The sequence below is a fragment of the Asanoa ferruginea genome (assembly GCF_003387075.1).
Lineage (GTDB): Bacteria > Actinomycetota > Actinomycetes > Mycobacteriales > Micromonosporaceae > Asanoa > Asanoa ferruginea.
In genome coordinates this window covers 5,388,467-5,445,140 of sequence record NZ_QUMQ01000001.1, presented here as the reverse complement: position 1 = coordinate 5,445,140, position 56,674 = coordinate 5,388,467, and the positions used below count along the sequence as shown (strand labels likewise).

The following is a 56,674-nucleotide window of genomic DNA, read 5'->3' as shown; positions in this document are numbered from 1 at the left end:
CGGCGACGAGCTGCTCACCGAGACCGCGGGCCGGATCACCGCGCAGCTACGCGCGGGCGACACGGCGTCCCGCTTCGGCGGCGACGAGTTCGCGGTGCTGCTGAGCCGGGTCGACGGGCCGCAGGACGCCGCCGCCGTGGCCCGCCGGATCGTGACCGCGCTGGCCGCGCCCATGCGGGTCGCTGATCAGTCGCTGCGGGTGGGCGTCAGCGTCGGTGTCGCGCTGAGCAGCACCGACGGACACGAACCCGCCGAACTGGTCGCCCGCGCCGACCTCGCCATGTATGAGGCCAAACACCGCGGCACCGGCGGATACGCCATCTACTGCGACACCGTCCCGGGCGGCTGAACGGAACGCTCCACCGATCGGTGGAGCCGGCCCATCGCATGACGGATCCGCTGCGACGCCTGGGCTGCGAGGCTGGAGCCCGTCGGACAATGAACGACGCGGGGGGCGAATCGGCATGCGTGAGGCGACCAGGGTGACCGAGCCCGACGACCGCCTGCCGGCGCTGGTCTGGGTCATCGCTGGCGCGTTCGTCATCGTCGAGCTGGCCTTCAGCGCCGGCTACGGCTTCCAGCAGGACGAGCTCTACTTCATCCAGGCCGGCCGCCACCTCGCGTTCGGCTACGTCGACCAGCCTCCGCTCGCTCCGCTGCTGACCCGGCTGGCCACGATGGTTGGCGGCACCGACCCGACGGCCGTGCGCGCGCTCCCCGCGTTGGCGGGCGGCGCGATCGTCGTGTTGGCCGCCCGGCAGGCCGCGATCCTCGGCGCCGGCCGCCTCGGCCGTGTGCTCGCGGCGCTGTGCCTGGCCTGCGCACCGGTGCTGCTCGGCGCCACACACATCGGCAACACGACGTCGCCGGCGTTGCTGGCCTGGACCCTGGTCGTGCTGTGCGTGAGCACCGCGATCGCGCGGGACCGGCCGCGGTGGTGGCTCGGCGCGGGCTTCGCCGCCGGCCTCGGGCTCCAGACCAACAACCTGATCGCGCTGCTGTTGCTGGCCATCGCAATCGGTCTGCTGGTCACCCGCCGCTTCGACATCCTGCGCACGCGCTGGCCGTGGCTGGGCGCCGCCATCGCCGCCGTTATCTGGGCGCCCAACGTGGTGTGGCAGGCGACGCACGGCTGGCCCCAGTTCGCGATGGCCGCGTCGCTGCACCGGGAGAACACGTCCGCGGCCGCCTACCTGGGCGGTCTGCCGGCGCAGATCCTCTACGGCGGCCTGCTCACCGCACCCGTGCTGATCGCCGGCGTCGGGTGGCTGTGGCGCAGGCCGCAGACGCGCTACCTCGCCGTCGCCGTCACCGTGGTAGCTGCCTACGTGCTGGCCTGGGTGCCGGGCAAGCCCTACTACACTTCGGGTCTGCTGCCGGTCGTGCTGGCCGCGGGGTCGGTGGCGACCGAGCGCTGGTTCGCCCGCGGCCGGCGACCGCTGCGACGGCGTACCCTCGTCGTCGGTGCGATTCTGGTCGCGACCGTGGTGGAGCTGCCCATGCTGCTGCCCGTCTGGCCGGTGCGTGACCTGCATGCGCACTCGACCAGCGGCGACCTGGCCGACACGGTCGGCTGGCCGCAACTGGCCGGGTTCGTGGCGACCGAGAACAGCACGCTCGCCGCTTCGGGCACGTCACCGACATCGATCTTCACCGGCAACTACGCCGAAGCGGCCGCGCTCGACGTGCTCGGCCCGGCCGGTCTACCTCCGGTGCTGTCGGGGCACAACGCCTACGGCATGTGGGGGCCCGGTTCGGCCTCCGACGCCACTGTCCTCGCGGTCGACTCCGCCGACGAGCTCCGGCCCTACTTCGGGCACTGCTCAACCGTTGGCACCTTTGTCGCACCGTACGATGTGGACACCGACTTCAATCACCTCGACCTGAGCGTCTGCTCCGGGCCGACCGCCGACTGGGCCGGGATGTGGCCCCACCTGACCCACGACGACTAGAAGAACGCGTCGATCGGCGCGCGTGCCTCGTCGAACAGGGCGGGACCGTCGCGTGGGACCCGCTTCGGGGCGACGGCCCGCGACAGGGCCTGGAACTGCTCCGCGCTCAGGGCGAAGACGACCCGACCCAACCCGGAGCGATCGATGGCGTACGCGCACATCTCGCACGGCTCACAGCTCGTATACATCGTGGTGCCGGCGGCCGTCGACGGGTCGAGTTCGCTGGCCGCCCAGCGGGCGAGCTTGAGCTCGGGATGAGCGGTGATGTCGCCGTCACCGGGCACGGTGTTGTGCCCCTCGGCGAGGATCGACCCGTCGGGCCCCACCAGCAGCGACCCGAATGGCCGCCCGCCGGCCGCCGGTGCCGCGGCTGCCAGCGCGATCGCGCGCCGCAGAAAGTGCTCGTCTCGTTGGTCCATGCACGAATTGTGGAGCGGGTGCCCGGGCCGTGGCGACCCGGGCACCCAATGGGGAATGCTCAGAAGCCGAGCACGGCCCGTCCGCCGACGACCGGCAGACGCACCTCACTGTCCTTCGGTGCCACCCGCAGCTCGGTGCCACCGAGCGGGAGCAGGGTGTAGTCCTGGTCGCTGGAGAACACGACCACGCCGATTCGGTGCCCGTCCTGGAAGATGTAGTCCTTCGGCTCCATCGTCCACGTGAAGTCGTACAACTTGCCTTGCTTGAGCTTCTCGGTCTTCGACGCGTTCTTGCGGTTCTGCGGGTCCATCCAGCCGCGGGTCACGACGGTCGCGCTGGTCGGGCCGTAGTCGACCAGGTAGGCCGTCAGGTTGGCGTCCGGCCGGTTCTCGATGGCCATCCGCAGCCGCATCTCCGGCCGGCCGGAGATCCGCACGTCCTGGCCGAGCGCCGGGGAGACGTAGGCGAGGCGGTTGGGGCTGGCCGTGTCCGGTGCCGACACCAGCGTGCTGGGTGCGATCGTGCGGCCCTCGTCGACGAAGCTCTGCTCGACGCTGTGCTTCGGCGCCTTGCCGCTGGTCAGCGCGCCGGTCGCGGTCGGGCTGGTCGCGGCGAACCGCAGCGCGACGTCCTTGGCGGCCTTGTCCGGCCAGTTGGCGTACGTCGTGTAGACGCGGTCCTCGCGCTGCACCACGGCCGTCGGCTCGTCCATGATGCCGTTGTGGACGTTCCACAGCCAGAAGTCGAACCAGCGGTTCTCGGTCTGCTTGTAGGTCCACGTCTGGCCGCTCGGCAGGGTCACCGCGGCGCTGTTGCCCGGGCCGCCGTGGCCACCCTGGTGCAGCCAGATCTTGCGCGGCACGTCGTTGCGGGCGAGCTCGTCCCACCAGCCGGCGAAGTTCTCGGTCTTGACGTTCCAGTCGTTGAGGCCGTGCACGACGAAGACGCTGGCCTTCACGTCGCTCGCGTCGCGGTAGTCGCGGTCGCCCCAGAACTTCGAGTAGTCACCGGTGACCCGGTCCTGCTTGTCGGTGATCTGGGCGAGCTCGTCGACGCAAGTGCCCTGGGCCCGGACCTGCCCGGCGGTGTATTGCGCCAGGATGTCGAGGTCTTCGCCCTGGAACGTGCCCGGCGCGACGACCAGGCCGTTGGCCCGGTAGTAGTCGTACCAGCTGCTGATCGCGGAGACCGGGACGATCGTCTTGAGGCCCTTGACCCCGGTGGTGGCGACCTGGTTGGGCAGCGTCCCGTTGTAGGAGACGCCGGTCATGCCGACCGAGCCGTTGGTCCAGGTGGCGCTGACCGGCGCGCCGGCGACGTCGAACGCCTTGGCCCGGCCGTTGAGCCAGTCGATGACCGCCTTGGTGCCCAGCGTCTCGGCCTGGTCGCCGCTGGTCGGGCAACCGTCGGAGTCGCCGGTGCCGACGCTCTGGCCGAGCACCACGGCGTAGCCGCGGGGCACGTAGTAGTCGTCGAGCGAGCCGGGCAGGTTGGCCTTGGCGGCCGCGTTGGGGTTCGGCTCGGCGGTCGCGCGCTGGAGCCCGAGGTGTGCGGACGAGCCGTTCTGCGGCAGGTCGTCGACCAGGACGCTCGGGTAGGGCACGTCGTCCCAGGTGTCCTTGCGGTAGGGGCTCTGCTCGAAGATCACCGGCACCTTGAAGCCCTCGGTAGCGGTCTCCTTGGGGCGGGAGATGTCGATCGCGACCCGGTCGAGCTTGCCGTCGTGATCGGTGTCCACCGGGGTCTGCACGTAGACCCGCTCCTCGATCGCGTCGGCGAACGAGAAGACCGGCTGGGTCATCCCGTCGGTGACCACGATGTGCGGCGGCGGGGTTGCGGCCTCCTGGGCCGATGCCGGAGAGGCGGTCGCGGCCGCGATCAGCGTGCCAGATATCGCGACGCCGAGCAGTGCCAGACTTTTGGGTCTGCGCATGAACGTCTCCGTTCGAGAGGGACTCACCGAGGGGTATCGGCAGGAGTGGATCACGATGATCCACTTCCCCATGTTAAGCCCGACTCGCGTTCGGCCTTGTCCCGCGCCAGGTGAAGATGATCACGGGACCGGTTCGTAGACCGCACAACGGTTTTGGGGTCGCGGAAACCGGGGTACACGATCATCAGTCGTGTGTAGCCGAACCGAGGAGATCAGATGAGCGTCGCCAACCCGGCCACGGTCGAGCAGTGCCTGCGGATGGGTACCGGTTTCACGCAGGGTGACCGGACCTGGATCGCCGAGCAGTTCGGCCCGCTCGACGCCCGCCTCGCATCGTTCGACGCCGACGCGACCGAGTTGGAGATCTCGGTGAAGGACCGGCAGTCGCCCGGCCAGAAGGTCACCCTGGAATGCTGGACCCGCGACCTGGACAAGATCGTCACAACGTCGACCGAAGACGACCTGCACGCCGCGATCATGGACGTGCGCGACGACCTGCGCCGCCGCCTGACCGACGCGAAGGGCCGCCGCAGCGTGCGATGAGACCCGTCAGTTCGCGAGGGTACGGATCTCGATGTTCGCGAACGACACGGAGAACGGTGGGGGGGCGCTCGTCTGGCCGTCCTGGAAGATGCCGAGGACCACGCGTCCCCTTTGGAACCTGGCCTGCGTCCAGTCACCGATCTGCCGGCCGTCGCGGGAGAACGCCAGGTTCGTACCCTCGGCTGTGATTCCGATCTTGGTTGCGGTGCCTGTCGCGATGGGTTCGGCGAGCTGGAAGGTGCGCAGCGGGGTAACGGTGGCCGGGCCGCCGACGCCATGCGTCACCAGGTAGTAGGCCTCCGCGCAGATCCGCAGGACGAACCCGGCGGTGTCGAAGCGGAACCACACCGCCGCACAACTGCCCGGGGTGCGGAGCTTCACGTCGACGGTGACGCTGAAGTCGGTCAGCACATCCTGCACACCGGGGCAGCGGTAGGAGCCGACCGTCTGCCGGGTGACCACGAGCGCGCCGTCGAACGCGCAGGTGGTGTGGTTGTCCTTGTCGTTACGGGCCGACCACACCCCCGCGGTGATCAGCGGGTTGGCGATGAGCAGCTGGCCGGCCGGATCGGCGGTGACCGGTGCCGTCGGGGACGCGGCGGTCGCAGTGGGTGTCGGAGTCGCGGTGGGTGACGGCGTCGCCGCGCTCGTCGTGGGCGGCACGTTCGGCACGTTCGGCGCGCTCGGGTTGGGCGACGGGTTGGCGTTGCCGCGGTTGGAGACGGGGATGACGCCGTAGACGAGGCCCGCGACGGTGAGCGACGCGACCAGCGCCGCGAGCGCGACCACCGCGACCACGAAACGGCTCCACCGGCTGCCCGACGACTGGGCCGGCGGCGGAGACACCGGCGCGGCCGGGACGACCTGCGCGACCGGCTCGACCGGTTTGGCGGGTCGTGCTGGTCGCTGGTCGACCGGCGCGGTGGTCGGTTCGGCACGTGCAGCTCCCACCACCGCGGTGTCGTCGGTGACCGTCGGTGGCTCTCCCCGGTCCGTCGCCTGTGCGGCCTCCTCCGCGGCGACCAGCAGGGCCGGCTGGCGGGCGAACGCGGCGGCCACGGCGGGCGAGCGGGACTCTCCCGTCGTCAGCAGCCGGTCGAGCAACAGGCGGGCGGTCGGGCGGTCGTCGGGATCCTTGGCCAGCGATTGTTCGACCAGCTCGCGGAGCAGGCCGGACAGGCCGCTCAGATCCGGCGGCTGGGTAAGGATCCGCGCGGCCACCAACTGCGGCTGATCCGAACCGAACGGGTTGCGGCCGGTGCCCGCGAAGGCGATCACCGCGCCCCAGGAGAAGATGTCGGCCGCCGGGGTGATGGAGGCACCGGTGGTGGGCCCGAACCGCTCCGGCGCCATATAGCCGGCGGTGCCGACCACCTGGTCCGCGGTCGTGTGCCCGGTCGTGGCCTGCGGCGACTGGGCGATGCCGAAGTCGATCACTTTCGGACTGCCCGCCGCCAGCAGGACGTTGTTGGGCTTCAGATCACGGTGGATCACCCCGGCGCCGTGGATCGCGGTCAGCGCGGTCGCGACACCGATGGCGAGCCCGTGCAGATTCGACTGCGACAGTGGACCCCGTTCCCGCACCGCGCTGGCCAGGCTCGGGCCGTCGACGTATTCCACGACCAGATAGGGCATCTCGTGGTTGGGGTCGGCGTCGAGCACCTCGGCCGTGCAGAAGGGCGGCACCTGCCGGGCGCGGTTGACCTCGCTGCGGAACCGGCGCCGGAACTCCTCGTCGTGGGCCAGATCGGTGCGGATCACCTTGACGGCGACCAGCACACCATTGGGGGTACGCGCGAGGAAGACGGTGCCCATGCCACCCTCGCCGAGCCGACCAACCACTGTGTAGCGGCCGAGCCGCCGAGGGTCGCCGTCGCGCAGTGGCCGTATCTCTGGCGCCTGGTTGACGGCCATTCGCTCTCGTACTCCCGCCCTGCGTCGCTCTTCTCGCTCGTTACCGAGATTCCTGGCACGATATACGCAACGCGGCGTGGTGGGCGGCCCTAGTCGGGGCCGACCAGAAGCACGAAGGTCCGGGCCAGGCCGAAACGCTCGGAGCGCGGCCAGTTCAAGGCAGCGAGCGCCGCCTCAGACGGTTCGTGCCGCCGCCCGTTGATCCGGACCTCGCACTCGGTGTAGTCACCACCCTGCCCCACCAACATGCGAACCCCATTGAGATGCGGCCGATCGAGCCCGGTGGCGATCACCGGCGCCAGGGTCGACCACGGCATCGCCTCAGCGAACCATTCCTGCTTGCTCGGCGATCCGTCGAGGGACCACCTGGTCACACTGCCGACAATCGCGTGCCAGCCGGCGAACCCGCCCTCGTCGGCCGACCGGAAGTGGTCCGCCAGCCGCCCGCGCTGCTCGACCACCTCGATGACGGTGACCAGGCAGGTCTCGATCCAGGCCCGGATGGCCTGCCGGGCCGCGTCGACCGGGTCGCTGGCCAGACCAAGACTGCAATCGGCGACCGTCGGAAGCTCCGGCCGGTCCACATTCAGCAGGATCTCCAGGTCCAGATGCCGGTAATCGTCGCTGAGCGAGACTCGATCATGGTCGCTCAGGGTACCGGTCGGTCCCCAGGATGGGAGAACGAGCGACACATCTGCTCGGAGGCCTCGGCCCACAATGTGCCCTGCACGACCATCAACGGTGACGCCACCCGCGCTTGCCCGTCGGCTGTCTCGACGTTCATGACCGCCTCGACCGGTTCGGTCGGGATGCCCTTGACACAGTCGATCGTGACGGTGACGGCAACCCGTCTCACGCCCGGTCGGATGGTGGCGGAACGATCCGACCGGAAGGTCAGCCCCCCGATCGTCCCGGTCACCTCCTCGAGGACGACAGCGGCCGGACCCGTGTTGACGACCGTCAACGTCGCCCGCAACGTCACGGTGCGTCCGTTCCTGCCGCCGGACTCCACCGGTCCGACGAGGGCGGTCAGAGCCACGTGCGCGTTATCGGCCGCCTGTCGCCGGCGGCTCTCCAACGTGTGCGTCGCCGTGACGGCCACCGCCACGCTGACGACCAGAGCCGCGATGAACTGTGGAATTCCGATCCTGGGTGCGAAAAGGCGACCGGCAAACGACCGATGGCGGACCCGCGGAGCCGACGGCTCGTCGAGATTCAGCACAACCTCACGGCCCGTGGCAAAGTGGTCAGATGTCATCAGGAATACCTGCCGCCTCCATGGTCATCGTCGCCGGGCACCTCATTGTCGAGCCTCAGCAGCGCGGGTCCTACCTCGACGGATGTGTCAGTGTCGTCCAACAGGCCCGCAGCGCGACCGGCTGTCTCGATTTCAGCATCACCGCTGACCTGGTCGACCCCGCCCGCATCAACATCTTCGAGTGCTGGGAATCGCAGGCTGCCGTCGAGGCTTTCCGCAGCGGTGGCCCCAGCGACGACCAGGGCTCAGCGATACGCTCGGCGACAGTGGCTGAATACGACGTCGCCGACGTGCGGGCGCTGTTCGGCTAGACGCCGGCGACTCGAACGTCCGACGGACGGGACCGCCCGCCTGGCCAATTGACCATCACGGCGCGTGCCGGCTTGAATGCGGCAATGGAGTGCGCATGAGCCGCCTGGCACAGGTGTTCACCGACAAGAAGGCCACCCTGCTGACGACGGCCGCCGTTTCGGTGATCGTCGCCGTGGTCGCCGAGCTCGCGCGGAGCATGTTCAGCCCGGTCGCGTCGCGCTACATCTCGATTATCAACATCATGCTGCTGGTCGTCGCGGCGGTCATTCTGGTGCTGTTGCTCGACCTTCGGGAAAACGTCGAGCGCTTCCAGGAGAAGTCTGACCTGATCGCCACGCGTCAGCAGGTCGAGGTGTTGCGCACCAGCATCGACCGGCTCAACAAGCACATCGGCTTCTCCATCGAGTATTACCGGTGCGGCGGCCGCGGCGCCGACGCGATGGAGAAGTTTCGCAAGCTGCACGACGCCGCCGGTGCGGTGATCCGCGACGCGCCACCCCGGGCGCAGATCTTCGCCGTCAACTCCTATGTGGAGGTCTTCGCCGAGTCCAACACCGAAGAGGGCGAGCAGATCCAGCGCGACTACCTCAAGCATTTCATCGACCGCACCGACTGCCGCTACCACCGCGTGCTCCAGCTCAAGAACGGCCGGTCCGCGGGCAGCCGGCAACCCCCGCTGTCCAGGCTGATCACGCCCGCCTACCTCGACCATTACCGCGAGATGGCCGCGCAGATGACGGCGCGGCCCCAGCTACCCATCCTGATCGGCGAGGTGCCGGCGAAACTGCCCACGTCGTACGTCGTGGTCAAGGATCCCGACAGCAGCAGCGGGAAGATCATCTGGCAGATCAACCAGCATGCCACCGACGCACACGACCCTGACGCGGAGGAGATGCTGGGCATCTTCGTCATCACCGACCCGCAGGGCATCCTGATCCCGCGGTTCGTCAACTGGTTCGAGATGCTCGAACGCACCGGGCGGCGTCCGCTGCAACCCGGTGACCTCGAGTAGCCGATGTCGGCCCTCATCTCCGCCCTGCTCCACGCCGTCGACCGCCGCGACTGGCCCGCGCTGGGCGACCTGGTCACGCCCGATGTCGTCTACGACCGGCCCGGCTACCCGACCATCCGCGGCGTCGACGAGTGGCTGACGTTCTACCGGATGACGCGGATCGTGGCCACCGGACAGCACCGTCTCGTCAGGGTCCTCGCCGACGACGCGCAAGGCTTCTGCTGGGGCGAGTTCACCGGCACGACCCGCGGCGGCCAGCCCGTCGACGTGCGGTTCGCCGACTGGTATGCCTTCCGCGACGGCCGCGTCTGCCAACGCCGCACGTTCTTCTACGAACCCGCGATCTGAAGGGGCCCCCCAGATCGCCGTTCATCGATCATCGCCACCCGGTCAAGCCATCCGGTCAAGCCAGAGCGGCGGCCGCGCTGGGCGGCCGCCGCTTTCTCAGCATGGAGGGGTCACGGTTGGACCGTTACCCGACCCTTCAGCTCTGCCATGGTCTCCGGGGTGTTGGCCGGGCCGGGGATCGCGTTCCCGGCAGCGGCCTGCCCGTTGGCGGTGCCGAGGTTCTCGGCCCCGACCTTGGCGACGCAGTGGCAGTTGCCAGCGATGGTCGTGGTCGCGACGTTGAAACCGCTGATGGTCACGACCGGGTCCTGCCGGCCGAGCTCGTCCGCGGCGTACGTCTCGGTGATGGTCTGTGATTGTCCCGGCCACAGCGTCACGTAGTTGTCGCTGTAGGTGGCCGGCCTGACCTGGCTGTCACCGGAACCGGCGGTCGAGCCGCGCCCCCGGTGCACGTCGACCCGCACCATGAACGCCACGGTGTCGGACTTGTTGGTCAGCGTGACGTCGGTCGCGGTGTCCTGCCCGCCGGAGAGCCCAGACTGCCGGTGGGTGACCGCGCTGGCCTGGATCTTCGTGTCGGGCAGCAGGCCGTTGGCCGGGTCGGCCGTCGGGCTCTGCAGGTTGCGAAGGTCGCCGTAGGTGGACAGGTTGGGGTAGGCGCTGCCGGTGTAGGTGGGCACGTCGTTGATCGTCGACAGCCAGTAGACGTTGCGGTCGACCACGTGCGTTCCCCGCTTGAGGGTCAGCTCCAGGAAGTAGGTCTTCTGCGGCGTGCCGTTGACGTCGGGCAGCGTCGGGTTCGGAACGGTCAGGAGCTGGTTCATCACGCCCTGGCTGGGCATGGTGATGCCCGACGCGTTCTGGGTGGTCAGCACGTTGCCGCGCATGTCGTAGGTCTTCGCGCTCACCGACAGGCCGCTCTGGGTCTGACCGGTCAGGTTGGACACGCCCACCGTGCGGTTGTCGGGGTCGGTTTCCGGTGCCGGGTAGGCGTAGTAGACGTGCAGGGCCTCGTTGGCCTTCTTGGCTCCGAAGTAGGTGCCCGCCTGGTCGAAGTCATACCCGTACAAGTTCCAGAGCAGGCTCGGCATGGGCTTGTTCATCATCCAGTAGACGAGCCCGGTCGAGGGCGAGTCGGTCCTGGTCGAGTGGTCGAGGTAGGCCTCGAACTGGGCCCGCACCGTCTCGTAGTTGATGGCCTGCGCCTTGCGGACGAAGTCGGCCACGCTCGGGTTGTCGTTGTAGAGACCCGTGGCGCCCGGCGGGTTGGTCGGGCAGGTGACCGGGTTGGCCGTCCACGTGCCGTAACGCTGGCAGATCGCGGTCGCGAGCACACCGACGTGTTGGAAGCTCGAGTAGCTGGTGCCGCTGCTCTGCTCGCCCCGTCCCGAGTTGAAGTTCGCCAGGTTCGGCGAGGTGACCATCGCGGTCTGGTCGGCCGGCGTCATGAACCGGTTGAGCGAGTCCTGCGTCGGGATGGTCGATCCGGGGCTGGACTCGGTCTGGAACGCCCACGCACCACCGCGGTTGACGAACTCACCGCTGGTGCACGGATCGTTGCCCGTGCGGCCCTTGCAGTTGGAGCTGTAGGCGTAGCTCGGCGGGAACCAGTTGTAGGGGCCTTCCTTCATCCCCGACGGCCCGAGGGTGTCGGTGGACTTGTATTCCGCGGAGGCCATCACCGGGACGGTGAAGTCGGTCTCCTTGAATCCCTTCAGGACACCCGCTTCCTGACTTGCCGAGGGTACGTTGTCGCTCCAGCTGTAGAAGACGACGCTGGGGTGGTTGCGCTGCTGGGTGCCGAGGGCCACCGCGGTGCGGTAGTTGGTCTCCTCGTCCTTCGCGGTCCAGCGGGAGCCTTCTTCCCAGTAGTTGCAGCACAGGAACCCGCCGTAGATGAGCAGCCCGGCCCGGTCCATCTGCTCGTAGAAGTCGTCGGGCTGGTCGTCTCCCTCGAGCCGCAGGCCGTTGAGGCCCATCGACTTGATGAGCTGGATCTGGGTCTCGATGTTGTCCTTCGAGTAGCGCAGGAACATGTCCTGGTCCATCATCCCGCCGCCGCGGAAGACGAACGGCTTGCCGTTGATGGCGAACCAGCGCGAGCCGTCGTAGGCCTGGCTGCCCGGCGCCGAGAGCCACGAGTCGATGGTCCGGATCCCGAACGCCGTCCGGTAGGAGTCCGAGACCTTCTTGTTCCGCGCCACGTTCATCGACAGGTTGTAGAGCGGCTGGTCGCCCATCTGGTAGGGCCACCAGAGCTGGGGGTGCTTGACGTGCAGGTCGCGATCGGTGCTCGGGTCGAAGACGACGTCTCGCTTCTCGCCGGCCTTCAGGCTGAAGGTCTTACGCACGTTGATCGGGTGCTTGCCCTGCGGGTCGGTGATGGTCGCGTTGACGGTGGCGGTCGCGGATTTCCTCGACGTGTTCGTCACGGTGCCCTTGACCGTCAGGTCGGAGCTGCTCAGGTCGGCGGCGTTGGCCTGCACGACGTGCGCGTCGTCGAGCCGGAACGTCTCCGACTGGTGCAGCCGGATCGGGTATTTGATGCCGGTGTTCTGGTCGCGTGCGGCCTGCGTCCAGTCGTTGAAGTCCTGGGTCAGCATCTCACCCGGGTTGTTGGGGTAGATCTTGAAGGCCAGCGCGTTGGGGCCGCTGCCGTTCACCAGGTCGCTGATGTCGAAGGTGTAGGTGGGCTCGGAGCCCTGGATGACATCCTTCGTGGCGAGCTGGACGCCGTTGACCCACAGGTCGGCCTGGCCCATGATGCCGCGCACATCGAGCAGCACGTTGCGGTCGGCGCCGCCGCGCGCGCTGAACTCGGTGCGGAACCACCACGGCACGTTGTATTGGTCGTTGGGAACGCCGTGCGCGTCGGGTTGCTCTCCCTGACACGCCGTGAGGTTCTCGGAGTAGAAGATGTTGTTCGCGCCGCATTGGTCATCCGGCGGGATGTTCTGCAACTGTGCCGCGACGACGCTGCCGACCGCATGCGCGTCGTTGGTGTGCACCGGCAGCCAGCCTCGCGGCGAATAGGTGCGCCGGGAGATGAGGTCGCCGGTGTCGGGGGTGCTGGTGCTGTTCTGCACCTGCCATTTCCCGTCGAGGTCGACCGACGATTCCACGTTGGACGACGCGCTGCTGGGCGTCGCCGGGACGGATGTGAGCAGAGAGGTGACGAGGACGAGGGGTAGGGCCAGTGCAACGGTGAATCTTCGATTCATCGGGGGGTACCCTCCTTCACCGGGCAGGGGGATGGTGGCTATCTGACGCCGACCGCTTCGACAGCCAGTGCGAGTGCGCCGAGCAGCGGCGCGTCGTCGATGAACGTTGCCGGGGCGAGTTGTGGCGGGAACGGAACCGCCCGGGGAAGCAGGGCGGCGATTCGGGGCAGGATGCGCTCGGCGGCGCCCATCATTCCGCCGCCGATGACCACTCGTGCCGGGTCGAGGGTGATGCACAGGTTGGCCACGGCCTGGGCCAGCGTCCGCAGCGCCTCGTCGATGAGCGCGTCCACCCGCGGGTCGCCGACCATGGTGAACAGTTCGGCGGCGGCCACCGGGCGGCCGACCAGTGCCGAGCCCTGGCTGGCCAACGCGCTGCCGGACACCAACTCCTCCAGCGGCGCGTGGCCGTCGGCGAAGCTGGTGTCGCGGGTGGGGTCGAGCAGGTAGCCGATCTCACCGGCGGCGCCGTGCGCGCCACGGACGACGCGGCCGTCGACCACCAGCGCCGCCGCGAGGCCCGTACCCAGATTGATGTAGATGCCGACGTCGACGCCGCGCAGCGCTCCCCAGCGCAACTCGGCCGCGGCGGCGGCGTTGACGTCGTTGTCGATGACAACCGGTGTGTCGCCGTAGGCGTCCTTCATCAGCCGTGGCAGCTCGAGCCCCTCCCAGCCCGGCACGTTGGGTGCGAGCCGGATCCGCTCGCCACGGACGACGCCGAAGGTGGACACTCCGACGGCGACCGGCGCGGCGACCATGCCCTGCGCGGCCTCCAGCGACCGCCGCACCACCTCCTCGGCACTCCCGCTCGTCGGGATCCGCAGCCGGGTCGACGAGACCGCCGGCGACCATCCCTCGTCGGCCGTGGCCAGCGCGACCTTGGTGCCGCCGAAGTCGATGCCGAGGACTTGAGCCGCCGTCACTGCTCACTGCCTCGACGGGACAGCGAGTCGATGGCAACTGCCGCCGCGAGCACGATCGCCGTGACCATGAAGCGGATCGACGAGTCCACATTGAGCAACAGCATCCCGTTGGTGATCGACTGGATCACCAGGATGCCGAGCAGTGCCGCATATGGCCGGCCCCGCCCACCGAACAGCGAGACGCCGCCGATGACCGCCGCGGCGATCGCCATCAGCAGGGTGTCGCTGCCCCCGGAACTCTGGTTGACAGCGGCCAGCCGGCTGGCCGCGAGAACACCGCCGAACGCGGCCAATGTGGACGCCAGGACGAACGCCACGATCCGCAGCCGGGTGACGGGGATGCCGGCCCGCCGCGCCGCCTCCGCATTGCCACCGATCGCGTAGATCCACTGCCCGAACACCGTGTTGCGCAGCACCAGGTCGAGAGCGACGACCAACGAGCCGAAGATGACCAGCAGCAGGGGTACGCCGCGGTCTGCGCTCAACACGAGCACGGCGGCGCCGAGCAGCACCGCGAGCCCGGCGATGCGCAGCGCCGAGCCGCTCAGCGGTGACAGCGGCAGGCTGGCACGCCGGCGCAACCGCCTGTTGAGCACGGCGCTCGTGGCGACGACGCCGACGATGAGCACGACGATCAGCCAGCTCACCCATGGCGGTAGCCAGGTGTCGCTGAGGCGGGCGATCGCGCCGTCGAACGGGAGGTTGATGGTGCCGCCCCGGCCCAGCACGTAGAGCAGCAGCCCTTGCCAGCCGATCAGGCCGGCCAGCGTCACCACGAACGACGGCATGCGCAGCTGCGTGAACATCACCCCGTGCACGAGGCCGATCACCGCACCCAGGCCGAGGGCGATGACGACGGCGAGCAGGGCGGACTGGCCATGCCGGACGTGCACGATGGCCAGCACCGCCGCGCACAACCCGCTGACCGAACCGGCCGACAGGTCGATCTCGCCGAGCAGCAGCACCATGATGATGCCCAACGAGATCGTGCCGGTCGCGGCGAGTTGCAGCGCGAGGTTGGTGAGGTTCTCGGCGGAGAGGAACTGCTCGTTGAGCGAGCCGAACACGATCGCGATGACGACGAGTCCCAGGACGACCGGCCAACTGCCGACGCCACCGGGCCGGGTGGCCCGGTCCGCCGAGCGACCTGGCCAGCGAATGGCTTTCGCTAATGTGGTCACGCTGCGGCTCCGGTGATTGCGGCCACGATCGTCTCCGGGCTGGTGTCGGCGGTTCGGAACTCGCCGGCGTTGCGGCCCAGCCGCAGCACGACCGTGCGGTCGCTCACGGCGCGCACGTCGGCGAGGTTGTGCGAGATGACGAGCACGGCCAGGCCGCGATCGCGCAGGCGCCGGATCAGGTCCAGCACCTGCGCGGTCTGCTCGACACCGAGCGCGGCGGTCGGCTCGTCGAGGATGACCAGCCACGGGTCGCCAACCAACGCCCGGGCGATGGCGACCGACTGACGCTGGCCGCCGGAGAGCATCGCCACCGGCACCCGGATGTCCTGGATCCGCACGTCCAATGAGGACAGTAGTTCCCGTGCGGTCCGTTCCATCTCAATCTTGCGCAACAGCGACCAGCGTCGTCGTTCCGAGCCAAGGAACAGGTTCCCGATGACATCGAGGTTCTCGCACAGCGCGAGGTCCTGGTAGACGGTGGAGATGCCGAGGCTCCTGGCCTGATGCGGGTTGTTGATCTGCACGGACAGTCCGTCGCGCTCCATCCGCCCCTCGTCCGCGGAGACGGCACCGGAAATCACCTTGATCAAGGTTGACTTGCCGGCGCCGTTGTCGCCGACCAGCGCGACGACCTCGCCCGCGCTCAGGTCCAGGTCGACCGCGTCGAGAGCCCGCACCGCACCGAACCGTTTTGACACTCCTCGCGCTGCGAACATCTACTGGATTCCCGCCTCGGCGCAGGCGGCGGCCACAGCGCCGGTGCAGATCTCGCTGGCCTTGTAGAAGCCGTCCTTCACGATGGTGTCCTTGACCTTGTCAGCGGTCACCGCGATCGGGTCGAGCAGGAACGAGGGGATGTCGGCCGAGCCGTTGTTGACCTTGGTGGTCGCAGGCGGCTGCTCGCCCTGGCTCAGCGCGACCGCCAGCTCGGCGGACTTCTCGGCTTCGCTGCGGATGTCGAGGTAGATGGTCATGTATTGCTCGCCGGTCAGGATCCGCTGCACGGCCGCCAGCTCGGCGTCCTGCCCGGTGATCGGCGGCAACGTGGTGTAGCCGGCCCGCTTCATGGCGGCGATGGCGCCGCCGGCCATGCCGTCGTTGGCCGAGAGCACACCGACGATGTTGTCGCGGCCGAGCGCGGTGATGGCCTGTTCCATCTGCTGCTGCGCCTTGTCGGGACTCCAGTCCGGCGTGTCGAACTCGCGCCCGATCTGGACCTTCCCGTCGAGGATGTTGTGTGCGCCCTTCTTGTAATCCGCGGAGCTCGGGTCCGTCGGCGCACCGTTGATCATCACGACCTTGCCCTTGTCGGTCGTCCCCTTGGCGTTGAGGGCGTCCAGCAGCGCCTGACCCTGCGCCTCACCGACCCGGACGTTGTTGAAGGACACGTAGTATTCGTAGGAGATGCCGGAGATCAGCCGGTCGTAGGCGATGACCGGCACCTTCTTCTGCTTCGCCTGGTTGACCAGCGAAGCCGCGGCAGCCGCGTCGACGGCGTCGAGCACCAGCACGTCGGCGCCCTGCGCGAGCGCCGCCTCGAACTGCTGCTGCTGTTTGGCGGCGTCCTGGTCGGCGTTGTTGTAGACCAGCTTGCAGGTCGCGCAGAGCGACTTGACCTTGGCCTCGAACAGCGGCCGGTCGAACGCTTCGTAACGCGTGGTCTTGGACTCGGGTAGGAACAGCGCGATCGTCGGCGCATCTTTCGCCGGCGTGTCGGAGCCGGAATCCGAATCCGACCCGCTGCCGCAGCCCGCGGCCGCGGCCAGCAACGCGGTGCTCAGTAGGACAAGGAACCACTTAGGTCTCATGGGGTACCCCTCGTTGGAGGTTCAGGCCAGCAGAATGCACCCCGCCCTCGCCATTTAGCAAGGTGTCTAACGAAATTCGTATTGGACCTTTACGAACCCGTGTGAGAACGTGATCTGGTGCCGACTCACCAGACCGCAAGCACGACGAGCATGTTGCGGGTCATGAACGAGCGGGCGGTGTTCGGCGAGATCTTCCGGCTGGGTCCGGTGTCGCGGCCCGAGCTCGCCCAGGCCACCGGCCTGTCCAAGCCAACGATCTCGGTCGCTCTCAGCAACCTCGGCCGCGCCGGGCTGGTGCGCGAGGTCGGGCTGCGCGCGGGACCGGCGGGCCGTTCCGCGCTGCTCTACGAGGCCCGCCCCGAGGCGGGCTGGGTGCTGGCGGTCGACATCGGACGGGCCTTCGTCCGGCTCGTGCTGGCCGACCTGGCGGGAACGATCGTCGCCCGGATCGACCACCCGTCCGGCAGCCCGCATCCGACGGACCTGCTCCCCCAGTTGACGGAGTTGGCCGACCGGCTGACCGCGCAGGTCGGCATCGCCCGCGCCGACGTCACCCTGGCGGTCTTCGGCACACCCGGCATCCATGACAAAGAGACCGGTGCGCTGCACCTCGCGCCCAACCTGCCCGGCTGGGACCAGCCCGGCGCCGTCGACCGGTTCACGGCGGTGTCGCCGTCGCCCTTCCTGGTGGAGAACGACGTCGACCTGGCCGCGGTCGGCGAGGCGACCTACGGCCTGGGCCGGGAGGTCGCGCACTTCGCCTACGTGTCGATCGGCACCGGCACCGGCATGGGCATCGTGATCGACGGCAAGCTCTACCGCGGCTCGCGGGGCTGCGCCGGCGAGATCTCCTACCTCCCGATCGGCGAGGGCGACCCATTGCAGGACGACCCGACCGCCGCCCGCCGAGGCATGTTCGAGACGGTGGCATCGGCTGACGGCATCGTCGCGGCAGCCCGGCGGCTGGGCTGGGCGGGTGCGACCAGCGCCAAGGAGGTCTTCGACGCCGCCCGGGCCGGCGAGCCGACCGCCCGACGCGCGGTGCAGGTCGAGGTCAACCACGTCGCACACGCGCTGGCCGCGGTGACCGCGGTGCTCGACCTGGAACTCATCGTCCTCGGCGGCGGCGTCGGCGTGCAGGGCGGCGACCTGCTGATCGGCCCGGTCCAGGACCGCCTACACCACCTGGTGGCGCTGCAACCCCCACGGATCGAGGTATCGACCCTCGGCGCCGACGCCGTCCTCATCGGCGCGGTGGCCGTCGGCGTCACGGCCGCCCGCGACCTGGTGCTCGACCGCACCGTGGCGGCGACCGGCTGACGCGCCTGGAATATGTCAGCGGCGCAGGGCTCGGCGCGCCAGTGCGTTGCCGAGGAACTGTCCAGCCTGGACGATGACGATGATGGTCGCGACCGTGATGTAGACGACCGGCCAGTTGTAGCGTTGCGAGCCGTACGTGACCGCGAAATCGCCCAGGCCGCCGCCGCCGAACAGGCCGGCCTGGGCCGACATGTCGACCACGCCGACGAAGATGAAGGTGTAGCCCAGGATCACCGGGCCGAGCGCCTCGGGGACGACGACCGTGAGCAGGATGCTGATCGGGCGGGCGCCGCCAGCGCGGGCTGCCTCGAGGACGCCCGGTTCGACCGCCAGCAGGTTCTGCTCGATGATGCGGCTGACCGCGAACGCCGCCGCGAGTGACAGGGCGAAGGTGACCGCGTTGGTGCCGATGGTGGTGCCGATCGTGTGCAGCATCAGGGGCTGGATGGCGGTCAGGAAGATCACGAACGGGATCGGCCGGACGATGTTGACCAGGATGTTGACGGTGATGAAGACGGCGCGGTTGGCCATCAGGCTGCCCGGCCTGGTCGCGTAGAGCACCAGGCCCAGCGCCAGGCCGAGCAACCCGCCGACCACGACCGAGATCCCGACGATGTAGAGCGTCTGCCCGATCGCCTGGCGGAAGATCGGCAGGTTGGTGATGAACTCGTCCACGTCAGGCCTCCTCCTCGGTCACGTCGACGCCGTCGGCGCGCAGTGCCGCCAACGCCGCGTCGATGCCGGCGTCCGGGCCGGTCAGCTCGAAGGTGAGGCTGCCGACCGCCCGTTCCTGTAGCTCGCTGATCCCGCCGAAGATGATGCCGGCGGCCACGTTGTGCGCGAGGAAGGTCTTGGCCAGGGCGGTCTGGAACCCCGTGCGGTCGCGGACCGCCACGCTGACGATCCGGCCGCTGTGCGTGCGGCGCAGCCGTTCCAGGGTCTGCGCCGACGGGCGGTCGCGCAGCGCTCCGCGGACGAAATCGGCGGCCGCCGGGGTTTGCGGGTTGGCGAACACGTCGTACACCGTGCCGGTCTCGGCGATCCTGCCCCGGTCCATCACCGCGACCCGGTCGGCCACCGCGCGGATCACGTCGAGCTCGTGGGTGATCAGCATGATGGTGACGCCCAGCTCGCGGTTGACCCGGCCGAGCAGACCCAGCACCTCGGCGGTGGTCTGCGGGTCCAGCGCGCTGGTGGCCTCGTCGGCCAGCAGCAGCGACGGGTCGGTGGCCAGCGCGCGGGCGATGCCGACGCGTTGTTTCTGGCCACCGGAAAGCTGTTCTGGATGGTCGTGCGCGCGGTCGAGGAGCCCGACGAAGTCCAGCAGCCGGGCCACCCGCCGGTCGCGTTCCGCACGATCGACGCCGGCCACCTTGAGGGGGTAGGCGACGTTGCCGGCGACCGTACGCGAGCGGAACAGGTTGAACTGCTGGAAGATCATCCCGATATCCCGGCGTACGGCACGGCGGTCCCGTTCGCGCAGGGCGGTGATCTCCTGGCCGCCCACGTACACCTGACCGCTCGTCGGGTTTTCCAGGCCGTTGATCAGTCTGATCAGCGTGCTCTTGCCGGCGCCGGAGTGGCCGATGACGCCGAACACCTCACCCTTGGCGACATCCAGGCTGACCGAGTCCAGCGCCGCGACCCGGCCCCGGGCGAACGTCTTGGTGACGTCGGCCAGGCGTACGTGCGTCATGGCCTACTTCTTGCCCGCTGCGACGGCCTGGTCCTGCACCGTCTTGAGCAGCGACTGGAGGTCGGCCGGCGGCACCTTGCGGAAGACGGCGGTTCCGCCGTTGGAGGTCTGGACGCCCTGCTCCACGCTCGGGTCGTGGTAGAGCTCGGCCAGCTTGAGGTAGGTCGCGTTGTCCTTGTCTGCGGCCCGGGAGACGAAGAGGTTGACGTAGGGCGCGGCGCTCGTGCTGGCCGGGTCGTCCTGGAAGAGGACCGCGGTCTTGGCCAGCTTCGCGCTGGTGGCGTAGTTGTTGTTGACGATCGCGGCGGCCACGGAGCCGGCCTGGAGCGCCCCGGCGGTCTGTGAGGCGTCGAGCGTCACCACGTCGACCTTCTTGGTCTCCACATCGGACGTGCTGGAGAAGGCCGAGCCACCGCCCTTCAGCGTGACCAGCCCGGCCGCCTGGAGCACCAGCAGGCCACGGGCCTGGTTGATGGCGTCGTTGGGGATCGCGACCTTGGCGTCGGCCGGCAACTCGGCCGGCGCCTTGTATTTCAGCGAGTAGAGCGGCAGCGGGTAGACCGCGGTGGCCCCGATCGGCTGGAGGTCGTCGCCGGCGGTGGCGTTGTAGTTGGCCAGGTACTGGATGTGCTGGAACTGGTTGAGGTCGATCTGCTTCTCTTTCAGCGCCGGGTTCGGCTGGCTGTAGTCGCTGAAGTTGACCAGGGTGACCGTCACGTTCAGCTGCTGCTTGGCCAGGTCGACATACGTTTTCCAGTACGGCTCGGAAGCGTCGGTGACCCCGATGCGCACGGTCTGCGCGTCACTCGTGGCGCTGGAATCGTCACGGTTGGCCACGACCGCGGTAATCACACCGGCCGCGACGACGACCACGGCGGCCGCTGCCAACCAGGGCCAGCGGCTGCGCTTGCGGGTGGGCAGCACAGGCTGGTCGGCCGGCGCTGGCTGCTGCGGATCGGACGGTGTCGACGAGGACATCACACTGCTCCGGAAGTTGAAACGGGCTCAGGAAGCAGTCACGATAACCTACATATCCGATAGGTGAAATGTGTTTCATGTCTACTCGGACGCGAGACGTTGGCGACTAGACCATAGCCTAGTAAGTCAGTAGGATTAGTAGGCTGACTGCTCCGGTCCTCGCGGAGGTGCTCATGGCGCTGCCCCTGGCCAGTCCCGTCGATGTCGCGACCTACGGTCACTATTCGTTCGACACGTCCGGCACCCGTTATCGCTTCACCGGGCGGATCGCCGCCGACGGGCCGTTCCCGCCCGAGCCGGGCCGCTACCACGTCTACGCCGGTTGGTTCTGTCCCTGGTCGCAGCGCATCACCATCACCCTCGCCCTCACCGGCCTCACCGGCACGGTCAGTGTGTCCTACGTGGACAATGCGCGGGACGGCCGAGGATGGGCGTTCCGGGAACGCTACGGTCCCGACCCGGTCAACGGGTTCACGCTGCTCCGCGAGGCATACCAGGCGACCGAGCCCGGGTTCGCCGGGCTGGTGTCGGTGCCCGCGCTCTGGGACCGCGAGAAACGACAACTGGTCAGCAACGCGTACCCCACGATCGAACTGGATCTGGCCACGCGGTTCGGACGCCCGGTCGTCGACGTCTACCCGGCCGGCCAGCGTCCGGAGATCGACGCGCTCGACGAGTGGATCGGCCCCTCGGTCAACCACGGCGTCGGTGCCGCGGCGACCGCCGGGCCGGAGGGTGCCCGGGCCCGGGCCGGGCTCCTCGACGCCTTCGCCCGGCTCGACGAACGGCTCGCCGGTCAGCCGTTCCTGGTCGGCGACGCGGTGACGCTCGCCGACATCCGGCTCTGGGTGACGCTTGTCCGTTACGACGTCGGGCCCAACGCCCAGCGCGCGATCCATCCCGGCCTGCACGAGTTCCCGCACCTGTGGGCCTACGCCCGGCGCCTCTACACGATCCCGGCCTTCCGCGACACCACAGACTTCTCCTCGTTCGCGCTGCCGGGCGTCGAGCTACCCGACTGGACGGCGGTGAGCGCGTGACGCTGCACCTCGCGGTCGCCCTCGATGGGGCCGGCTGGCATCCGGCCGCCTGGCGCGACCCAAACCCGAGCACCTCGTCCGCCACCGCTGGCGCACCGGCGACGTGGTGATGTGGGACAACCGAAGCACGGCGCACTACGCCAACCGCGACTACGGCAGCGCGCACCGGGTCATGCACCGCATCACCCTGCGCGGAGACGAGCCCTACGGACCCTAGCTTCGCCCGTCCGGCAGGATCGGACCCATGACCGGCCAACTTCGAGTCACCTGCGGCGTGGTCGTTCTCGACGAGCGCGACCGGGTTCTGCTCATCCGCCGCGACGGCGAAGGCACCTGGGGCATACCCGGCGGCGGCCTGGAACCCGGCGAAACCTGGGAGCAGGCAGCCCGCCGCGAATGCCTTGAGGAAACCGGCTGGGACATCGAGCTGGACGGTCTGCTCGGCGTCTACAGCGATCCGGCGACCCAGACCCATCGCTACCCGAGCGGCGCGGTCGTGCAGTTCGTCGGCGCGGTGTTCCTGGGCCGGCCAGGAAGCCGGACGGCTACGCCAGACGGCGAAGCGACGGAACTCGGCTGGTTCCCGCTCGATCGACTCCCGGCGCCGCTGTTCGCGCCGGACGTGCCCGTGCTGCGCGACGCGAGCCATCGCCACGACAGACCCTTCGTCGGTTAGACCGGCTGCGACACGGCAGGCGCCGGCTTGCGTTGCGTGGTCGCGGACCAGCCCAGCGCGCCGATCACGATCCCGACCAGCGGCAGCACGAACAGGCCGAGCTGGTATTTGATAGCTGTGTCGCCGACGCTCATGCGCACCTCGAAGGGGGTGCTGTGTGCGACGTTGGGGTCCGGGTTGGCCCAGATCAGATCGACGTGACCAGGGAACGCGAGCATGGTGCCGATGGTCAACACGCTGAGCACCAACGCGGCGGCGCCGCCCGCGTAGAGCCCGCCGAGGTTGCCGCCCAGCCGTCCCGCTGCCCAGAATCCGGCCGGCAGCACAGCGAACAGGACGATGGTGTAACCGGCCGCCAGCCAGCCATTCGCAAGGTGCAGGCGATTGCCGAGCGGCATGAGCGCGTAGGTGATCGCGGCGGCGCCTGCCCCGAAGCCGGCGCCGGCGGTCAGCTGCGCGGGCATGACCCGGGTGCGGCGTGCGGTGGCGATGAGGATCGCGGCCGCGTAGCCACCGATCGTCACAACGATGACCACCGCGCTGACGACGGCCCCGCTGCGCATGTCGGCTTCCCAGTTGCGCTGGTCGAACGCCTGGAAGTGGTCGAACCGGCTGCCCGCGAAGCGCGAGAGGCCGGCCATCACCAGCACGAAGCAATACACCGCGACATACCCGGCGGCGCGCACGACCCGGACGGCCCGCTTGTCGGCGACCGGCCCGAACACCGGGCGAGCCACCCACGGCAGCACCGCCAGCACGAGCACAACCACGACCATCGTCACCCGGCCCGCCGGGACGGCCGGGTTGGCCGATCCGGGATGCCAGCTCAGCCCGACCATCACCGCGCCCGCTGCGACGCCGGCGACCGTGTAATCGGCTCTGCGTGTCACGTCAGCCTCCCGAATCACGGCGGAACTCTATCTAGATAGACTTGTCGTGTCGAGAGCGCTGCCACGGACTGACGATGTTCGGACAGTTCGCCTTATCGGCGTTCGCGGCGGCGGGCCAGGGCCTGGCCCGCCGGGAACGCGTCGGCGAAAGCTCGCAGCAGTGTGATGGTCTCCTGCACGGGCTGCCCGTCGACAAGGGTCTCGATGGTGTGGTGGAGGCGCGCCTCCACCACCGCGACCTCGCGCGCCAGCCGACCGCCGGCCTCGGTGAGGGTCAGGGTGACGTGTCGCCGATCAGCCGGGTCGGGCTCCCGGTTGATCAGACCGGCCTTGACGAGTCGGTCGACCAGCCTGCTCGGATTGTCGCCCGTCTCGCACACGAGCAACTCCCCCAGCCCGGTCAGCGTCAACGGCTGATGGTCGGCCAGCACGCGCAACGCTTCCGCCTGCGATGGGGTCAGGTCCAGTGGGCGAAGGTCGGTGGCGAAGAGGCGGTTGCCCTCGCGCTGGATGGCCAGGATCAGGTAGCGGAGCTCCTCGGCCGGTGTCATGGCCGCTCGACCATGGGGTTGGCCGCGCCGGCGAGCAGGGTCGCGGCGTTGGGGTCGTGTGCGGCCAGGACCGTGAGCCCGGGGTGGCGTTGGCGCAGTGCGTTCACCATGCCGACGGTAGAGCGCATCCGGCGCCGATCGCCAGCGCCGGGGATCTTTCCCGCACGGAGCAGGTCGGCGTCGTAGGTGAGGTCGCCGACGAGCAGCAGCGGTGCGTGGTTGGGGCGGCGGACCAGCATCGACAGCGAGCCCGGAGTGTGACCGGGGGTGGGCAGCAGGACGATGCTGCCGTCGCCGAACAGGTCGTGGCCGGCCGTGAACGGCCGCAGGCCGGGGTCGCTGATCGGTTCCGGCTCGATCTGTTGCCAGCGCAGGCCCGGCAGGTCGATGTGGGAGCGCAGGAAGCCGCGTGACTCGGGCAGTGGTCGCCGCATGGTGCGCCATTCGGCGCGCGTTGTCATGACCGTGGCGTGCCGGAGCTCGGGCAGCCCGCCGATGTGGTCCTGGTGCAGGTGGGACAGCACCGCGGTGCGCACGTCCGCGATGTCGTAGCCCAGCGAGCCCAGGCCGGCGGTGAGCGTCTGGTCGGGCTCGATGGCGAACTTCGCGAGGCGGTCGTAGACGACGCCGTTGAAGCCGGCCGGGAAGTACTGGGGATCGGTGACCGAGGCCCGGTCCTGGCCGGTGTCGAACAGCACCAGGCCGTCACGGTGCTCGATGACGTAGGCGTTGATCGGCCGGGGCGCGGTCCACCGCTGCGAGGTGAACAGCCAGAGGTAGAGCGGCTTCCAGGTCGGCCCGACGTGCTCGGGGTGGATTTCGACGGAGCCGGTGCTGACCACCGAGACGCGGCGGATCGGATCTGAGCTCATGGCGGGAGTCCTTTCGTATGTCGTGTCATTAGATTACACGACATCCATCGCCGCTGGGAAGGGGGTCCGGGTGACCTTTTGACTAGCTCTGGCTCGGCTCTTTCGTGGGAACGCCGCGGCGGACCGCCGCGAACAGCGGCGGGGAGTACCAACCGGACCCGCCGCCGAACCAGCGCTCGAGCGACGGGGTCGGCGGGCGCACGCCGCCGAGCACGTAGAGCGAGACCGCGAGCAACGTGCCGCCACCGGACAGGCCGAGGGCGATCCACAGCGCGGTGCGGATGCCCGATGTCGGGCTCGACCCGACGTTCGTGGCGATGTAGACGAGGATCGGCGCAATCATGAACGCGGCCACCGCCCGCAGCAGCTCGATGATCGCGAACACCCGCTGGAGGGCGGCGTTGCGCAGCGAGAAGCCGGCGATGAACAGCGCCGGGGTGACGGAGGCGCCGACGCCGATGCCGACCAGGCCCGTCCCGATCAGCGTGACGATGGTGCTCGGTGGAATGGCGGCGGCGACGAGCGCGACTCCGGCGCAGAGGGCGAGCAGCCCGGCCAGCGCGAAGTAGTGCAGCGCCCGCGTGGTGAACAGCCAGGCGAACAGGATCGCGGTGATCACCGCTCCGCCGAACTCGGGCAGGTAGAGCAGTCCCAGCTTGAGGGCCGAGTAGCGGTCCGCGAGCAGGACGCTGGTCAGCGTGATCGCGGACACCGAGGCGGCGGCCGCGGACATGGCGACCACGATCCCGGCCACCGGCATGGTGGTCGTGAGCGGACGCAGGATCAGCAGCGGGCGCTTGGAGTTGTATTGCTGGACCAGGAGGAACACGATCAACAGGACGCCACCGATCAGCGGACCCAGGGTCCTGGCTTCGATGGTGCCGCGGGTGAGCAGCTCAGCGGCGCCGTAGAAGGCGGCCACACAGCCGGTCGCGGCCAGTCCCACCGCGACGGGCGAGCGGGTCGAGGTGAGGTCGGCCGGCGGCGAGTCCTCGAAGGTCAGCACCACCAGAATCAGCGCCAGGATCGAGATGCCCGCGATGATCCAGAACAACGGGCGCCAGGCGTTGGAGTCGGCCTGGACGCCGCCGATCAGCGGTCCCAACGCGACCGCTCCGAAGATCGACAGGTTCAGGATCACGGCCGTGATGCGCAGCTTCGACGGCGGGAACCCGGTGACCAACGGCGGCACGGCGGCGATCAGCAGAAGGCTGGTGCACAGGCCCTGCAGCACGTGCCCGACGATGAACATGACCGGCCCGGTCGCGGACGCGGCGAGGACGGACCCGGCCACGAGTACGACGGCGTAGATGGTCAGCATCCGGCGTTGCGGCAGGTGCTGCGCGAGCTGCACGGACAGCACCGTGCCCAGCGCGTACCCGGCGTTGGCCAGGCCCAGCGCGAGGTTGACCTCTTGGGTGCTCATGTGGAGCTGGTCCATGAGGATCGACTGGAGTGGACCCAGCGCGGCCGACAGCACCAGATAAGGGATCAGGGCAAGGACAACCATTGTCGCCACGGCGGGGTAATGGCTGGCCAGCGGACCGCGCGTCGACCTCAGTGGAGGCTCGACCACTCCGGGGGCTTCGGCGCTCAATTGGGAACCTCACTGCTGGTGCCGAATTTGCACCCGGCTCAGGCGTCCCAGCTAAATTACCGCGCATACATCCACGAGTGGGGCGAAATCGCTACTAAACGTCCGCCCGCCGACAGAACGATGCCCCGGCCGTTGGCCGGGGCATCGATAGAACCGATCAGCGGGTGACGCTGCGCCGACCGCGGCCGGCGAAGCCCACGACCAGCGCGACACCGACAGCCGCGAGCACGATCTGCAGAAGCAGCTCACGCCAGTCGATCCAGCCGTCCGTGTCGGCGAAGCCACCGGCCCGCGCGATCGCGGAACCGATCAGCGCCGCGACGACGCCGATAACCAGCGTCAGCCACAACGGGATGTTCTGGCGGCCGGGCACGACCAGACGCCCCAGCGCACCAATGATCAAACCGATAATCAGTGCGGTGATGATTCCACCTGCGGTCATGGCCGTTCCTCCTCGGGGGGTTCATTGTCACTGCGTGACGGCGGCTAATTTCCCGTCGCGCGGACAAGCCAAACCAGACGGATCACTTGGGAGTGTGTACGAGGAGATCGAAGTCCCTGACGGTCGCTGGTTCGGTGAGGTGGGCCTTGACGGTGTGGTCGGGAGCGAGCAGCGTGAGTCGGCCGTCGCGGGTCCGCACGAGCAGGTCCCCGTCGGGTTCGAACAGGATCGCGGTGATCTCACCGCTCACCGGCAGGCTGACGTTCCGGCCGGTGCGGGTGTCGATCAGCGCGTTGGCGAACAGGTCCCGCCCGATGTCACCGTCAGGCTGGTCACCGGTGCGCAGGTTGACCGCGACCAACCCGCCGTCCGGCGAGACGCTGTAAGGGTCACAGCTATGCCGCTGACCGCCGAACCCCGGCACCAGACGGGCATTCCCACCATCGGCGTCAGCCACCCCGATCCCACAGGAACCCGTCGCATAAGCGAGATGCTCACCATCGGCCGACCATAGAAAGTGGAACGCGTCCGGAGGCTGGTGCCGCAGCGGCGTGAACGTCGCCGACGCGACCGTCACGATCCCCATCGCCACCACGCCCTCGCCGCCCTTCCCGACCAGCAACTTCGTGGAATCCGGCGACCACGCCGGCTCATAGCCGGCAGTGATGGCGCCACGCGCCACCGTGCGAGGCTGACGGCCATTGCGATCGGTCACCACCACATTGCCGCGCTCGTCGACGAAAGCGATCCGGGCGCCGTCCGGCGACACGTTCGCGCTATAGGCACCCGCCGGCAGCACCACCTTCACGTCGGAGGAAGTCAACCGCACCAACCGATCGGAATCCGCGTAGTAGAACGGCCCGGTGATCGACTCGGCCACCGGCTCGGAGCTCGACGAGGACGGCGACGGAGGGGGCGACGTAGGCGGCAGGTCGGTGAAGGACGGTGCTATTGACGGGATGACGGCGGGCGTGGACTGGTTCGTCCCACGCGGGCCGAGTTGCCACGTGACGCCGCCGGCCAACGCCAGCACCGCGACCAGGGCGGCCCCGGAGATGAGCTTGCGGTTGCGGCCGATCCGTTTCGAGCGCGCCAGCGACCGGTCGACGAAGTCGATCGGCTCCGCCTGGTCGCCGATCTGCCGGAGGCGGTCGCGCAGGAGGTCGTCGTCGTTCATCTTCCGGTCCCTTCGGTGGTCCGGAAATCCGTGAGCTCCGGCACGAGCTTGCGCAGCCGTTCGAGGGCACGGGTGGTCTGGGTCTTGATGGTGCTCACCGATACGCCGAGCGTCTCGGCCGCCTCGACCTCGGTGTGGTCCTCGAAGTAACGCAACACCACGACGGCGCGTTGCCGTGCGCTGAGCGAACGCAGCGCCCGCTCGACGGTCATCCGCCGGGCGATCGACTCCGCGTCGTCGTGGCCGTGCCGGTCCAGTGGTTCGGGGAGGTCGCCGGGCAGCACCTCGGTCACCTTTCGCCGCCGCCACACGGAGACCTGCAGGTGATACATGGTCCGCCGGGCGTACGCCTCGGCATTGCCCGTCTCGCGGAGCCGCGACCAGGCCCGATGGGTACGCGCCAGGGCTTCCTGCACCAGGTCTTCCGCGAGGTGCTGGTCACCGGTGAGCAGGTAGGCCGACCGGAGCAGAGCAAGGCTCCTGGCTCGGACAAACTTGGCGTACTCATCGTCGCGGCCACGCATACCTGATCCGATCGACGTCGAGCCGTTAGCGGTTGGGGAGTCTAGCGGCACTGTCGTCGAAGACAGCAGGCTCACCTTGGGGTGTAGGCGAGGAGTTTGAAGTCCTTGACCGACGCCGGTTCGGTGAGGTGGCCCTTCACGGTGTGATCGGGGGCCAGCAGCGTGAGCCGGTGGTTGCTGGTCCGCACCAGGATGTCGCCGTCGGGTTCGAACAGGATCGCCGTGATCTCACCGGAGACAGGCAGGGTGACGTTGCGGCCGGTGCGGGTGTCGATCAGCGCGTTGGCGAACAGGTCCCGCCCGATGTCACCGTCAGGCTGGTCACCGGTGCGCAGGTTGACCGCGACCAACCTGCCGTCCGGCGAGACGCTGTAGGGGTCACAGCTATGCCGCTGATCGCCGAACCCCGGCACGAGACGGGCGTTCCCACCGTCGGCGTCAGCCACCCCGATCCCGCAGGTGCCCGTGGCATAGGCGAGATGGCGGCCGTCGGCGGACCACAGGTAGTGGAAGGCGTCCGGAGGCTGGTGCCGCAGCGGCGTGAACGTGGCCGACGCGACCGTCACGATCCCCATCGCCGCCACGCCCTCGCCGCCTTTCCCAACCAGCAGCTTCGTGGAATCCGGCGACCACGCCGGCTCATAGCCGGCAGTGATGGCGCCCCGCGCCACCGTGCGAGCCTCACGGCCATTGCGATCGGTCACCACCACATTGCCGCGCTCGTCGACGAAAGCGATCCGGGCGCCGTCCGGCGACACGTTCGCGCTGTAAGCGCCCGCCGGCAGCACCACCTTCACGCCGGACCCGTCAAACCGGACCAGGCGATCGGAATCGGCGTAATACAGCTGCCCGGTCATCGACTTCGGTGCGGGCGTTGGCGAGGTCTTCGCCGCGAGTCTGGGGGCGGCCGAAGCCGAGGGCAGCCCTGCGGCGACGGCGTGGCCGGTTTCGCAGGCGGCCGTCGTCAACAACAGTGCGATAGCGGAAGCGGTGAGGAGGATCCGGCGAGCGTTCATCCAAGGCCCCGTTCTGAGCAGAGGAGCGCATCTCCTGTGCGCTCTACAAGACGCGGCGCGATCGCCGGCCGGACGACAGTCCCTTCGGCTCTCTCCGCCCACCCGAACGGGGGATGGATGTCAGTTGATCCGGCGTCGCAACCCGCGAGGGCCGTCACCGGTCGCCGGGTCGAAGGTCGCGACGTGCCGGCCCGCGCTGGCGAACAACGTGTCGCCGGCGACCGTGAGGCCCGCGACCGATCCCATCGGCGTGTGCCGCCACCAGATCTCGTGCCCGTCGGTGCGGTGGGCCGCCAGGCCACCGTCGTGGGTGCCGACAAAGAGCACGCCGGCGTCGAGAGCCAGCGCGGTGGGCGGCAGCGGCAGTTGCCACGACGAGACCTGCTCGCCGGTGGCGCGGTCGAGGCCGTAGACGTGCCCGTTGCCGCAGCCGACCCAGACCCGGTCGCCGGTCAGCACCGGCACGCTCAGCTCCGCACCGGCCATGGTCGGGCCGGGCGGGAACCGGCGTTCCCAGCGCAGCGCTCCGGTGGCCGGGTCGTGCGCGGCCAGCCGGCCCTCGGTGGTGGCGACCAGCACCAGGTCGGCGTCGCCGGCCAACCGGGTGCCGTGCTCTTCGGTGCGGGACCGCCACAGCTCGCGGCCGTCGGCCCGGTCGAGCCCGACCACGAGGCTCGTGTGCCCGCCACCGACCCGGCCGCTGAGCCGGTAGGCGGCGCCCACCACCAGGTCGGGCAGGAGCAGCGGGCGGACCCACGCGGTGCCAGGAGCCTCGTCGTGGGCGAACCGCCACCGCGGCCAGCCGGTGCGGGTGTCGAAGCAGTGCAGCGCCGCCGCGGTGCCGGCGACCACGAGATCGTCGTCGGCCGCCACGTCGCGGCCGGGTCCATCGTCCAACGGCTGCTGCCACTGCGGCCGCCCGTCGGCGTCGAGTGCCTGGAGCCGGCCGCCCGGCTGCGGCTCGGTGAGCAGCAGCAGACCCTGGCGCCAGGCGACGGCGTGCGGCACGAAGCTCAGCAGCGGGTTGCCATCCGCGCGCTGGTATTTCCAGGCGACCTTTCCGGTGTCGGCCGCCCGCCGATCGCCACATGCGGGAACGGTATCGAAGATCACCGGTGTTGGCGGATGCGGTCCCAGGTGGACGGCGGCTCCATGGCCGTGCTGGTCCGCAGCGCGGTGGTAACCGGCTTGCCGCCGCCGAGGCGGACGGTGAGCTGACCGAAATCGGCGCCGCCGGCCACGCTCGCGGCCGGCGTGGGAAGTTTGGCGTCGAGCTTGACGGTCAGGCCGGGCCAGCCGATCACGTCGAGCTTGCCGGCGGTGTGCACGGTGGTGCCGGTGCCGAGCGGGCCGTGCACGGTGGCTACCTGCCGGCCGGCCTCGACCAGGGTGTGCACGCCGACCGCCGCCGCAGCGGAGCGCAGTGCCGTCTTGGTGGCGGCGAAGACCCGGTCCAGTTGTACGGGTGTGTTGGCGCCGGGCTGCCCCAGCAGGGCCCCGACGACGGTGACCTTGCGGCCGGCGACCGTGATGACGGCGGCGAAGACGAGACAGCCGCCGGCTTCGTCGGTCGAGCCCGTCTTGATGCCGACGACCCCGTTGTGCCCGACGAGTTCGTTGTAGTTCTTGACCTTGCCAGCCACCGGGATGGTGGCACTCTTCTGCTTGACGATCTCGGCGAAGGCCGGCAGGGCCATCGCCTTGCCGGCCAGGATGACCTGGTCGTGGGCCGTGCTGACGGTGTCGGGATCGAGGCCCGACGGGTCGGTGTAGTGGGTGTTCGTCATCCCGAGCCGGTCGGCGGTGGCGTTCATCTTGTCGACGAACGCGTCGACGCTGCCCGCGTCCCAGGCGGCGAGGATGCGGGCCATGTTGTTGGCCGACGGGAGCAGCACGGCCTGGAGCGCCTGACGCTCGGTGATCTTCTCGCCCGCGCGCACCTCGACGACCGACTCACCGCGCCCCCGCTCGCCCGGGTACGCAGCGGCCTGCGCGGCGGTGACGGTCAGCTCGGGCCCCTGTTCGCCGGCGTCGAGCGGGTGCTCGGTCAGGATGAGGTAGGCGGTCATCACCTTGGTGACGCTGGCGATCGGGAGCGGCTTGTCGCCGCCGTAGGCGCCGAGCGTGCCGATGCCGGGGACGCTGATCATGCCTTGGCCGGCGCGGGGCCAGGACAGCCGCGGCGCGCTGCCGGGAATCTTCATCGACGCCGGCAGGGCGAGGTCGATCGTCGCGGCCGGCAGCGCTGACCGCAACGGCGCCACGGCATAGCCGGCGACGCCGAGGAACAGCACGACCGCGACGAGCGCGGCCACCAGCCACGGTCGGCGGCGGCGACGCTTGACCGGTGGGGCGGGCGGGGTCGGTGGGATGCGGTTGAACACCACGGTTGGCATCTCCGTGTGGTCGTGCATCCGATCCGCCCTCCCGACTCAAGTCGCCGCACGGTAGCAGGCGGGCGAAAGGCTCTCATGTCCCACGACATGGCGGATCCCACCTCCTGGCCCTCGCGGCCTGGTTCGTCAAAGACGGGATCGAGCCGCCTTCCCGATGGCGCCGCAAGGCGATCGCGACCGTTGGCACGATCGCGGCCGATCCTGGGTCCCAGGGCGCCGCGGTTGATCGGTTGGTTGAACTGTCGGCGACAACGGCACGTCGGGTGCGTGGCAGCGGTTGCGGGTCCGTACACCGTGGTATATCGAGGTTTCGTGATGAACCGAATTCTCTTGGCCGCTGTGCTCAGCACAGCCCTGATCGGTGTCGGTGCCACCCCGGCGACCGCGCACGGCCGCGACGACGACGTCCGCTTCGCGACCTACAACCTGTCACTGAACCGGCCCGCGCAGGGCCTGCTCCGTGAGCACCTGGCCAACCCTGACGTCGACGACGTCTACCGGCGCCAGGCGCACAACGTCGCGGAGGTCATCCAGCGCGCCCATCCCGACGTCGTGCTGATCAACGAGTTCGACTACGACCCCGTGGCGGCGAAGCTGTTCGCCGACAACTACCTCGCGGTCTCGCAGAACGGCGCGCCGGCGCAGCGCTACCCCTACCGGTTCGTGGCGCCGTCGAACACCGGCATCTCCTCCGGGTTCGACCTCAACAACAACGGCGTCATCGACACCACGCCCGGCGACCAGGCCTACGGCGACGACTCCTACGGCTTCGGCGTGTTCCCGGGCCAATACGGCATGGTCGTCTACTCGAAGTATCCGATCGACGTGCACGCGGCCCGCACCTTCCAGCTCTTCAAGTGGAAGGACATGCCCGGCAACGCGATGCCGACCGACTACTACTCCCCCGAGGAGCAGGCGGTCCTGCGGCTGTCGTCGAAGAGCCACTGGGACGTGCCGGTCAAGGTGCGCGGCAGGACCGTGCACTTCCTGGTGTCGCACCCGACGCCGCCGACCTTCGACGGGCCCGAGGACCGCAACGGCCGGCGCAACCACGACGAGATCCGGTTCTGGGCCGACTACATCTCGCCGCAGAAGTCGCGTTACATCTACGACGACAAGGGCCGGCGCGGCGGTCTGAAGCCCGGCGCGACGTTCGTGATCGCCGGCGACCAGAACGCCGACCCCTTCGACGGTGACTCCTACCAGAACGCGGTGCGGCAGTTGACCGACAACCCGCTGATCAACGCCCACACCTTCCCGACCAGTGCCGGTGCGGTCGAGGCGAGCGCGCTTCAGGGCGGCGCCAACCTGACGCACCAGGGCGACCCGCGCTTCGACACCGCGGACTTCGCCGACGGCGCGCCGGGCAACCTGCACGCCGACTACGTGCTGCCGCGCGCGGGCACGAAGATCGTCGGCTCGGGCGTGTTCTGGCCCGTGCAGGCCGACCCGCTGTTCCGGCTGACCGGCGTCTTCGGCACGGAGTGGTCGGCCGTCAACGGCTTCCCGACCTCGGACCACCGGCTGGTCTGGGCCGACCTGGCCCTCCACCGCCACTAGCGGCTAACGCCGGGCCGGCTGGTTTCCAACCGGCCGGTCCGGCTAATCCGCCAGGTGGTCGCCCGGGATGAGGCCGAAACCGTCGGGGACGGCCGCCGGGTCGGTGCCGGTCGTGACGATCGCGTTGTGCTCGTCGACGAACACCACCCGCGGTTCGAGGGCGCGCGCCTCGGCGTCCGGCACCCACGCGTAGGCGACGATGATCACCAGATCGCCCGGGCTGACCAGCCGGGCGGCGGCGCCGTTGATCCCGATCACACCAGAACCACGAGGACCTTCGATGACGTACGTCGTCAGCCGCGCGCCGTTGTTGACGTCGAGCACGTCGACCCGCTCACCCGGCAGCAGATCGGCTGCTTCCATGAGGTCGGCGTCGATCGTGATCGAGCCCACATAGTGCAGGTCGGCCTGGGTCACCGTGGCCCGGTGGATCTTGGACTTCATCATCGACCTGAACACGTGCGAGGACCTCTCCGAGAGCGATGCCAGGGGTGGCTCCTTAGGCCAACGGCTAATCCTTCGGCAGCATTTCCCCGGCGTACGCGGGCCCCGGGCCAGCAGTGAGGTCAGCCACAAGAGCGCCGGGCGTCAGGCGGCGTTCTCGGTGAAGCGCCAGCGGCCCGCCGCGTCCGCCGGCATCGGCCTGGCGAACAGGTGGCCCTGCGCATACCGGCAGCCGACGTCGAGCAGCAGGTGCCGGCAGGCCGGGTCGTGGACGCCCTCGGCCACCAGGTCGAGCCCGAGCCGCCGGGCGACATCGGCGACCGCCTGGACGAGCACCCGGGTTCGCGCGGAGCCCGGGTCGGCCAGGAACGAACTATCGATCTTCAACAGGTCGATGGCGGTCTGCCGGAGGTAGGACAGGGACGCGTACCCCGTGCCGTAGTCGTCGATCGCCACGCGTACGCCCTCGGTGCGCAGGTTGTCGAGGTCTGCCCAGGCCCGCTCGTTCTCGCCGACCAACTCGCCTTCGGTGATCTCGAGGACCAGCCGGTCCGGCGGTACGCCGGCGTGCGCGAGTTGCCGGGTGACCCGCTCACCGAAGTCCGGCAGGCGTAGCTGCCGCGGCGCCACATTGACCGCGACGTACCGGTCCGGCGCCGAGCCGCGGTTGAGCCTGGGTACGTCCTGTAGCGCCCGGGCCAGCGCCCAGTCGCCGATCTCGGCGACGAGCCCGGTCGACTCGGCCACCTGGACGATCTCCGTGGCGGAGATCGGCGGCCCGCCGTCCCGCAGCCGCAGCAGTGCCTCGAACCCGGTCGGCTCGGCCGTGGCGGTGTCCACGATCGGCTGATAGTGCAGTGCGAGAGTGTTCGAGGCCAACGCTCGCGTGAGCCGGTCCCGCAGGCCCAGGTGTTGGCGCGTCGGCGCCGGCATACCCGGCCGGTATTGACGCCAGCGGCCCTTGCCCGCCGCCTTCGCGCTGTAGAGCGCGCTGTCGGCCTCGCGCAGCAGCACGTCGGGATCGCCGTGGTCGGCCACGTACGCGAGTCCGATGCTGGCCTGCGCGTCGACCCGGACACCACTCACCACGGCCGGTTCGGCGAGGGCGTCCGAGATGCGCTGGGTGATCGCCCGCGCCCGCCCGGCGTCCACGTCGCGCAGCAGCACACCGAACTCGTCGCCACCGAGCCGGGCGACCAGGTCGCCCGCGCCGACGCATGCCTCGATCCGGCGGGCGATGAGCACCAGCAGCCCGTCACCGATCTGGTGCCCGAACGTGTCGTTGACAATCTTGAAGTCGTCGAGGTCGACGAAGAGCGTGGCCCGGCCACCCGTGCCGCGGCGGCCGTCGCGCATGTCCTCCTGGAACCGCTTGGGGTTCGCGAGCCCGGTCAGCGCGTCCTGGTTGGCACGGCGCTCCAGGTCGCGGCGCAGCGCCCGCTCCTGGGTGACGTCGCGCAGCGTGGTCACCACTCCCCTGACGGTCGGGTCGGCGGTCAGGTCGCGTCGGTAGACCTGCACCACCGACGCGCTCATGCCTGGTCGGTCGACGACGCCCTCGGCGCCGTCTTCGACGCTGCCCCACCCCGCGCGGCCCGCCTCGGCCGGCGTGACCAGGCGCTCGAACCGCTTGCCGCGTACGTCGTGGCCGAACATCCGGGTGGCCGACGGGCTGACGTACTCGATGTGGTCGTTGTGGCTGATCAGGATCACGTCGGTGCTCGTGGTCACGATGCTGCGGAAGTAGCGCTCCCGCTCACGTTCCCGGAGCCGGCGGAGCAGGTCGATCCGGTCCAGCGCCAGCGCCGCCTGGTCGAGGATCGCCTGAAGCGCCTGGTAGTACTCGTCGAGCAGGGCGACCGGCGCGGTCACGACGGCGACTCCCCCGGCGGTCGTCACCCCGTCCTCGCCCGCCTCGGCTTCGACCGCCGCGCCGCTGTCGAGCGGGTAGATGAGTTCGCCGTGCGGGTCCTCCCGCACCTCAGGCGTGACGCCGCGCCGCCCGTCGCGGACGAGTCGCACGTCGCTGTCGGGCAGCATCTCGCGGACCGCGGTCCGGAGCGAGGCGCGTACCTGCCGTTCGTCGGTGGCGATCGCGAGCTTGCGCAACGTCCTGCGGACCACGGACGTCACGCCCGCGCGGCGCCGGCTGGCGTGGGCGTAGAGCACCACCCTGGCCAGGACCAGCACCGCGATGACGACCGCGACGATCCCGATCACAATTCCGGTCTGTACGTTTCCCCGGCTCGCCTCGACGAGCAGCGCGGTGGGCGCCGCCACCAGACCGATCGAGATCACGCACATGCCGGCCAGCCCGAGCCGGCGACCGGCCCGCCGCGCGTCGTGTCCGGTGTCCCGCATCGGCAGCAGCGCCGCGAGCCCACACGCGGCGACCGAGACCAACAACAGGAAGGCGGCGGGTGCCGACTCACCCCACGTCCCGATCACGCGGGCCCGGATGTAGAGCAGGTCGGCGAACAGGAACACCGCGGTGCCGACACCGATCAGCACGATCGCCGGGCTGCGTCCCACGGCGATCAGGGCACCGATGGCGGCGGCGAGCACGGCGACATATCCGACCACGGTGGTGACCGCGATGGTCAGGTCCAACGCGCCCGGGTTGGGCGTGTCGATCGCGGGCCGCAACACCAGGATCCAGGCGACGAGCGACCCGGCCAACGTGAACACGGCGACGTCGAGGATGAGCAAGGGGTTGCGGGACGCGGGGTTCGGCTGGGCCAGCCAGAGCACCCCGACCGTCAGCGGCAGATAGGCGCTCAGGAAGACGACGTCGGGGACGTTCGGGAACTCGGCCGAGCGGACGACGCCGGTGGTGGCGGCGGCGACGAACGCGTCGCCAACTGTCAGCAGGGTCGCGGCCAGGGCGATCAACAGCCAGGCGCCACCGCGGCGTACGGTCCGACGCCGCACCGCGACGACGATCGCGAGCACGCTGGCGCCGCCCGCGATCACCACCGCGGCGGTCCGGGTCGGGTCGAAGCCGTAGAGCACCGGGGCGACCACCACGATGATCGCCAGATAGACCGCGCGCCACCGGCCCAAGCGTGCGACGACCGAGCCCGTCCGGGACAGATAGCGCCCTGCCAGACGCTGCGCGGCGGTCACGGCCTGGGGTACCCACGGAGTTGGCCGCCAAACGGACAAGCATGGCTAATAGGTCATATCAACCGCTCAAGCTGAAGTAGGCCGGTCCGCAGGCGGAATTCCCGGGATGGTGTCGTATTAGGGCGCGGCCGTTCGTGGAACTGGTGTGCGGCGGCCGGCCGGGCCATGCCGAAGGGAGATGACCATGACGGAATACCTGATCACCTTCAACGATGAATGGGTGCCGGAACACACGGCGGAGCAGATCGGCGAGAAGAGCCGGGCCGCGCATGTGGTGCTCCGGGAGATGCTGGCGCAGGATGTCCTGATCTTCACCAACGGCGGGCTCGATCGGTCCACCGCGGTGTGCAGCGTCGAGTCGGTCGATGGCAGGCCCGTTTTCACCGACGGGCCGTTCGTGGAGACCAAGGAGCACCTCGGCGGCTTCTGCGTCGTCGACGTGGCCGACGACGAGGCGGCGCGCTATTGGGCCGGCCGGCTCGCGACGGCGCTCGACTGGCCGCAAGAGGTGCACCGGTTCCGCGGTCCTGGGCAGAGCCCGCGTCACGACGCCGGGGAGAAATGACCGGTTTCACCGTCGACCAGGCGATCACCCGTGCTCACCGGGATGAGTGGGCGCGGCTGGTCGCCGACCTCAGGCGCCGCTTCGGCGACCTCGACGTCGCCGAGGAAGCGACCGCCGAGGCGTTCGCGGCGGCCGCGGAGCGGTGGCCACGCCAGGGCGTACCCCCGAATCCTGGTGGTTGGCTCGCCACCACCGCGGCCCGCAAGGCCATCGATTGGCTCCGTCGCGAGTCGCAGCGCGACGCCAAGCACCAGGCGGCCCGGATCGTGTATGACGACGCCCCTCCCGAGCCGACCGGCCCGGTCGAGGACGACCGGCTCAGGCTGGTCTTCACCTGCTGCCACCCCGCGCTCGCGATGGACGCCCGGGTGGCGCTCACCCTGCGCCTGCTCGGCGGCCTCACCGTCGCGGAGATCGCGCGCGCCTTTCTGGTGCAGGAGACCGCGATGGCGCGGCGGCTCACCCGGGCCAAGGCGAAGATCAAGGCGGCGCGCATTCCCTACCGGGTGCCCTCGGCCGGCGACATCCGCGAGCGGCTCGCGGGCGTGCTCGCGGTCGTCTACCTCATCTTCAACGAGGGCTATCTGGCCGGCGAGGGCGACGACCCGGTGCGCGTCGATCTCACCGACCAGGCGATCCAGCTCGGCCGGCTGTTGCGAACCCTGCTGCCGGGCGACGGCGAGGTCGCCGGGCTGCTCGCCCTGATGCTCCTCACCGACGCCCGCCGGCCGGCGCGGGTGTCACCCACCGGCGAGCTGGTGACCCTCGACGAACAGGACCGCGGCGCGTGGGACCGCACCCTCATCGCCGAAGGCAACGCCCTGGTCCGGGAGCGGATCGCGGCGGTGGCGGCCGGCGGTGACCCCGCCGGGCATTACCAGTTGCTGGCCGCGATCAACGCGGTCCACGACGAGGCCGCGTCGGCCCGCGACACCAACTGGTCCGCGATCGTCGCCCTCTACGGCCGGATGGCGCTGATCGACCCCTCGCCGATCGTGCGGCTGAACCGCGCGGTCGCGGTCGCCGAGGTCGACGGCCCCGGGGCCGGGCTCGCCGAGATCGACCGGCTCGCCGAGGTCCTCGACGGATACCACGCCTTCCACGCCGCGCGCGCCGACCTGCTGCGGCGGCTCGGGCACGACAACGAGGCGCGGATGGCGTACGACCGGGCCATCGCGCTGGCCGGCAACCCCGCCGAACGGGCCTTCCTCTTCCGCCGCCGCGCCCAGCTCGCCGGCTGAGTTCCGGCTGCTCGGGCGGTTTCCCCCCGCGCGCACGGTGATCCATCATTGACGCCGGGACGGGTGACGAGGAGTAGGCATGGCTTCCGCCGGCGGCGATCTGCGATTGCAGATTCTCGGGCCGCTCAGGATCTGGCGGGATGGCGTCGAGCTCGACGCGGGTCCCCGGCAACAGGCCTATCTGCTCGCGGTGCTGCTCGCCAGCGGGGGGAAGCCCCTCACCATGAGCGAGTTGGTCGACCGGGTCTGGGCCGACGACGTTCCGGCCTCGGCCGCCAACATCGTGCAGAAATACGTCGGTGCGCTGCGGCGACTGCTGGAGCCCACGCTGCCGGCCCGGGAGAACGGCTCCTTTCTGCGGCGCCACGGCAACGGTTATCTCTTCGTCGCCGGCCCCGGCATCCTCGACGTCGCCTTGTTCCGGGAGCTTGTCGAGTCGGCCAAGGTCGCCGTCGCCGAGCAACGGTCCGAAGTGGGGCTCGACTCCTACGTGCGAGCGCTGGGGCTGTGGCACGGCTCAGCCGGTGACGGCCTGGCGCACGGCTCGGCCGGGATGTCCATCTTCGCGGCGCTCGACGCCGAGTTCTTCGACGCGTGCGTGGCCGCGGCCGGGCTCGCGGTGGCACGGGGGCAGCCCGGTCGCGTGCTCCAGTCGTTGCAGCTCGCCGCGCGGATGGCGCCACTGCACGAAGCCGTCCAGGCCAGTCTTGCCGTTGCCCTCGCCGCCGCCGGCCAGCAGGCGGAAGCACTGTCACTGTTGCGGGCGGTCCGCGCCCGGCTGGCCGACGACCTCGGCATCGACCCCGGCCCGGCGCTGGTGTCGGCACACCGGCGGGTGCTCGACTCGGCGCCGGTGGAAGAACCGCCGGCCACCACCCCGCCGTCTGGTCGCCTGGTCGGCCGGGCCGAGGATCTCGCGGTGCTGCGACGCACCGTGGAGTCGGCGCTCGCCGGCGGGATGGGGCTCGGCCTCGTCGAGGGTGAGCCAGGGGTGGGCAAGACGTGCCTGCTGGAAGAGCTCGCCGCCGAGGCCGAGCGGCGCGGCGCGCTGGTCGCCTGGGGGCGCTGCCTGGAGGGTGACGTCGCGCCGTCGATGTGGCCGTGGGTGCAGGCGGTCGGCACGGTCGTCGACGCCCTGCCGCCAGTCGCGCGGGAACAGTTTCGGGCCGGCGAGCTCGGCAGTCTGATGGGACCGGCCGCCGTCCCGGCGCTGCCCGACGGCGGCAGCCAGTTCCGCCTCTTCGAGCAGGCGGTCGCCGTCGTCGGCCAGGTGTCGGCGCACCGGCCGGTGGTGCTGTTCGTCGACGATCTCCAGTGGGCCGACGCCGCCTCGCTCGAACTGTTCGGCCACCTCGCGGCCCGGCTGCCGGGCGGCACCGCCGTGATCGGGGCGCTGCGCGTCCGGGCCCCCGCGCCCGGTCCGGAGCTGCGCCGGATGCTCGCCGCGGCCAGCCGGGTGCGGTTTCACCGGCGCGTCCGGCTCGGCCCGCTCGGCCCGGCCGAGGTCGCTGAGCTGGTGCGCCGGGAGTCCGGCCAACACCCGGAGCCGCGGGTCACCGATGAGATCCACGCTCGCACCGGCGGCAACCCCTTCTTCGTCAGGGAGCTGGCCCGGCTGCTCGCCGGCGACGAGGCGCGCACCGAGGGCGCGGCGGCGCGGACCATGGTTCCTGGCACCGTGCGGCACGTCGTTCTCGATCGGGTGGCCGGGCTGGGCGACGATGCCAAGGGCTTGCTGGAGATCGCGGCGCTGATCGGCCGGGAGTTCGAGCTGGCGTTGCTCGCGCGCACGGCCGGGCTCGACGTGGAGACGTGTCTCGACCGTCTCGAACCGTTGGAAGGGCTCGGGTTGATCGAGTCCGCACCGGAGAATCCCTACACGTCGCGCTTCGCCCATGACCTTGTTCGTGAGTCGATCGTCGGGGCCATCTCGCCACCCCACGCCGCCCGGCTGCACCTGCTGATCGCTGACGCTCTCGAGGCCGCGGCCGCCGAGGACGAGCCGATGGCCGAGCGCCTCGCCCACCATCTGTGGTCGGCCGGCCCGATCGCCGACCCGGCTCGCACCGCGGCCACCCTGGTCCGCGCGGGCCGCTGCGCGGCGGCCAAGTCGGCGTTCGATGCCGCGGTGCGGCACTTGCGGACGGGCGGGCGGGTGGCCCAAGCCGCGGGCCTGGCCGACCTCGAGCTGTCCGCCCTCTCGCTGTTGACGGCGGTCGACGGGATGCGCCAGGGCTACCACGGCGCGCCGTTCGAGCAGTTGGCACGGGCCGAACAGCTCGCGCGTGGCCTCGGTCGCGACCGCGACGCCGCCGAGCTGCTCTTCTCCCGCTGGGTGGCGCACGCCCAGGCCCTAGAACTGGACCGGGCCGGCAGGTTGGCCCGCCGGCTGCTCGACGAGGGCGAGGCGTCCTCCGACCCGATCGTGCGGGCCTACGGCCGGTATGCCTGGGGCATCCACCAGTGGGAAATCGGCAACATCGGCGAGGCGTTCCGGTATCTGAGCCGGACCAACTCGACCGTGCAGGACGCCGTCGCACATGGTCGCGACGACCAGCTCCGGCGTGACCTGCGGATGCTCGGGCCCGTCATGCTCGCGCTGATGACCGCGTTGCACGGTGACGTCGGCGCGGCGCGCACGCAACTCGACACGATCGAGGCGGCCATCGGCGACGACCCTTATGTGGTCACCGTCTGGGCCGCCTTCGCGGTCACCGCCGCGGCGCTCGCCGGCGACCCCGCGTTCGCGCTACGCGTGGCGCGAAAGGGTATCGCCGCCGACAGCGAGTTCTCGTTCGCCTACTTCGGTGGCTACCAGCGGCTGGCCCGGTGCTGGGCGCACGCCGTGACGGGCCAGGATCCGGCCGGCGCCGCGTTGGAGGCGGAAGGCCTCATCGCCGTGGCGCTCGACGAGCCGCCGCGCTCCGGCCTGTCCACCTGGTATGGGCTGCTCGGCGAGATGTGGCTGGCAGCCGAGAAACTCGACGAGGCGACCGCCGCCCTCGACCGGGCCGACGCACTCCTCGACTCGCACGGCGAGCGCTACGCCGAAGGCCTGCTGCTCCTGCTGCGCGCGCGGTTGATGCACGCCCGCGGCGAGCCGGTCGCCGATGTCCGGGCGACCGCCGAACGGGCGCGCGCGCTGTCAACCGAGCACGAGGCTCACCTGTTCGCCGCGCGCGCCGAGGAACTGCTGGCCACGCTGGTGTAGCCGAAGCGTGGACGCGCGACGGTGGTGACGTAGAGGGCCAGGCCGGCGGCGGTGAGAACGAAGCCGGCGTAGACGGTGGACAGTGGACCGCCGCCCGCGTCGAGGATGGCCGCGCCGCCGATCGCGCCCAGCGCGTTGGCCAGGTTGAGCGCGGCCAGGTTGAGCGCGCCCATCAGGGTCGGCGCGTCCGGTGCGAAGCTGGTCAACCGCACCTGGATGGCGGGGATGGCGAACATCATGGCCGCGCCGACGCCGAACAGGCAGGCCAGCAGAATCGCGAGGTTGGTGCCGGCGGCGCCGAGCACCAGGAGCAGGACCAACGTCGCGCCGTACCCCCAGATCAGGCCGCGGTTCACGGATCGGTCGGCGATCCGCCCGCCCAGGTAGTTGCCGACCGCCATGCCCACGCCGAAGACGGCGAGCGCGATCGGGATGAAGGACGCGTCCCGCAGCGCCGCGTCGGTGACGAACGGCCCGATGAAGGTGTAGACGGCGAAGATGCTGGAGATGCCGAGTGCGGCGACGACCACCATCAGCCAGACGTCGCGGCGGCGCAGGGCACCCAGCTCGGTCGCGACCGACGAGCCGTGCAGGTCACCGGTGCGCGGCAGCCAGGCCACCAGGGCGACACCGGCGACCAGGCCGAGCCCGACGACGGCCCAGTAGGTCACACGCCAACCGGCGTGCTGGCCGATGAAGGTGCTCAACGGTGACCCGACGACGGTGGCGACGGTCAGGCCACCCATGACCGTGGCGAACGCCTTGCCGCCGCGGCCGGGGCCATACACGTAGGCGGCGACGACGGCGCCGGCGCCGAAGAACGCGCCCTGGACGCTGCCGGCGATGAAGCGGAACACGACCAGCAGGCCGATGCCGGGGGCCAGCGCGGAGAGCACGTTGCCGACCAGGAACAACACGACCAGACCGAGCAGCAGGGTACGCCGGTTGATCCGCGCCGCGAGCACGGTGATGGCCGGCGAGCCGAGCACCACCCCGATCGCGTACGCCGTGATGGCGTGTGTCGCGACCGGGATCGACACGTCGAGGTCGGCGGCGAAGAGTTGCAGGATGCCGTTGCTGCCGAATTCGCCGGTGCCGATCGCGAACGTGCCCAGGGCCAACGCGAGGAGGGTCAGCCGTGGGTAGCGAGACGCCGTGGTGGCGGCGGAGTGGCGCCGTTCTTCGGCGGCGCATTGTGGCGCGTAGGCCTGTCGATGCATCACGAACCCACGCTAGGTCGGCGCACTTGACGACCCCTGAACGGCTCGTACAGTCCGAACCAATCATTAGGATCTTCCATCTCTCAATTTCTCTCCGTAGGGTGGCGATGCGTCTGCCCGTCAAAGGAGATGAGTCCGGATGGCCGTCACCCGCACTGTCCACAGTCCAGCTTCGGGCCACGGAGGGCGGCGGCGTAGACGTCTCGCCGCGGTCGTGGTCGCCGCACTCGCCGCGGCGTTACTGCCGATGGTGGCTCCGGCACCCGCCTCCGCCGCCCCGGCCCAGCCGAAAGGGCCCTGGACCAGGGTCGCCGGCAAGCCGGCGGCGAGCAAAGCCGGCCGCCCCGCCGACATCCGGGCCAAACGGGTTGCCGCCTACACCCTTGACCGGGCCTCGATGACGTCGACGTTGGGCTCGGCGCCGAAGCAGACCGCGCGCACCGCCGCGCCGCTGGTGGTCTCGCTTCCCACGCCCGCCGGCGACCTCCAGCGTTTCGAACTGGCCGACTCGCCGGTCATGGAGGCCGGGCTCGCCGCGAAACATCCCGAGATCAAGACCTACGCCGGCAAGGGCATCGACGACCCGCTGGCGACGGTCCGGGCCGACCTGACCCCGTTGGGCTTTCACGCGTCGGTCCGCTCGCCGCACGGCGCGTGGTACGTCGACCCCTACTACAACCGCGACCAGGCCCTCTACGTGAGCTACTACGGCCGCGACCTGACCGACAGCCACGGTGAGTTCGTCGAACGCGAAGACGTCACGTCGGCGGCGCAGGCCCTCCAGGAAGAGGTCGCGGCGGCCGGCGCGCCGGTTTCGCTGCGCACCTACCGGGTCGCGCTGGTCACCGACCCGTCCTACGCGACGTTCTTCGGCGCCGACAACGTGACCGCCGCGAAGGTCACGCTGATGAACCGGGTGACCCAGATCTACGAGGACGAGACGGCCATCCGCCTGGTCCTGATCAACGACACCGACAAGACCAACCTCAACAGCCCGGCGTTGGCGACCGAGCCCAACGGGCCCTGCGGCGCCGCCGCCTGCTTCACGCCCGCTCAGCTCGCCGGGTGCGCCGGCGGCACGCTCAACCGCAACCGGATCGTGCTCGGCCAACTCGTCGGCGCCAGCAACTACGACGTCGGTCACCTCGGCCTGGGCGTCAACGGCGGCGGCGTGGCGGGCCTCGGCGTCATCGGCGGCGACGGCAAGGCGCGCGGCTGCACGGGCCTGCCCACTCCGGTCGGCGACTTCTACGCCGTCGACTACGTCGCACACGAGATGGGCCACCAGTTCGGTGGCAACCACACCTTCAACGGCACCCAGCTCAACTGCTCGGGCGGCAACCGCAGCGCGGCCAACTCGGTCGAGCCGGGAAGTGGATCGTCCATCATGGCGTACGCCGGCATCTGCCGCCAGGACGACCTACAGCCGCACAGCGACCCCTACTGGTCGCAGCGCAGCTATACCGAGATCACGACGTATGTCACGTCGAGCCGGCCGGCGATCAACGAGGTGCAGACGGTCTCGCTGCGGGAGTTCGACACCGACGGCGACTCGTTCACCATCGGCTTCGGCGGCACCGACTCCGCGCCGATCGTGCGCGGCACCACCTACACGACGACCGACCTCAAGGCCGCGATCGAAGCGATCGCACCGGCCGGCACGACGGTCACCGTGGCGGCGTTCGGCGGCGGCGCGGGCGCGTTGACCGACGACGGGTTCCAGGTCGCCTTCAACGGCGGCCCGCTGGCGGCGACAAACGTCGACGCCCTTGCCCTCACCAACCTCACCGGTGCGTCCGGCTTCGTCGGCGAGACGGCCAAGGGCGGTGCGATCGACAACGGCGGCAACCTGGTCGAGGAGACCGGCAACCACACCCCGGTGGTCACCGTCCCCGACGCCGTGACCATCCCGGTCCGCACGCCGTTTTCGCTCACCGGCAGCGCCACCGACTCCGACGGCGACCCGGTGACCTACCTGTGGGAGCAGAACGACCGCGGCGGGATCTCCGGCGGCAGCACCGCCGGGACCGCGCTGGTCAGCAACGTGAAGACCAGCGGCCCGCTGTTCCGCCAGTTCGGCACCGCGGCCGTGGTCAGCCCGACCGACACGCTCGAGTACTACTCGCCCGGTGAGAACGCTGTGTCGACGAACCCGACGCGGGTGTTCCCCGACCTGGCCCAGATCGCGGCGGGCAACACCAACGCGGCCGACGGCACCTGTCCCCCGGCGCCTCCGCCGCCGACCAGCGGCGGCTCCAACGTGCCGCCCGAGATCCGCGACTGCCTCTCCGAGTTTCTCCCCACGGCCGACTGGGTCGGCTTCAACAATGACCGGACGATGCACTTCCGGCTCACCGCCCGCGACGCGCACCCGGGCGGCGGCGGGGTCGGCAACGCGGAGACCGCGATCACGCTCGCTCCCGAATCCGGGCCGTTCCTGGTCACCTCCCAGGCGACGACGTCCACCGTGGAGGGTGGCACCGCGCAGGAGGTCACCTGGGCTGTCGCGGGAACCGATGTGGCTCCCGTCAACGCGGCCGCCGTCCGCGTCTCGCTGTCGGTCGACGGCGGGGCCACCTTCCCTTACGTGCTGGCCGAGAGCACCCCCAACGACGGCGGCGAGTCCGTCACGCTGCCCAACGTCGGCACCGCGCACGGGCGGATCCGGATCGAGGCCGTCGGCAACATCTTCTTCGACCTCAACGACGCCGACATCGCGATCAACGCGGCGCCGGTGGTGTCGCACAACGCACCTTCGACCGTGCAATACAGCGACGCGCTCTCGCCGGCGGTGACGGTCAGCGCCAGCGACCCGGACACCTCCGGCGTCAACCTGTCGGCGACCGCCGCCGGCCTGCCATCGGGATTGTCGCTGGCGGTCGCCTCGACGTCGGGTGACGACAGCCGACCGGGCACCCGCACCTGGACCGTCGCCGGCACCACGACGGCGGCACCGGGCGCCTACCCGGTCACGGTCACGGTGACCGACGACACCGGCGTCGCCCGGACCACCTCCTTCACCATCACGGTGACGGCCGAGGACGCCGACGCGACCTACACCGGCGACCTGCTCGCGTTCGGCGCGAACGGCGCCACCGTGTTGCTGCGGGCGACCGTGCGGGACAGTTCGGCGTTCGTCGGCTCCAACGACCACGCTCCGGGCGACATCCGCAACGCCACGGTGACCTTCAAGGAAGGTGGCAAGACGCTGTGCACCGCGCCGGTCGGCCCGCTGGGCAGCGCGGCGACCGTCGGGTCCGCGTCGTGCGGCGCACCGCTGTCGCGGGGCTCGCACACGATCACGGCCGTGGTCGGCAACTACTACACGGGCGGGGGCTCCGCCCTGGTCAAGGTGGCCAAGCCGGATGGCGCTCGGCTCACCGGTGACGGCAACATCCGGTCGCTCCGGTCCGCCGGCAGCTATCCGGCTAGCCCGGGTTCACGCACCGATTTCGCGTTCGAGGTCAAATCCGGGAAGAGCCTCACGGGGTACGCGAACGTCGAGTTCCACAGCGGCGGACGCACCTACGAGCTCCGTGGCACGGCATTCGACTCGTTCGGTGCCGACGCCGCGGGTCACGTCGAGCAGGCTGACTTCAGGGCGCGGGCGACGCTGAAAGACGTCACCAACCCGCGCCACCCGACGACGGTGGCCAGCGGGCTGACCCTCCAGGTGACCGCGACCGACCGGGGCCACCCCGGTTCGGCCGACTCGGTGGCGATCACCGTCTGGAACGGAAGCACGCTCGTCTTCTCCTCGGAGTGGACCGGCGCCCGGACCCAGGAGATCAGGCTCGCGGGCGGCAATCTCGTCGTCCACTGAGCCGAACTCGCACGAGGGGTGCCCCGGCTTAGCCGGGGCACCCTCCCTTTTTGTCCGATATGATCCGTTCCAATGATCATCACGCTGGTCATCGACACGTTCAACGTCGGCAACAACGGCACCACCGTGTCGGCGACGCGGTTCGCGAGCACCCTCATCGCGCGGGGACACACGGTGCGGGTGGTCGCCTGCGGCGGGGGCGGCGACCAGGGGCCTGGCGGCCCGGAGATGTTCTGGGTTCCGGAGCTGACCGTTCCGGTCGCGAGCCGGTTCGCACGCCGGCAGGACACCGTCTTCGCCAAGCCCGTCCGGGACGTGCTCGTCGCGGCGATCGGGGGCGCCGATGTCGTGCACATCTACCAGCCCTGGCCGCTGGGCCGGGCGGCGGAGCGGATCGCGCGCGAACTGCGGGTGCCGGCCCTCGCCGCGTTCCACATCCAGCCGGAGAACATCACCTACAACATCGGCCTGGGCTGGTTCCCGCCGGCCGCGCGGGCCGTCTACGCCCTGCTCCGCCGGGCCTTCTACGGGCGCTTCGCCGACATCCACTGTCCGTCGGAGTTCATCGCCGACGAGCTACGGCGCCACGGGTACGCCGCCCGCCTGCACGTGATCCCCAACGGCGTCGCCGATGACTTCCGGCCCGGCCCCGCCCGGGTCCGGGGCGCCGCCTTCCGCATCCTCATGGTGGGCCGTTTCGCGCCCGAGAAGCGGCAGGACGTGCTGATCCGGGCCGCCCGGCGAGCGCGGCACGGCGCACGGATCCAGCTCTGCTTCGCGGGGCAGGGCCCGCTCGAGAACCGCCTGCGCCGGATGGCCTCGACCCTCCCCAACCCGGCCCAGTTCGGCTACTACGCGCAGGCCGGGCTGATCGAGCTCATCCACGGCTGCGACCTCTACGTGCAGGCCTCCGACGTCGAGACCGAGGGTCTGTCCTGTGTAGAAGCGTTCGCCTGTGGGCTCGTGCCGGTCATCTCCGACAGCCCGCTGAGCGCGACCGGCCAGTTCGCGCTCGCGCCCACGAACCTGTTCCGCTCCGGCGACCCGGCCTCGCTCGCCGAACGGATCGACGGTTGGATCGACGATCCGGCCGCGCTCGCTGCCGCGTCCGACGCCTACGCCCACTACGCGGAGCGCTTCCGGGTGGAGAGCAGCGTCCAGGCGATCGAGAAGGTCTATGCGGAGCTGCGCGGCTGATGCGGTTCGAGCGCCCCGGCGCCGAGCACCCACGAGCGGGTCTGTGCGATGAAGTCGGCCGGGAAGCCGAGGGTGAACCCGGTCGCCGTCTCCAGGCGGGTGACCGCTTCGGGCGCGAGCGTGACCGCGGTGCAGCCGAGATTGTCGCGCAGTTGCTCGACGGTCCGCGCGCCGAGGATCGGCAGCACGCCGGCGCGCTGACGCACCCACGCGAGCGCCACCTGCGCCGGGGTGACACCGAGCTCGGCGGCGACCTCCTCGACGACCCGAGCCACCCCGAGGTCGCGTTCGCTGATCGTGTCCCGGCTCAGCCGCGTCCGCTCGTCGCTCGGGCCGGCGTGGTATTTGCCCGACAGCACGCCGCCGCCGAGCGGGCTCCAGGCCGTCACGGACAGCCCGAGCGCATCGGCCATCGGCAGCAGCTCCCGCTCGGCATCGCGGTTGACCAGGCTGAAGGGCACCTGGAGGCCGGCGAACGGGCTCCAGCCACGCCACTCGGCGAGGGTGTTCGCGCGGGCGACCACCCACGCCGGTGTGTCGGAGACGCCGACGTAGAGCACCTTGCCGGCGGTCACCGCGTCGTCGAGCGCCCGCATGGTCTCCTCGATCGGCGTGTGCCGGTCCCAGATGTGCACCCAGTAGACGTCGACGTGGTCGGTGCGCAGCCGGCGCAGGCTGGTCTCGAGTGAGAGCCGGAGATTCTTGCGGTGGTTGCCACCTCCGTTGGGGTCGGCGGAGTCGCGGGTCACCGTGTATTTCGTGGCCACCACGAAGCGGTCGCGCCGCCCGGCCAGCAGCTCGCCCAGGATCTCCTCGCTGGCGCCGCCGCGATAGTTGATGGCCGTGTCGACCATGTTGCCGCCGGCCTCGGCGTAGGCGTCGAGGATCCGCCGGCACTCCTGCATCGGTGCGCCGACCCCGCCCTGCTCCCCGAACGTCATGGCGCCGAGCACCAGTTCGGACACCCGCAGGCCGGTCCGGCCTAAGGTCGTGTATCTCATCCGAACATCGCCGCGACGTGTGCGGCCACCTCGTCGGCCGGAACGTCGCGCAGGTGCCGGTCGACCGCCCAGCGGTGCCCGGACGGGTCGAGGAACTGGGCGGTGCGGTCGCCCCAGAACGCGTCCTGCGGCGCCTCGAAGTCGGTGGCGCCGGCGGCGATCGCGCGGGCATAGGTGGCGTCGACATCGGGCACCGCGAGGTGGAACGCGGCCGGGGTGCCGCCCATCGCCGCCGGGGTGCGCAGGCCGCGGTCGGGCCACTGCCCCGCGACGGCCACGACGGTGGCACCGATCCGCAGCTCGACCGTGAGCGGACGGCCGTCGGGCAGCGGCACGCGGCCGGTCTGCTCGGCGCCGAGCACCTCGGCGTACCAGGCGGCCGCGGTGTCGGGGTCGTCGACCACAAGATGAATCGCGATCTGGTTCATGAGGCGACCATACAGCCTGTCTGGTCAGGGTGTCCAGACGACCGATACGGTACGCTGTCACCCGTGCGGGCCCGACGTGACGAATCCCAGGAAAGCGGCACTGAGCTGCGCGAACGCATCCTCGACGCGCTGCACGAGCTGCTCCGCGAGCGCACCTTCGACACGCTCAGCGTGGCCGAGATCATCAGCGCTGCGGGGATCTCCCGGGCCAGCTTCTACTTCTACTTCGCCGGCAAGCAGGCCGCGCTGGCCGAGTTGGTGCGTCGCGCGGTCGGCGCCGGGCACGAGGCCGCGCAGCCCTGGGTGCAGGCGACGGCAGGCCCGCGCGAGACGCTGCGCGCGGGCGTCGACGCCGGAGCGGGGCTGTGGCTCGCCAACGCCGCGGTGCTGCGGGCGATCGTGGAGAGCTGGGCGTCCGACCCGCAGCTGCGCGAGCTGTGGCTGGCCCAGATGGCGACGTTCACCGAGGCCGCGATCACCCGGATCGAGGCCGACCGCCAGGCCGATCCCGCCGTCGCGGCCCGCCTGGCCGGCGTCGATGTGCCCGCGCTGGCCGCGTCGCTCACCTGGACCGGGGAGCGGCTCTACTACCTGGCCGCGTGCGGTGTGCCGCCCTTCGACGACCGGGCCGTGCTGGTCGACACGCTCACCCACCTGTGGGTTTCCGCGCTCTACGACTAGCCGGGGGTGGAAAACCCCCAGCCGGAGTCGGGTGGTCGCCGGCTTCTGGCCGCTGACGCTGCTGCCTAGCGTCTTTTGTGTGATCGAACTACGTGAACTGACCAAACGGTACGGCCGCCGGGTCGCGGTCGACCGGCTGAGCTTCCGGGTCCAGCCGGGAGTGGTGACCGGCTTCCTCGGCCCGAACGGATCCGGCAAGTCGACGACGATGCGGATGATCCTCGGCCTCGACGCACCGGACCATGGCGAGGCGCTGATCGGCGGCGTCGCGTACCCCCGGTTGAACTGGCCGTTGAAATCGGTCGGCGCGCTCCTCGACGCCGGCGCGTTCCACCCCGGCCGCAGCGCCCGGGCACACCTGGCCGCGCTGGCCGCGAGCAACGACATCCCCGGATCCCGGGTCGAGCAGGTGCTGCGGGTCGTGGGCCTGTCCGACGCGGCGAGCCGGCGCGCCGGCACCTACTCGCTCGGCATGCGCCAGCGGCTCGGCGTCGCGGTCGCGCTGCTCGGCGACCCGGCCGTGCTCCTGCTCGACGAACCGGTCAACGGACTGGATCCGGAGGGCATCCGCTGGATCCGTGACCTGCTGCGCGGCCTCGCCGCCGAAGGCCGGACGGTGTTCGTCTCCAGCCACCTGATCGCCGAGATGGCGCTGACCGCGGACCGCCTGGTGGTCATCGGCCGCGGCCGGCTGCTGGCGGAGACGACCGTCGCCGACCTCGCCGCCGGCGACGACAGCCTGGAAGACGCGTTCTTCCGGCTCACCTCGGAAGCCACCGACTATCGCGGAGTGGGAGCGTCATGAGCGGGTACGGATTGCGGCACGCGGCCCGGATGGAACGGATCAAGCTGCGTAGCGTCCGGTCGACGTGGTGGCTGGCGATCGCGGCGGTGGTCGCGATGGCCGCGGCCGGTGCCGGGGTCGGGCTCGGCTATCGCTCGCACACCCCGGTCGCCACCGCAGCCCAGATCCTGAACAACAGCCTCGGCGGCGCCATCGTCGCCCAGTTGCTCCTCGGCGCGCTCGGCGTGCTGATGGTCACCGGCGAATACGGCTCCGGGATGATCCGCTCGACGCTGGCCGCGGTGCCGCGGCGCCGGTTCGTGCTGGCCGCGAAGGTCGCCGTCGGCGGCGGCGCGGCCCTCGGCGTCGGCCTGGTCGCGAGCTTCGCCGGCTACCTGAGTGGCCAGCTCGCCATCCGCGGCACCGCTATCCCGGCGGCGTCCCTCGGCGATCCGGAGATCCTGCGGCCGGTCGTGCTGACCGGCGTGTATCTGGGCGTCACCGCGCTGATCGGCGTGGGCATCGGGACGATCGTGCGGCATTCCGGCGCCGCGATCGGCACGCTGTTCGGCCTGACGTTCGTCCCGGTGATCGTGGCCGGCCTGTTCGGCGAGAGCGGAATCTCGGTCGGCCGCTTCATCCCGCTGCTGATGCTGCTCAACTCGATCGCGGTGACCTCACCCATCCCCGGCCTGTTCGCCGGCTGGGTCAGCACGCTGCTGATGTGCGGATATGCGGCCGTCGCGATCCTGTTCGGCGGTTTACTGCTCCGCCGTCGCGACGCGTGACCCGCGACAATGGGCCGATGACCGCGCTGCGCGCTCCGTTCACCACCCTGGCCCTGCGCCGGGCGGTGTTCTGCGTCGTCAGCGCGGTCAGCGCGGCCGCGATCCTGGCCGTGCCGGCGATCCTGCCGGCCCTCGGCGTCGTCGTCCTCTGGGCGACCGGCGCCATGTCCAGCCGGCCCGCACCCGTCGTCGCACCCGTGTTCCTGGTCCTGCTCCCGGTCACCATCGCGCTGCTGGTCGTGCTGGCCGCCCCGACGGGGCGCGCGATGGGAGCCGTGCACCGCTCGCTCGCGGCCCGGCTGCTCGACGTGCACGTGGACGGCCCGCCACCGCGGACCGGCGCCCGCTTCTCCGACGGGCCGGGCTGGCGGGCGGTCGGGTACGGCCTGCTCAAGGTGCCGCTGGCCATCCCCCAGGGCTACGGCGCCTTCTGCTACGTGTTCGGGCTGGTCAACCTGAGCTATCCGGTGTGGTGGCCGCTGTTCCGCAACCACCCGCCGGGCACCCGCCTCGGGCCGGTGTGGGCACTGACGCCGTTCGGCATGCTCAGCACGCGCACGTTCGCCGGAACGTTCCTCATCGCGGCGGCGGGGTTGGCCATGCTGCTGGTCGCACCGTGGTTGATGCGGGCCGGCACGACGCTCGACGTCGCCGCGATGCGCCGGCTGCTCGGCCCGCGCCGGCTCGCCGAGCGGGTACGCGAACTCCAGCTCAGCCGGGCCCGCGCGATCGACGACGCGGCCGCGATGATGCGCAGGTTGGAGCGCGACCTGCACGACGGCGCGCAGATCCGGCTGGCCACGCTGGCGATGAACCTCGGCATGGCCACCGAGAAGCTCGGTGCCGAGGGGCCGCCGCCCGACCTCGCCCAGGCCCGCGAACTGGTCACGCTCGCCCACCGCGGCGCCAAGGATGCCCTCGCCGACCTGCGCGACCTGGTGCGCGGTATCCACCCGCCGGTGCTCGACAACGGTCTCGGCGACGCGCTGGCGACGCTCGCGACGAGCAGCGCCATCCCGGTCACCGTGCGGGTCGACTTGCCAGACCGACCGGCGCCCGCGATCGAGACCATCGCCTACTTCTGCGCCGCCGAGTTGCTCGCGAACGCGGCCAAACACAGCCGGGCGAGCCACATCGCGCTCGCCGTCGTCTCGTCCGCGCGCCTCACGCTGACCGTCGAGGACGACGGCGTCGGCGGTGCCGATCCCGACGGTCCCGGCCTGTCCGGCCTGGCCCGCCGCATCGGTGTCGTGGACGGGCGGATGCGCGTGCACAGTCCGGTTGGTGGTCCGACCCGGGTGGAGATCGAACTGGAGGCGGCGGCATGCGGGTCGTGATCGCGGAGGATGCCGCAATGATGCGCGAGGGGCTCGTCCGGCTGCTCACCGACCGCGGTTTCGAGGTGTCCGCGGCGGTGGCCGACCCCGACGCCCTGCGGTCCGCGATCGCCGCCGACAAACCGGATGTGGCCATCATCGACATCCGGATGCCACCCACGCACACCGACGAGGGACTCCGCGCCGCGATCGACATCCGGCGCGACCATCCCGACGTCGGCGTGCTGGTGTTCTCGCAATACGTCGAGACCCGCTATGCCACCCGCCTGCTCGCCGACCGGCCGACCGGCGTCGGCTACCTGCTCAAGGACCGCGTCGCCGACGTCGCCGACTTCGTCGACGCGCTGACCCGGGTGGCATCCGGTGGCACCGCACTGGATCCGGAGGTGGTCGGCCACCTGATGCGGGCCGGGCAGCAGACCGCCGGGCTGGCGTCGCTGACGCCGCGGGAGCGCGAGGTGCTCGCGCTGATGGCCGAGGGCCGATCCAACGCCGGGATCGCGGCGGCGCTGGTCATCACGCCAGGAGTCGTGGAGAAGCACGTGGCCAACATTTTCGCCAAACTCGGCCTGCCGGCGTCGGACAGCGACAACCGCCGGGTGCTGGCGGTGCTGCGGCACGTCAGCGGCGGTGGGCGCGCACGATGAGGTCGGCGGTGTCGCGGGCGATGGTGCGCCGGCGAGCGGCGCTCAGCGGCCGGGTCCCGTAGGCGCTGGCCACCCGTCCCTCGGTGATCAGCAGGTAGGCGAACTGCCGCGCGGCGCGGGCCGGGTCGGGCACGTCGAGGGTGCCGGCTTCGGCGCAGCGGCGCAGATATCCGGTGAGGTCCTCCTCGAGGTAGGGGGCGGCGGTGTCGCCCCAGTGCCGGCCGAGTTCGGGGTGGTTGGTCATCTCGGCGATGGTGAGCCGGTGCAGCGCCGCGAGCGTCGGTGACAGCGCCATGCCGAGAATCCGTTCGCCTCTGCGGGTCAGGTCCCGCAGCGGGTCGCCGGTGTCGGCGACAGTGCTCGCCGCGCCGTCTTCGACGCCCTCGCGCGCGCCGGCCAGTGCGGCGAGGAACAGCGCCTGCTTGTCGCCGAAGTGCCGGTAGACGGTCTGCTTGCCCACGCCGGCGGTGGCGGCGATGTCGTCGACGCTGGCGGCGTAGCCCGATTCGAGGAACGCCTCGATGGCCGCGTCGAGGATGGCGCGGCGTTTGGCCGCCGACTGGGTGCCTGTCACGGACGCCATAGTACCCCTGCTAGACGAGACCGTCTCGTCTCGTCTACGGTCGGAACGAGACGAGACAGTCTCGTCTTCACGGAGGGGGAAACGACATGGACACGGATGTCGTTGTGGTCGGCGCCGGCCCGGTAGGGCTGCTGCTGGCCGCCGAGTTGAGCCTCGCGGGCGTACGCCCGATCGTCCTGGAGCGCCGCGCCGGGCCCAACGAGACGCCGAAGGCGCGCGGCATCGGCGTGCTGGCCGCCGAGGCGCTGCGCCGGAGGGGGCTGGGCGACCAACTCGACCGCGAGCACGAGAAGGGCCTCGCGGCGCTGGAGCGCGACCACGGCACCACCAAGACGCACTTCGCCTGGATCCACAAGGTCGACCCGGAGGCAGCCGACCCGGGCCGGCACGGCGCGCTGATCGCCCAGCCCGCCCTGGAGCAGGTGCTCCGGAGGCACCTGGCCGACCTCGGCGTCGAGGTGCACCACGGTTTCACCGTGACCGGCTGGGAGCAGAGCCCGACCGAGGTCACGCTGACCGTGCAGACGCCAAAGGGCGAGCGGCGGCTGTCGGCCGGCTATGTGGTCGGCTGCGACGGCGGGCACAGCACCATCCGCAAGCTGGCCGGCTTCGGTTTCCCGGGAACCCCGCCGCTGATGACCGTCCGCTACGCCAAGGCCGAGGTGGCCGGCCGCGACCTGCTGCCAGCGCCGGGACGGCTGGCGGGCGGCACACTGTTCCACGACGGCGACATGATCGCCACGTTCGACTTCACCGACGATGTCCCCGACCGGGACGCACCATTGTCGGCCGAGGAGCTGCGCGACAGCGTCCGCCGCGTCGCCAGCGTCGACGTCGCGATCACGGCCTTCCAAGGGGGTCTGCGCTTCACCGACCAGGCCCGGCAGGCCGACACCTACCGCCAGGGCCGCACCCTGCTTGCCGGTGACGCCGCCCATGTCCACTCACCCAACGGGGGCCAGGGACTCAACCTGGGCCTGATGGACGCCATGAACCTCGGCTGGAAGCTCGCCGCGACGGTCCGCGGGCAGGTGTCTTTGCTCGACTCCTACACCGACGAGCGGCATCCGGTCGGCGCCGCGGTCCTGCACAACACCCGGGCCCAATCGGCTCTGCTCCGGCCGGGGCCACACGTGGACGCGTTGCGCGACATCGTCTCCGACCTGATGGACCTGCCCGAGGTCAACCGGCACCTCAGCCGGCTGCTGTCCGGCACCGCGCACCGCTATCCATTGCCGTATTCAGCCGACCATCCGCTGACCGGATCGCACTGCCCGCCGCTGATCGTCAACCACACCACGCCGCTGGCCGATCTCGCCCGATCCGGCCGGCCACTGCTGCTGCATCCCGCCGCCGACGCGATCGACACCGGCGGCCGGGTGGACCAGGTCACGACGGCCTCGCTGGACCATGCCGACCTGGCCGCGGTGCTGCTGCGCCCGGACGGGGTGATCGCCTGGGCCGCCGCACCGGGCGAGGCTCTCGACCCGCCGAGCCTCCGTCAGGCCCTCGACACCTGGTTCGCGGCCTAGCTCTCGGTCGACAGCATTCCGGCGAGGAGGACATCGAGCGCCATGTCTCGCTGCTCGGGGGTGTCGGTCACCTTCGCCATGCGGAGGAACATCGCGACATCCTCGACGGTGAGGCCCTCGCGGAGGCCGCCGGCGGCGCGTAGCCGGATGGTCGCCGGTGCCACGACATTCTCCAGCAGTCGCAGGGCGTGATCGCGAGCGCGGCTGCTCGCGTACGCCAATTTGTTGAAAGCATCTGCCTCGGCCGTCGGCATGGTGCAGCTCTCGGTGAACATGGTGCGGAACGCCTCGCGTGGGTCGGGCATCAGCGCGGCCCGGTCGGCGGCCTCCTGTGCCGGGCGCATCATCTCGGTGAGCACCGCGTCGATCAGATCCTCTTTGCTCGGGAAGTGCCGGTAGAGGCTGCTCGCCGCCATGCCGGCCCGGCGCGCCACCTCGTCGAGCTTGACGTCGGGGCCGTGCTCCAGGAAGACCGCCATGGCCGCCTCGACCAGTCGCTGCCG

At 70.4% G+C, this 56,674-nt stretch carries 52 protein-coding genes (2 of these 52 cut by a window edge); 22 read left to right on the top strand and 30 right to left on the bottom strand.

Features of this window, described 5'->3' with window-relative positions:
• Positions 1-349, top strand: partial view of a sensor domain-containing diguanylate cyclase gene (locus DFJ67_RS25580; RefSeq protein WP_116070345.1) — the end only. The gene continues 1,121 nt to the left of window position 1, outside the view; only the last 349 of its 1,470 coding nucleotides appear in the window; the start codon falls outside the window, past its left edge; the stop codon is at positions 347-349.
• Positions 350-464: 115 nt separating this feature from the next.
• The gene (locus DFJ67_RS25575) at positions 465-1,952 is read left to right on the top strand and encodes a glycosyltransferase family 39 protein (RefSeq protein WP_170215977.1); all 1,488 of its coding nucleotides are present in this window, start codon (positions 465-467) and stop codon (positions 1,950-1,952) included.
• Here DFJ67_RS25575 and DFJ67_RS25570 read toward each other — a convergent pair.
• Both DFJ67_RS25570 and DFJ67_RS25565 read right to left on the bottom strand, forming a co-directional pair.
• Positions 1,949-2,371: a nucleoside deaminase gene (locus DFJ67_RS25570; protein ID WP_116070343.1), complete on the bottom strand. Its 423-nt coding sequence runs from the start codon at positions 2,369-2,371 to the stop codon at positions 1,949-1,951. The two genes, DFJ67_RS25575 and DFJ67_RS25570, sit on opposite strands and share 4 nt — an antisense overlap.
• 59 nt (positions 2,372-2,430) lie before the next feature.
• Positions 2,431-4,305 (bottom strand): Xaa-Pro dipeptidyl-peptidase, encoded by a 1,875-nt coding sequence (locus tag DFJ67_RS25565; protein ID WP_116070342.1) that lies wholly within the window; start codon positions 4,303-4,305, stop codon positions 2,431-2,433.
• A gap of 216 nt (positions 4,306-4,521) precedes the next feature.
• Between DFJ67_RS25565 and DFJ67_RS25560 the strand changes: the two genes are divergently transcribed.
• Positions 4,522-4,848: an HPF/RaiA family ribosome-associated protein gene (locus DFJ67_RS25560; protein WP_116070341.1), complete on the top strand. Its 327-nt coding sequence runs from the start codon at positions 4,522-4,524 to the stop codon at positions 4,846-4,848.
• Positions 4,849-4,854: 6 nt separating this feature from the next.
• Here the strand turns inward: DFJ67_RS25560 and DFJ67_RS25555 are convergent, their stop codons facing one another.
• The 3 genes from DFJ67_RS25555 to DFJ67_RS25545 form a co-directional block, all read right to left on the bottom strand.
• Complete coding sequence (locus DFJ67_RS25555) at positions 4,855-6,762, bottom strand: serine/threonine protein kinase (RefSeq protein WP_116070340.1); 1,908 nt, start codon at positions 6,760-6,762, stop codon at positions 4,855-4,857.
• A gap of 89 nt (positions 6,763-6,851) precedes the next feature.
• The gene (locus tag DFJ67_RS25550; RefSeq protein WP_239097452.1) at positions 6,852-7,454 is read right to left on the bottom strand and encodes a DUF6348 family protein; all 603 of its coding nucleotides are present in this window, start codon (positions 7,452-7,454) and stop codon (positions 6,852-6,854) included.
• Positions 7,412-7,870, bottom strand: a complete 459-nt coding sequence (locus DFJ67_RS25545; protein WP_147315599.1) for a hypothetical protein — start codon at positions 7,868-7,870, stop codon at positions 7,412-7,414. The genes DFJ67_RS25550 and DFJ67_RS25545 overlap by 43 nt, the downstream gene beginning before the upstream one ends.
• A 170-nt stretch (positions 7,871-8,040) precedes the next feature.
• On the opposite strand from DFJ67_RS25545, the gene DFJ67_RS25540 reads away from it, so the two are divergent.
• The 3 genes from DFJ67_RS25540 to DFJ67_RS25530 all read left to right on the top strand — a co-directional run bounded on the left by DFJ67_RS25540 (position 8,041) and on the right by DFJ67_RS25530 (position 9,692).
• Positions 8,041-8,331, top strand: coding sequence for a putative quinol monooxygenase (locus tag DFJ67_RS25540; RefSeq protein WP_116070337.1), 291 nt, complete (start codon positions 8,041-8,043; stop codon positions 8,329-8,331).
• A 95-nt stretch (positions 8,332-8,426) separates the two neighbouring features.
• Positions 8,427-9,344, top strand: coding sequence for a hypothetical protein (locus DFJ67_RS25535; RefSeq protein ID WP_116070336.1), 918 nt, complete (start codon positions 8,427-8,429; stop codon positions 9,342-9,344).
• A gap of 3 nt (positions 9,345-9,347) precedes the next feature.
• Positions 9,348-9,692 carry a nuclear transport factor 2 family protein gene (locus tag DFJ67_RS25530; protein WP_116070335.1) on the top strand — a complete coding sequence of 115 codons (345 nt, stop codon included), beginning with the start codon at positions 9,348-9,350 and terminating at the stop codon, positions 9,690-9,692.
• A gap of 110 nt (positions 9,693-9,802) precedes the next feature.
• Here the strand turns inward: DFJ67_RS25530 and DFJ67_RS25525 are convergent, their stop codons facing one another.
• Genes DFJ67_RS25525 through DFJ67_RS25505 form a run of 5 tightly spaced genes read right to left on the bottom strand, consistent with a single transcriptional unit; the run spans position 9,803 to position 16,828 of the window.
• Positions 9,803-12,913 (bottom strand): glycoside hydrolase family 2 protein, encoded by a 3,111-nt coding sequence (locus tag DFJ67_RS25525; RefSeq protein WP_116070334.1) that lies wholly within the window; start codon positions 12,911-12,913, stop codon positions 9,803-9,805.
• A gap of 38 nt (positions 12,914-12,951) precedes the next feature.
• Positions 12,952-13,839: an ROK family protein gene (locus DFJ67_RS25520; protein ID WP_116070333.1), complete on the bottom strand. Its 888-nt coding sequence runs from the start codon at positions 13,837-13,839 to the stop codon at positions 12,952-12,954.
• Positions 13,836-15,020 (bottom strand): sugar ABC transporter permease, encoded by a 1,185-nt coding sequence (locus DFJ67_RS25515; RefSeq protein ID WP_116070332.1) that lies wholly within the window; start codon positions 15,018-15,020, stop codon positions 13,836-13,838. The genes DFJ67_RS25520 and DFJ67_RS25515 overlap by 4 nt, the downstream gene beginning before the upstream one ends.
• Positions 15,017-15,697 carry an ATP-binding cassette domain-containing protein gene (locus DFJ67_RS25510; RefSeq protein WP_239097453.1) on the bottom strand — a complete coding sequence of 227 codons (681 nt, stop codon included), beginning with the start codon at positions 15,695-15,697 and terminating at the stop codon, positions 15,017-15,019. Before DFJ67_RS25510 ends, DFJ67_RS25515 begins: the two co-directional genes overlap by 4 nt.
• A gap of 39 nt (positions 15,698-15,736) precedes the next feature.
• Positions 15,737-16,828 (bottom strand): sugar ABC transporter substrate-binding protein, encoded by a 1,092-nt coding sequence (locus tag DFJ67_RS25505; protein ID WP_116070330.1) that lies wholly within the window; start codon positions 16,826-16,828, stop codon positions 15,737-15,739.
• A gap of 162 nt (positions 16,829-16,990) precedes the next feature.
• Between DFJ67_RS25505 and DFJ67_RS25500 the strand changes: the two genes are divergently transcribed.
• Positions 16,991-18,148, top strand: coding sequence for an ROK family transcriptional regulator (locus tag DFJ67_RS25500; RefSeq protein ID WP_170215976.1), 1,158 nt, complete (start codon positions 16,991-16,993; stop codon positions 18,146-18,148).
• 15 nt (positions 18,149-18,163) lie between these two features.
• On the opposite strand, the gene DFJ67_RS25495 is transcribed toward DFJ67_RS25500, so the two are convergent.
• The 3 genes from DFJ67_RS25495 to DFJ67_RS25485 are packed head-to-tail and all read right to left on the bottom strand — an operon-like array spanning position 18,164 to position 20,822.
• Positions 18,164-18,823 carry a methionine ABC transporter permease gene (locus DFJ67_RS25495; RefSeq protein ID WP_116070328.1) on the bottom strand — a complete coding sequence of 220 codons (660 nt, stop codon included), beginning with the start codon at positions 18,821-18,823 and terminating at the stop codon, positions 18,164-18,166.
• A 1-nt stretch (position 18,824) separates the two neighbouring features.
• Entirely contained in the window at positions 18,825-19,844 is a 1,020-nt protein-coding gene (locus DFJ67_RS25490; protein WP_116070327.1) for a methionine ABC transporter ATP-binding protein, read from the bottom strand.
• 3 nt (positions 19,845-19,847) lie between these two features.
• Complete coding sequence (locus tag DFJ67_RS25485) at positions 19,848-20,822, bottom strand: MetQ/NlpA family ABC transporter substrate-binding protein (RefSeq protein WP_116070326.1); 975 nt, start codon at positions 20,820-20,822, stop codon at positions 19,848-19,850.
• A gap of 173 nt (positions 20,823-20,995) precedes the next feature.
• Here DFJ67_RS25485 and DFJ67_RS25480 point away from each other — a divergent pair, with 173 nt between their 5' ends.
• The 3 genes from DFJ67_RS25480 (at position 20,996) to DFJ67_RS25470 (ending at position 22,538) form a co-directional block, all read left to right on the top strand.
• The gene (locus DFJ67_RS25480; RefSeq protein ID WP_116070325.1) at positions 20,996-21,862 is read left to right on the top strand and encodes a glutathione S-transferase C-terminal domain-containing protein; all 867 of its coding nucleotides are present in this window, start codon (positions 20,996-20,998) and stop codon (positions 21,860-21,862) included.
• Positions 21,863-21,971: 109 nt separating this feature from the next.
• Positions 21,972-22,079 (top strand): hypothetical protein, encoded by a 108-nt coding sequence (locus DFJ67_RS25475; RefSeq protein WP_239097454.1) that lies wholly within the window; start codon positions 21,972-21,974, stop codon positions 22,077-22,079.
• A 27-nt stretch (positions 22,080-22,106) separates the two neighbouring features.
• On the top strand, positions 22,107-22,538 hold the full coding sequence (locus DFJ67_RS25470; protein ID WP_116070324.1) for an NUDIX domain-containing protein: 432 nt from the start codon (positions 22,107-22,109) through the stop codon (positions 22,536-22,538).
• Here the strand turns inward: DFJ67_RS25470 and DFJ67_RS25465 are convergent.
• From DFJ67_RS25465 to DFJ67_RS25420, 10 genes are all read right to left on the bottom strand, one after another.
• Positions 22,535-23,428, bottom strand: coding sequence for a hypothetical protein (locus tag DFJ67_RS25465; RefSeq protein ID WP_147315598.1), 894 nt, complete (start codon positions 23,426-23,428; stop codon positions 22,535-22,537). The genes DFJ67_RS25470 and DFJ67_RS25465 overlap by 4 nt on opposite strands.
• A 92-nt stretch (positions 23,429-23,520) precedes the next feature.
• On the bottom strand, positions 23,521-23,979 hold the full coding sequence (locus DFJ67_RS25460; RefSeq protein ID WP_116070322.1) for a MarR family winged helix-turn-helix transcriptional regulator: 459 nt from the start codon (positions 23,977-23,979) through the stop codon (positions 23,521-23,523).
• Entirely contained in the window at positions 23,976-24,851 is an 876-nt protein-coding gene (locus DFJ67_RS25455; protein ID WP_116070321.1) for an N-acyl homoserine lactonase family protein, read from the bottom strand. Before DFJ67_RS25455 ends, DFJ67_RS25460 begins: the two co-directional genes overlap by 4 nt.
• Before the next feature lie 82 nt (positions 24,852-24,933).
• Positions 24,934-26,361, bottom strand: a complete 1,428-nt coding sequence (locus tag DFJ67_RS25450; RefSeq protein WP_116076642.1) for an MFS transporter — start codon at positions 26,359-26,361, stop codon at positions 24,934-24,936.
• Positions 26,362-26,605: 244 nt separating this feature from the next.
• Positions 26,606-26,890 carry a GlsB/YeaQ/YmgE family stress response membrane protein gene (locus tag DFJ67_RS25445; protein ID WP_116070320.1) on the bottom strand — a complete coding sequence of 95 codons (285 nt, stop codon included), beginning with the start codon at positions 26,888-26,890 and terminating at the stop codon, positions 26,606-26,608.
• A gap of 82 nt (positions 26,891-26,972) precedes the next feature.
• Positions 26,973-28,067, bottom strand: a complete 1,095-nt coding sequence (locus DFJ67_RS25440; protein WP_116070319.1) for a hypothetical protein — start codon at positions 28,065-28,067, stop codon at positions 26,973-26,975.
• A complete protein-coding gene (locus tag DFJ67_RS25435; protein WP_116070318.1) occupies positions 28,064-28,591 on the bottom strand; it encodes a SigE family RNA polymerase sigma factor in 528 nt (175 codons plus the stop codon). Before DFJ67_RS25435 ends, DFJ67_RS25440 begins: the two co-directional genes overlap by 4 nt.
• A 71-nt stretch (positions 28,592-28,662) precedes the next feature.
• Complete coding sequence (locus DFJ67_RS25430; RefSeq protein ID WP_147315597.1) at positions 28,663-29,607, bottom strand: TolB-like translocation protein; 945 nt, start codon at positions 29,605-29,607, stop codon at positions 28,663-28,665.
• A 120-nt stretch (positions 29,608-29,727) separates the two neighbouring features.
• Positions 29,728-30,720: an outer membrane protein assembly factor BamB family protein gene (locus tag DFJ67_RS25425; RefSeq protein ID WP_116070316.1), complete on the bottom strand. Its 993-nt coding sequence runs from the start codon at positions 30,718-30,720 to the stop codon at positions 29,728-29,730.
• Positions 30,717-32,021, bottom strand: coding sequence for a D-alanyl-D-alanine carboxypeptidase family protein (locus DFJ67_RS25420; RefSeq protein ID WP_116070315.1), 1,305 nt, complete (start codon positions 32,019-32,021; stop codon positions 30,717-30,719). Before DFJ67_RS25420 ends, DFJ67_RS25425 begins: the two co-directional genes overlap by 4 nt.
• Before the next feature lie 297 nt (positions 32,022-32,318).
• Here DFJ67_RS25420 and DFJ67_RS25415 point away from each other — a divergent pair, with 297 nt between their 5' ends.
• A complete protein-coding gene (locus DFJ67_RS25415; RefSeq protein ID WP_116070314.1) occupies positions 32,319-33,563 on the top strand; it encodes an endonuclease/exonuclease/phosphatase family protein in 1,245 nt (414 codons plus the stop codon).
• Positions 33,564-33,605: 42 nt separating this feature from the next.
• Here DFJ67_RS25415 and panD read toward each other — a convergent pair whose 3' ends face one another.
• Together panD and DFJ67_RS25405 are read right to left on the bottom strand one after the other, a co-directional pair.
• Complete coding sequence (gene panD / locus DFJ67_RS25410; protein WP_116070313.1) at positions 33,606-34,022, bottom strand: aspartate 1-decarboxylase; 417 nt, start codon at positions 34,020-34,022, stop codon at positions 33,606-33,608.
• Positions 34,023-34,151: 129 nt separating this feature from the next.
• A complete protein-coding gene (locus DFJ67_RS25405; RefSeq protein ID WP_116070312.1) occupies positions 34,152-37,070 on the bottom strand; it encodes a putative bifunctional diguanylate cyclase/phosphodiesterase in 2,919 nt (972 codons plus the stop codon).
• A 247-nt stretch (positions 37,071-37,317) separates the two neighbouring features.
• On the opposite strand from DFJ67_RS25405, the gene DFJ67_RS25400 reads away from it, so the two are divergent.
• From DFJ67_RS25400 to DFJ67_RS25390, 3 genes are all read left to right on the top strand, one after another.
• Positions 37,318-37,698, top strand: coding sequence for a YciI family protein (locus DFJ67_RS25400; RefSeq protein ID WP_116070311.1), 381 nt, complete (start codon positions 37,318-37,320; stop codon positions 37,696-37,698).
• Positions 37,695-38,939: an RNA polymerase sigma factor gene (locus DFJ67_RS25395; RefSeq protein ID WP_116070310.1), complete on the top strand. Its 1,245-nt coding sequence runs from the start codon at positions 37,695-37,697 to the stop codon at positions 38,937-38,939. The genes DFJ67_RS25400 and DFJ67_RS25395 overlap by 4 nt, the downstream gene beginning before the upstream one ends.
• A gap of 79 nt (positions 38,940-39,018) precedes the next feature.
• Positions 39,019-42,150 (top strand): ATP-binding protein, encoded by a 3,132-nt coding sequence (locus tag DFJ67_RS25390; protein ID WP_116070309.1) that lies wholly within the window; start codon positions 39,019-39,021, stop codon positions 42,148-42,150.
• Here DFJ67_RS25390 and DFJ67_RS25385 read toward each other — a convergent pair.
• Positions 42,102-43,370 carry an MFS transporter gene (locus tag DFJ67_RS25385; protein ID WP_116070308.1) on the bottom strand — a complete coding sequence of 423 codons (1,269 nt, stop codon included), beginning with the start codon at positions 43,368-43,370 and terminating at the stop codon, positions 42,102-42,104. The two genes, DFJ67_RS25390 and DFJ67_RS25385, sit on opposite strands and share 49 nt — an antisense overlap.
• A 214-nt stretch (positions 43,371-43,584) precedes the next feature.
• On the opposite strand from DFJ67_RS25385, the gene DFJ67_RS25380 reads away from it, so the two are divergent.
• Together DFJ67_RS25380 and DFJ67_RS25375 are read left to right on the top strand one after the other, a co-directional pair.
• On the top strand, positions 43,585-47,193 hold the full coding sequence (locus DFJ67_RS25380; RefSeq protein ID WP_239097446.1) for a M12 family metallo-peptidase: 3,609 nt from the start codon (positions 43,585-43,587) through the stop codon (positions 47,191-47,193).
• Positions 47,194-47,265: 72 nt separating this feature from the next.
• The gene (locus tag DFJ67_RS25375; protein ID WP_116070307.1) at positions 47,266-48,390 is read left to right on the top strand and encodes a glycosyltransferase; all 1,125 of its coding nucleotides are present in this window, start codon (positions 47,266-47,268) and stop codon (positions 48,388-48,390) included.
• On the opposite strand, the gene DFJ67_RS25370 is transcribed toward DFJ67_RS25375, so the two are convergent.
• Together DFJ67_RS25370 and DFJ67_RS25365 are read right to left on the bottom strand one after the other, a co-directional pair.
• Positions 48,369-49,391: an aldo/keto reductase gene (locus tag DFJ67_RS25370; RefSeq protein WP_116070306.1), complete on the bottom strand. Its 1,023-nt coding sequence runs from the start codon at positions 49,389-49,391 to the stop codon at positions 48,369-48,371. The genes DFJ67_RS25375 and DFJ67_RS25370 overlap by 22 nt on opposite strands.
• On the bottom strand, positions 49,388-49,819 hold the full coding sequence (locus DFJ67_RS25365) for a VOC family protein (RefSeq protein ID WP_116070305.1): 432 nt from the start codon (positions 49,817-49,819) through the stop codon (positions 49,388-49,390). Before DFJ67_RS25365 ends, DFJ67_RS25370 begins: the two co-directional genes overlap by 4 nt.
• 63 nt (positions 49,820-49,882) lie before the next feature.
• Here DFJ67_RS25365 and DFJ67_RS25360 point away from each other — a divergent pair, with 63 nt between their 5' ends.
• The 5 genes from DFJ67_RS25360 to DFJ67_RS25340 all read left to right on the top strand — a co-directional run bounded on the left by DFJ67_RS25360 (position 49,883) and on the right by DFJ67_RS25340 (position 54,056).
• Complete coding sequence (locus DFJ67_RS25360; protein ID WP_239097447.1) at positions 49,883-50,500, top strand: TetR/AcrR family transcriptional regulator; 618 nt, start codon at positions 49,883-49,885, stop codon at positions 50,498-50,500.
• 79 nt (positions 50,501-50,579) lie between these two features.
• The gene (locus DFJ67_RS25355) at positions 50,580-51,305 is read left to right on the top strand and encodes an ABC transporter ATP-binding protein (protein WP_116076639.1); all 726 of its coding nucleotides are present in this window, start codon (positions 50,580-50,582) and stop codon (positions 51,303-51,305) included.
• Positions 51,302-52,072 (top strand): ABC-2 transporter permease, encoded by a 771-nt coding sequence (locus DFJ67_RS25350; protein WP_116070303.1) that lies wholly within the window; start codon positions 51,302-51,304, stop codon positions 52,070-52,072. The genes DFJ67_RS25355 and DFJ67_RS25350 overlap by 4 nt, the downstream gene beginning before the upstream one ends.
• Positions 52,073-52,089: 17 nt before the next feature.
• Complete coding sequence (locus DFJ67_RS25345) at positions 52,090-53,409, top strand: sensor histidine kinase (RefSeq protein ID WP_116070302.1); 1,320 nt, start codon at positions 52,090-52,092, stop codon at positions 53,407-53,409.
• Positions 53,397-54,056, top strand: a complete 660-nt coding sequence (locus DFJ67_RS25340; RefSeq protein ID WP_116070301.1) for a response regulator transcription factor — start codon at positions 53,397-53,399, stop codon at positions 54,054-54,056. The genes DFJ67_RS25345 and DFJ67_RS25340 overlap by 13 nt, the downstream gene beginning before the upstream one ends.
• Here DFJ67_RS25340 and DFJ67_RS25335 read toward each other — a convergent pair.
• The gene (locus DFJ67_RS25335; RefSeq protein WP_170215974.1) at positions 54,031-54,630 is read right to left on the bottom strand and encodes a TetR/AcrR family transcriptional regulator; all 600 of its coding nucleotides are present in this window, start codon (positions 54,628-54,630) and stop codon (positions 54,031-54,033) included. The two genes, DFJ67_RS25340 and DFJ67_RS25335, sit on opposite strands and share 26 nt — an antisense overlap.
• A gap of 95 nt (positions 54,631-54,725) precedes the next feature.
• Here DFJ67_RS25335 and DFJ67_RS25330 point away from each other — a divergent pair, with 95 nt between their 5' ends.
• Positions 54,726-56,171 carry an FAD-dependent monooxygenase gene (locus DFJ67_RS25330; RefSeq protein ID WP_116070299.1) on the top strand — a complete coding sequence of 482 codons (1,446 nt, stop codon included), beginning with the start codon at positions 54,726-54,728 and terminating at the stop codon, positions 56,169-56,171.
• Here DFJ67_RS25330 and DFJ67_RS25325 read toward each other — a convergent pair.
• Positions 56,168-56,674, bottom strand: partial view of a TetR/AcrR family transcriptional regulator gene (locus DFJ67_RS25325; protein WP_116070298.1) — the 3' portion only. It continues 51 nt past the right edge of the window; 507 of the gene's 558 nt are visible here — the last part of the coding sequence; the start codon falls outside the window, past its right edge; its stop codon occupies positions 56,168-56,170. The genes DFJ67_RS25330 and DFJ67_RS25325 overlap by 4 nt on opposite strands.

Coding starts and splice junctions, on each gene's coding strand:
- DFJ67_RS25575 (WP_170215977.1), top strand. CDS start 465: ATGCGTGAGGCGACCAGGGTGACCGAGCCCGACGACCGCCTGCCGGCG.
- DFJ67_RS25570 (WP_116070343.1), bottom strand. CDS start 2,371: ATGGACCAACGAGACGAGCACTTTCTGCGGCGCGCGATCGCGCTGGCA.
- DFJ67_RS25565 (WP_116070342.1), bottom strand. CDS start 4,305: ATGCGCAGACCCAAAAGTCTGGCACTGCTCGGCGTCGCGATATCTGGC.
- DFJ67_RS25560 (WP_116070341.1), top strand. CDS start 4,522: ATGAGCGTCGCCAACCCGGCCACGGTCGAGCAGTGCCTGCGGATGGGT.
- DFJ67_RS25555 (WP_116070340.1), bottom strand. CDS start 6,762: ATGGCCGTCAACCAGGCGCCAGAGATACGGCCACTGCGCGACGGCGAC.
- DFJ67_RS25540 (WP_116070337.1), top strand. CDS start 8,041: ATGGTCATCGTCGCCGGGCACCTCATTGTCGAGCCTCAGCAGCGCGGG.
- DFJ67_RS25535 (WP_116070336.1), top strand. CDS start 8,427: ATGAGCCGCCTGGCACAGGTGTTCACCGACAAGAAGGCCACCCTGCTG.
- DFJ67_RS25530 (WP_116070335.1), top strand. CDS start 9,348: ATGTCGGCCCTCATCTCCGCCCTGCTCCACGCCGTCGACCGCCGCGAC.
- DFJ67_RS25525 (WP_116070334.1), bottom strand. CDS start 12,913: ATGAATCGAAGATTCACCGTTGCACTGGCCCTACCCCTCGTCCTCGTC.
- DFJ67_RS25505 (WP_116070330.1), bottom strand. CDS start 16,828: ATGAGACCTAAGTGGTTCCTTGTCCTACTGAGCACCGCGTTGCTGGCC.
- DFJ67_RS25500 (WP_170215976.1), top strand. CDS start 16,991: ATGAACGAGCGGGCGGTGTTCGGCGAGATCTTCCGGCTGGGTCCGGTG.
- DFJ67_RS25490 (WP_116070327.1), bottom strand. CDS start 19,844: ATGACGCACGTACGCCTGGCCGACGTCACCAAGACGTTCGCCCGGGGC.
- DFJ67_RS25485 (WP_116070326.1), bottom strand. CDS start 20,822: ATGTCCTCGTCGACACCGTCCGATCCGCAGCAGCCAGCGCCGGCCGAC.
- DFJ67_RS25480 (WP_116070325.1), top strand. CDS start 20,996: ATGGCGCTGCCCCTGGCCAGTCCCGTCGATGTCGCGACCTACGGTCAC.
- DFJ67_RS25475 (WP_239097454.1), top strand. CDS start 21,972: ATGTGGGACAACCGAAGCACGGCGCACTACGCCAACCGCGACTACGGC.
- DFJ67_RS25470 (WP_116070324.1), top strand. CDS start 22,107: ATGACCGGCCAACTTCGAGTCACCTGCGGCGTGGTCGTTCTCGACGAG.
- DFJ67_RS25460 (WP_116070322.1), bottom strand. CDS start 23,979: ATGACACCGGCCGAGGAGCTCCGCTACCTGATCCTGGCCATCCAGCGC.
- DFJ67_RS25455 (WP_116070321.1), bottom strand. CDS start 24,851: ATGAGCTCAGATCCGATCCGCCGCGTCTCGGTGGTCAGCACCGGCTCC.
- DFJ67_RS25450 (WP_116076642.1), bottom strand. CDS start 26,361: ATGGTTGTCCTTGCCCTGATCCCTTATCTGGTGCTGTCGGCCGCGCTG.
- DFJ67_RS25445 (WP_116070320.1), bottom strand. CDS start 26,890: ATGACCGCAGGTGGAATCATCACCGCACTGATTATCGGTTTGATCATT.
- DFJ67_RS25440 (WP_116070319.1), bottom strand. CDS start 28,067: ATGAACGACGACGACCTCCTGCGCGACCGCCTCCGGCAGATCGGCGAC.
- DFJ67_RS25435 (WP_116070318.1), bottom strand. CDS start 28,591: ATGCGTGGCCGCGACGATGAGTACGCCAAGTTTGTCCGAGCCAGGAGC.
- DFJ67_RS25430 (WP_147315597.1), bottom strand. CDS start 29,607: ATGAACGCTCGCCGGATCCTCCTCACCGCTTCCGCTATCGCACTGTTG.
- DFJ67_RS25420 (WP_116070315.1), bottom strand. CDS start 32,021: ATGCACGACCACACGGAGATGCCAACCGTGGTGTTCAACCGCATCCCA.
- DFJ67_RS25415 (WP_116070314.1), top strand. CDS start 32,319: ATGAACCGAATTCTCTTGGCCGCTGTGCTCAGCACAGCCCTGATCGGT.
- DFJ67_RS25400 (WP_116070311.1), top strand. CDS start 37,318: ATGACGGAATACCTGATCACCTTCAACGATGAATGGGTGCCGGAACAC.
- DFJ67_RS25395 (WP_116070310.1), top strand. CDS start 37,695: ATGACCGGTTTCACCGTCGACCAGGCGATCACCCGTGCTCACCGGGAT.
- DFJ67_RS25390 (WP_116070309.1), top strand. CDS start 39,019: ATGGCTTCCGCCGGCGGCGATCTGCGATTGCAGATTCTCGGGCCGCTC.
- DFJ67_RS25385 (WP_116070308.1), bottom strand. CDS start 43,370: ATGCATCGACAGGCCTACGCGCCACAATGCGCCGCCGAAGAACGGCGC.
- DFJ67_RS25375 (WP_116070307.1), top strand. CDS start 47,266: ATGATCATCACGCTGGTCATCGACACGTTCAACGTCGGCAACAACGGC.
- DFJ67_RS25370 (WP_116070306.1), bottom strand. CDS start 49,391: ATGAGATACACGACCTTAGGCCGGACCGGCCTGCGGGTGTCCGAACTG.
- DFJ67_RS25365 (WP_116070305.1), bottom strand. CDS start 49,819: ATGAACCAGATCGCGATTCATCTTGTGGTCGACGACCCCGACACCGCG.
- DFJ67_RS25350 (WP_116070303.1), top strand. CDS start 51,302: ATGAGCGGGTACGGATTGCGGCACGCGGCCCGGATGGAACGGATCAAG.
- DFJ67_RS25345 (WP_116070302.1), top strand. CDS start 52,090: ATGACCGCGCTGCGCGCTCCGTTCACCACCCTGGCCCTGCGCCGGGCG.
- DFJ67_RS25340 (WP_116070301.1), top strand. CDS start 53,397: ATGCGGGTCGTGATCGCGGAGGATGCCGCAATGATGCGCGAGGGGCTC.
- DFJ67_RS25330 (WP_116070299.1), top strand. CDS start 54,726: ATGGACACGGATGTCGTTGTGGTCGGCGCCGGCCCGGTAGGGCTGCTG.